Origin of the sequence: Variovorax cryoconiti, from assembly GCF_051216395.1 — a bacterium.
In the GTDB taxonomy this organism is placed as follows: domain Bacteria; phylum Pseudomonadota; class Gammaproteobacteria; order Burkholderiales; family Burkholderiaceae_C; genus Variovorax.
Window position 1 is genome coordinate 57672 of the sequence record NZ_JBPJZI010000010.1, and the last position, 54450, is coordinate 112121.

General features: G+C 67.5%; 57 protein-coding genes (1 of these 57 cut by a window edge). 22 read left to right on the forward strand and 35 right to left on the reverse strand.

Going from position 1 to position 54450, the window contains the following annotated elements:
* Positions 1–131 carry the start of a response regulator gene (locus tag ACSFA2_RS21060; protein WP_435457281.1) on the reverse strand. The gene continues 529 nt to the left of window position 1, outside the view, so only the first 131 of its 660 coding nucleotides appear in the window; it begins with the start codon at positions 129–131; its stop codon lies off the left edge, out of view.
* Positions 132–144: 13 nt separating this feature from the next.
* Positions 145–915, reverse strand: a complete 771-nt coding sequence (locus ACSFA2_RS21065) for an IclR family transcriptional regulator domain-containing protein (RefSeq protein WP_435457282.1) — start codon at positions 913–915, stop codon at positions 145–147.
* A gap of 136 nt (positions 916–1051) precedes the next feature.
* Between ACSFA2_RS21065 and pobA the strand changes: the two genes are divergently transcribed.
* Positions 1052–2233, forward strand: coding sequence for a 4-hydroxybenzoate 3-monooxygenase (pobA, locus tag ACSFA2_RS21070; protein WP_435457283.1), 1182 nt, complete (start codon positions 1052–1054; stop codon positions 2231–2233).
* Positions 2234–2239: 6 nt separating this feature from the next.
* Here pobA and ACSFA2_RS21075 read toward each other — a convergent pair whose 3' ends face one another.
* The 3 genes from ACSFA2_RS21075 to tagF form a co-directional block, all read right to left on the reverse strand.
* Positions 2240–4579, reverse strand: a complete 2340-nt coding sequence (locus ACSFA2_RS21075) for a xanthine dehydrogenase family protein molybdopterin-binding subunit (protein WP_435457284.1) — start codon at positions 4577–4579, stop codon at positions 2240–2242.
* A gap of 122 nt (positions 4580–4701) precedes the next feature.
* Positions 4702–5199 (reverse strand): FHA domain-containing protein, encoded by a 498-nt coding sequence (locus tag ACSFA2_RS21080; protein WP_435457285.1) that lies wholly within the window; start codon positions 5197–5199, stop codon positions 4702–4704.
* On the reverse strand, positions 5196–5942 hold the full coding sequence (gene tagF, locus ACSFA2_RS21085; protein WP_435457286.1) for a type VI secretion system-associated protein TagF: 747 nt from the start codon (positions 5940–5942) through the stop codon (positions 5196–5198). Before tagF ends, ACSFA2_RS21080 begins: the two co-directional genes overlap by 4 nt.
* A gap of 345 nt (positions 5943–6287) precedes the next feature.
* Between tagF and aat the strand changes: the two genes are divergently transcribed.
* The 3 genes from aat to ACSFA2_RS21100 are packed head-to-tail and all read left to right on the forward strand — an operon-like array spanning position 6288 to position 8610.
* Entirely contained in the window at positions 6288–7040 is a 753-nt protein-coding gene (aat, locus tag ACSFA2_RS21090) for a leucyl/phenylalanyl-tRNA--protein transferase (protein WP_435457287.1), read from the forward strand.
* Positions 7037–7783: an arginyltransferase gene (locus tag ACSFA2_RS21095; protein WP_435457288.1), complete on the forward strand. Its 747-nt coding sequence runs from the start codon at positions 7037–7039 to the stop codon at positions 7781–7783. The genes aat and ACSFA2_RS21095 overlap by 4 nt, the downstream gene beginning before the upstream one ends.
* A gap of 32 nt (positions 7784–7815) precedes the next feature.
* Positions 7816–8610 (forward strand): IclR family transcriptional regulator, encoded by a 795-nt coding sequence (locus ACSFA2_RS21100; protein WP_435457289.1) that lies wholly within the window; start codon positions 7816–7818, stop codon positions 8608–8610.
* A gap of 126 nt (positions 8611–8736) precedes the next feature.
* On the opposite strand, the gene ACSFA2_RS21105 is transcribed toward ACSFA2_RS21100, so the two are convergent.
* The 7 genes from ACSFA2_RS21105 to ACSFA2_RS21135 form a co-directional block, all read right to left on the reverse strand.
* The gene (locus ACSFA2_RS21105; RefSeq protein ID WP_435457290.1) at positions 8737–9894 is read right to left on the reverse strand and encodes a serine hydrolase; all 1158 of its coding nucleotides are present in this window, start codon (positions 9892–9894) and stop codon (positions 8737–8739) included.
* Positions 9895–10008: 114 nt separating this feature from the next.
* A complete protein-coding gene (locus ACSFA2_RS21110) occupies positions 10009–11547 on the reverse strand; it encodes a 2-isopropylmalate synthase (RefSeq protein WP_435457291.1) in 1539 nt (512 codons plus the stop codon).
* Between the two features lie 37 nt (positions 11548–11584).
* On the reverse strand, positions 11585–13282 hold the full coding sequence (gene leuA / locus ACSFA2_RS21115; protein ID WP_435457292.1) for a 2-isopropylmalate synthase: 1698 nt from the start codon (positions 13280–13282) through the stop codon (positions 11585–11587).
* Between the two features lie 177 nt (positions 13283–13459).
* Positions 13460–14284, reverse strand: a complete 825-nt coding sequence (gene pssA, locus ACSFA2_RS21120) for a CDP-diacylglycerol--serine O-phosphatidyltransferase (RefSeq protein ID WP_435457293.1) — start codon at positions 14282–14284, stop codon at positions 13460–13462.
* Between the two features lie 85 nt (positions 14285–14369).
* Positions 14370–15539, reverse strand: a complete 1170-nt coding sequence (gene ilvC / locus ACSFA2_RS21125) for a ketol-acid reductoisomerase (RefSeq protein WP_435457294.1) — start codon at positions 15537–15539, stop codon at positions 14370–14372.
* Positions 15430–15921: an acetolactate synthase small subunit gene (ilvN, locus tag ACSFA2_RS21130; RefSeq protein ID WP_262076813.1), complete on the reverse strand. Its 492-nt coding sequence runs from the start codon at positions 15919–15921 to the stop codon at positions 15430–15432. The genes ilvC and ilvN overlap by 110 nt, the downstream gene beginning before the upstream one ends.
* 135 nt (positions 15922–16056) lie before the next feature.
* Positions 16057–17832 (reverse strand): acetolactate synthase 3 catalytic subunit, encoded by a 1776-nt coding sequence (locus ACSFA2_RS21135; RefSeq protein WP_435457295.1) that lies wholly within the window; start codon positions 17830–17832, stop codon positions 16057–16059.
* 283 nt (positions 17833–18115) lie between these two features.
* Here ACSFA2_RS21135 and ACSFA2_RS21140 point away from each other — a divergent pair, with 283 nt between their 5' ends.
* From ACSFA2_RS21140 to ACSFA2_RS21165, 6 genes are read left to right on the forward strand one after another with little or no spacing between them, the layout of a single operon-like run.
* Positions 18116–18682: an RNA polymerase sigma factor gene (locus tag ACSFA2_RS21140; protein ID WP_435457296.1), complete on the forward strand. Its 567-nt coding sequence runs from the start codon at positions 18116–18118 to the stop codon at positions 18680–18682.
* Positions 18679–19098, forward strand: coding sequence for a DUF3619 family protein (locus ACSFA2_RS21145; protein WP_435457297.1), 420 nt, complete (start codon positions 18679–18681; stop codon positions 19096–19098). Before ACSFA2_RS21140 ends, ACSFA2_RS21145 begins: the two co-directional genes overlap by 4 nt.
* Positions 19099–19147: 49 nt before the next feature.
* Positions 19148–19888: a DUF3106 domain-containing protein gene (locus ACSFA2_RS21150; RefSeq protein WP_435457298.1), complete on the forward strand. Its 741-nt coding sequence runs from the start codon at positions 19148–19150 to the stop codon at positions 19886–19888.
* Between the two features lie 16 nt (positions 19889–19904).
* Positions 19905–20450 (forward strand): RDD family protein, encoded by a 546-nt coding sequence (locus tag ACSFA2_RS21155; protein WP_435457299.1) that lies wholly within the window; start codon positions 19905–19907, stop codon positions 20448–20450.
* A complete protein-coding gene (locus tag ACSFA2_RS21160) occupies positions 20447–20848 on the forward strand; it encodes a diacylglycerol kinase (protein WP_435457300.1) in 402 nt (133 codons plus the stop codon). The genes ACSFA2_RS21155 and ACSFA2_RS21160 overlap by 4 nt, the downstream gene beginning before the upstream one ends.
* 37 nt (positions 20849–20885) lie before the next feature.
* Entirely contained in the window at positions 20886–21476 is a 591-nt protein-coding gene (locus ACSFA2_RS21165) for an LOG family protein (RefSeq protein ID WP_435457301.1), read from the forward strand.
* 9 nt (positions 21477–21485) lie between these two features.
* On the opposite strand, the gene ACSFA2_RS21170 is transcribed toward ACSFA2_RS21165, so the two are convergent.
* Positions 21486–21824 (reverse strand): P-II family nitrogen regulator, encoded by a 339-nt coding sequence (locus tag ACSFA2_RS21170; RefSeq protein WP_262076806.1) that lies wholly within the window; start codon positions 21822–21824, stop codon positions 21486–21488.
* 178 nt (positions 21825–22002) lie between these two features.
* Between ACSFA2_RS21170 and ACSFA2_RS21175 the strand changes: the two genes are divergently transcribed.
* Genes ACSFA2_RS21175 through ACSFA2_RS21185 form a run of 3 tightly spaced genes read left to right on the forward strand, consistent with a single transcriptional unit; the run spans position 22003 to position 24822 of the window.
* Positions 22003–22944: a DMT family transporter gene (locus ACSFA2_RS21175; protein WP_435457302.1), complete on the forward strand. Its 942-nt coding sequence runs from the start codon at positions 22003–22005 to the stop codon at positions 22942–22944.
* A gap of 10 nt (positions 22945–22954) precedes the next feature.
* The gene (locus ACSFA2_RS21180; protein ID WP_435457303.1) at positions 22955–24139 is read left to right on the forward strand and encodes a GNAT family N-acetyltransferase; all 1185 of its coding nucleotides are present in this window, start codon (positions 22955–22957) and stop codon (positions 24137–24139) included.
* Positions 24140–24195: 56 nt separating this feature from the next.
* Entirely contained in the window at positions 24196–24822 is a 627-nt protein-coding gene (locus tag ACSFA2_RS21185) for a YitT family protein (protein WP_435457304.1), read from the forward strand.
* Positions 24823–24946: 124 nt separating this feature from the next.
* Here the strand turns inward: ACSFA2_RS21185 and ppa are convergent, their stop codons facing one another.
* On the reverse strand, positions 24947–25477 hold the full coding sequence (gene ppa, locus ACSFA2_RS21190) for an inorganic diphosphatase (RefSeq protein ID WP_286646601.1): 531 nt from the start codon (positions 25475–25477) through the stop codon (positions 24947–24949).
* A 251-nt stretch (positions 25478–25728) separates the two neighbouring features.
* On the opposite strand from ppa, the gene ACSFA2_RS21195 reads away from it, so the two are divergent.
* Positions 25729–27798, forward strand: a complete 2070-nt coding sequence (locus tag ACSFA2_RS21195) for a sodium-translocating pyrophosphatase (protein WP_435457305.1) — start codon at positions 25729–25731, stop codon at positions 27796–27798.
* A gap of 34 nt (positions 27799–27832) precedes the next feature.
* Here the strand turns inward: ACSFA2_RS21195 and ACSFA2_RS21200 are convergent, their stop codons facing one another.
* Positions 27833–29425, reverse strand: a complete 1593-nt coding sequence (locus ACSFA2_RS21200; protein ID WP_435457306.1) for a phospholipase D family protein — start codon at positions 29423–29425, stop codon at positions 27833–27835.
* A gap of 60 nt (positions 29426–29485) precedes the next feature.
* Between ACSFA2_RS21200 and ACSFA2_RS21205 the strand changes: the two genes are divergently transcribed.
* Entirely contained in the window at positions 29486–30001 is a 516-nt protein-coding gene (locus tag ACSFA2_RS21205; RefSeq protein ID WP_435457307.1) for a peroxiredoxin, read from the forward strand.
* A 3-nt stretch (positions 30002–30004) separates the two neighbouring features.
* On the opposite strand, the gene ACSFA2_RS21210 is transcribed toward ACSFA2_RS21205, so the two are convergent.
* From ACSFA2_RS21210 to ACSFA2_RS21245, 8 genes are all read right to left on the reverse strand, one after another.
* Positions 30005–30922: a DUF6999 family protein gene (locus ACSFA2_RS21210; RefSeq protein ID WP_435457308.1), complete on the reverse strand. Its 918-nt coding sequence runs from the start codon at positions 30920–30922 to the stop codon at positions 30005–30007.
* 152 nt (positions 30923–31074) lie between these two features.
* On the reverse strand, positions 31075–32985 hold the full coding sequence (locus tag ACSFA2_RS21215; RefSeq protein WP_435457309.1) for a 3-oxoacyl-[acyl-carrier-protein] synthase III C-terminal domain-containing protein: 1911 nt from the start codon (positions 32983–32985) through the stop codon (positions 31075–31077).
* Between the two features lie 7 nt (positions 32986–32992).
* Positions 32993–33919: a fatty acid desaturase gene (locus tag ACSFA2_RS21220; protein ID WP_435457310.1), complete on the reverse strand. Its 927-nt coding sequence runs from the start codon at positions 33917–33919 to the stop codon at positions 32993–32995.
* Positions 33920–33929: 10 nt separating this feature from the next.
* Positions 33930–34709: a sterol desaturase family protein gene (locus ACSFA2_RS21225; protein WP_435457311.1), complete on the reverse strand. Its 780-nt coding sequence runs from the start codon at positions 34707–34709 to the stop codon at positions 33930–33932.
* A 46-nt stretch (positions 34710–34755) separates the two neighbouring features.
* On the reverse strand, positions 34756–35745 hold the full coding sequence (locus tag ACSFA2_RS21230) for a Bug family tripartite tricarboxylate transporter substrate binding protein (protein ID WP_435457312.1): 990 nt from the start codon (positions 35743–35745) through the stop codon (positions 34756–34758).
* A gap of 82 nt (positions 35746–35827) precedes the next feature.
* Positions 35828–36400, reverse strand: coding sequence for a hypothetical protein (locus ACSFA2_RS21235; RefSeq protein ID WP_435457313.1), 573 nt, complete (start codon positions 36398–36400; stop codon positions 35828–35830).
* A gap of 224 nt (positions 36401–36624) precedes the next feature.
* Positions 36625–36858 (reverse strand): hypothetical protein, encoded by a 234-nt coding sequence (locus tag ACSFA2_RS21240; protein ID WP_435457314.1) that lies wholly within the window; start codon positions 36856–36858, stop codon positions 36625–36627.
* Positions 36845–37207: a hypothetical protein gene (locus tag ACSFA2_RS21245; protein WP_286646608.1), complete on the reverse strand. Its 363-nt coding sequence runs from the start codon at positions 37205–37207 to the stop codon at positions 36845–36847. The genes ACSFA2_RS21240 and ACSFA2_RS21245 overlap by 14 nt, the downstream gene beginning before the upstream one ends.
* A gap of 165 nt (positions 37208–37372) precedes the next feature.
* Between ACSFA2_RS21245 and ACSFA2_RS21250 the strand changes: the two genes are divergently transcribed.
* Positions 37373–38806, forward strand: coding sequence for an aldehyde dehydrogenase family protein (locus tag ACSFA2_RS21250; protein ID WP_435457315.1), 1434 nt, complete (start codon positions 37373–37375; stop codon positions 38804–38806).
* A 28-nt stretch (positions 38807–38834) separates the two neighbouring features.
* On the opposite strand, the gene ACSFA2_RS21255 is transcribed toward ACSFA2_RS21250, so the two are convergent.
* Genes ACSFA2_RS21255 through ACSFA2_RS21265 form a run of 3 tightly spaced genes read right to left on the reverse strand, consistent with a single transcriptional unit; the run spans position 38835 to position 40905 of the window.
* Entirely contained in the window at positions 38835–39740 is a 906-nt protein-coding gene (locus tag ACSFA2_RS21255) for a ZIP family metal transporter (protein WP_435457316.1), read from the reverse strand.
* 13 nt (positions 39741–39753) lie between these two features.
* Positions 39754–40377, reverse strand: coding sequence for a superoxide dismutase (locus ACSFA2_RS21260; protein WP_435457317.1), 624 nt, complete (start codon positions 40375–40377; stop codon positions 39754–39756).
* Positions 40378–40416: 39 nt separating this feature from the next.
* Complete coding sequence (locus ACSFA2_RS21265) at positions 40417–40905, reverse strand: hypothetical protein (RefSeq protein ID WP_435457318.1); 489 nt, start codon at positions 40903–40905, stop codon at positions 40417–40419.
* Between the two features lie 187 nt (positions 40906–41092).
* Between ACSFA2_RS21265 and moaA the strand changes: the two genes are divergently transcribed.
* Genes moaA through ACSFA2_RS21285 form a run of 4 tightly spaced genes read left to right on the forward strand, consistent with a single transcriptional unit; the run spans position 41093 to position 44686 of the window.
* Complete coding sequence (gene moaA, locus ACSFA2_RS21270) at positions 41093–42232, forward strand: GTP 3',8-cyclase MoaA (RefSeq protein WP_435457319.1); 1140 nt, start codon at positions 41093–41095, stop codon at positions 42230–42232.
* A complete protein-coding gene (mobA, locus tag ACSFA2_RS21275) occupies positions 42229–42864 on the forward strand; it encodes a molybdenum cofactor guanylyltransferase MobA (protein ID WP_435457320.1) in 636 nt (211 codons plus the stop codon). Before moaA ends, mobA begins: the two co-directional genes overlap by 4 nt.
* The gene (moeA, locus tag ACSFA2_RS21280; protein WP_435457321.1) at positions 42861–44174 is read left to right on the forward strand and encodes a molybdopterin molybdotransferase MoeA; all 1314 of its coding nucleotides are present in this window, start codon (positions 42861–42863) and stop codon (positions 44172–44174) included. Before mobA ends, moeA begins: the two co-directional genes overlap by 4 nt.
* Before the next feature lie 17 nt (positions 44175–44191).
* Positions 44192–44686, forward strand: a complete 495-nt coding sequence (locus ACSFA2_RS21285; protein ID WP_435457322.1) for a Crp/Fnr family transcriptional regulator — start codon at positions 44192–44194, stop codon at positions 44684–44686.
* Here the strand turns inward: ACSFA2_RS21285 and rnhA are convergent.
* Together rnhA and ACSFA2_RS21295 are read right to left on the reverse strand one after the other, a co-directional pair.
* Entirely contained in the window at positions 44683–45132 is a 450-nt protein-coding gene (gene rnhA, locus ACSFA2_RS21290; RefSeq protein ID WP_435457323.1) for a ribonuclease HI, read from the reverse strand. The two genes, ACSFA2_RS21285 and rnhA, sit on opposite strands and share 4 nt — an antisense overlap.
* Positions 45129–45926: a class I SAM-dependent methyltransferase gene (locus ACSFA2_RS21295; RefSeq protein WP_435457324.1), complete on the reverse strand. Its 798-nt coding sequence runs from the start codon at positions 45924–45926 to the stop codon at positions 45129–45131. Before ACSFA2_RS21295 ends, rnhA begins: the two co-directional genes overlap by 4 nt.
* Here ACSFA2_RS21295 and gloB point away from each other — a divergent pair.
* Positions 45925–46710, forward strand: coding sequence for a hydroxyacylglutathione hydrolase (gloB, locus tag ACSFA2_RS21300; RefSeq protein ID WP_435457325.1), 786 nt, complete (start codon positions 45925–45927; stop codon positions 46708–46710). The two genes, ACSFA2_RS21295 and gloB, sit on opposite strands and share 2 nt — an antisense overlap.
* Positions 46707–48266: a transglycosylase SLT domain-containing protein gene (locus ACSFA2_RS21305; protein WP_435457326.1), complete on the forward strand. Its 1560-nt coding sequence runs from the start codon at positions 46707–46709 to the stop codon at positions 48264–48266. The genes gloB and ACSFA2_RS21305 overlap by 4 nt, the downstream gene beginning before the upstream one ends.
* Before the next feature lie 13 nt (positions 48267–48279).
* On the opposite strand, the gene ACSFA2_RS21310 is transcribed toward ACSFA2_RS21305, so the two are convergent.
* From ACSFA2_RS21310 to dnaX, 7 genes are all read right to left on the reverse strand, one after another.
* Positions 48280–49116, reverse strand: coding sequence for an ABC transporter permease (locus tag ACSFA2_RS21310; RefSeq protein ID WP_435457327.1), 837 nt, complete (start codon positions 49114–49116; stop codon positions 48280–48282).
* Positions 49117–49118: 2 nt separating this feature from the next.
* Positions 49119–49952: an ABC transporter ATP-binding protein gene (locus ACSFA2_RS21315; protein WP_435457328.1), complete on the reverse strand. Its 834-nt coding sequence runs from the start codon at positions 49950–49952 to the stop codon at positions 49119–49121.
* 26 nt (positions 49953–49978) lie between these two features.
* Entirely contained in the window at positions 49979–51013 is a 1035-nt protein-coding gene (locus ACSFA2_RS21320; protein ID WP_435457329.1) for an ABC transporter substrate-binding protein, read from the reverse strand.
* Between the two features lie 112 nt (positions 51014–51125).
* Complete coding sequence (locus ACSFA2_RS21325; protein ID WP_435457330.1) at positions 51126–51515, reverse strand: MAPEG family protein; 390 nt, start codon at positions 51513–51515, stop codon at positions 51126–51128.
* A gap of 31 nt (positions 51516–51546) precedes the next feature.
* Positions 51547–52137 carry a recombination mediator RecR gene (recR, locus tag ACSFA2_RS21330; RefSeq protein WP_435457331.1) on the reverse strand — a complete coding sequence of 197 codons (591 nt, stop codon included), beginning with the start codon at positions 52135–52137 and terminating at the stop codon, positions 51547–51549.
* A 36-nt stretch (positions 52138–52173) separates the two neighbouring features.
* Positions 52174–52506, reverse strand: a complete 333-nt coding sequence (locus tag ACSFA2_RS21335) for a YbaB/EbfC family nucleoid-associated protein (RefSeq protein WP_262076774.1) — start codon at positions 52504–52506, stop codon at positions 52174–52176.
* A 41-nt stretch (positions 52507–52547) separates the two neighbouring features.
* Positions 52548–54410: a DNA polymerase III subunit gamma/tau gene (gene dnaX / locus ACSFA2_RS21340; protein WP_435457332.1), complete on the reverse strand. Its 1863-nt coding sequence runs from the start codon at positions 54408–54410 to the stop codon at positions 52548–52550.
* Positions 54411–54450: the final 40 nt, after the last annotated feature.

Consider the following 54450-nt stretch of genomic DNA (forward strand, 5'->3'; position numbering starts at 1 on the left):
TGCTGGGCGCGCAAGGCACTCTCGGCAGCTTCGCCGTCCTTCACCCAGTCGACGGCGTACTGCTCGGCCCGCAGCAGGTCGAGCACGGCTTCGCCGATCATCACGTCGTCTTCGAGCAGCAGCAGTCGCATGGGGATCCCAATCTCAAAGAAGGGCACGCACTTCGCGTGCGGCTTCGTACAGCAGCGGCAGCAGGTCGCGTCGCAGCGCATCGTCGCTGCGGTGCGCACCGGACAGCACGACGTTGAGCGCCGCGACCGTGCGCCCGCGCATGTCGCGCAGCGGCACCGCGAGCGCCTGCACGCCGAGCTCGTGTTCTTCGTTCGCAATGCAATGGTCGTCCTTGCGCACCTGCGCCAGGCGTCGCCGCAGCACGGTGGTCTGCGTCACGGTGTGCGGGGTGAGCCGCGCCAGCGTGCGCCCCTTGAGCCATTGCGCGAGCTCCGCGCTGCTCAGGGCCGAGAGCAGCATGCGGCCGGTCGACGTGGCATGGGCGGGCAGCCGCGCGCCCAGGTGCAGGCCGTAGGCCAGCACGCGCGCGGGCGCGCCGAAGGCCACGCTGCGCGCGACGATCACCGCCTCTTCGCCGTCGAGCACGACGGCCGAGAAGGACTCCTGCGTCTGCGCCGCCAGGCGGTTGAGCGTGGGTTGCAACGCCCGCGGCAGGCGCGACGATGCGAAGTAGCTGCCCGAGAAGCGCAGCACCTTGGGCGACATCCAGAACGAACTGCCATCGGTGTCGAGGTAGCCCAGGTGTGCCAGCGTGAGCAGGTGGCGCCGCGCCGCCGCGCGCGTGAGGCCGGCGCGCTCGGCGGCCTGTGTGGCGTTCAGGCGCTGCCGCTCGGTGTCGAAGCTCTCGAGCACCGCCATGCCCTTGGCGATGCCTTCGATGAAGTCGGGTTTGGCGATGGTCATGGGAGGCAGCCGGTTGCTGCGCGATCATCGCACAGCCGTTCGGCGCATCGCACACTGGCGCCCTGCGCGGCGATGCTCCGCCTGCCGCGCGCCCTACGCTGTCGCTGCGAGTTCGCGAGTTTCAGGAGACAACCCCATGCGCACCCAAGTCGCCATCATCGGCGCGGGCCCGGCCGGCCTGCTGCTGGGCCAGTTGCTGCACGAGGCCGGCATCGACAACGTGATCGTCGAGCGACAGAGCGCCGACTATGTGCTGGGCCGCATCCGCGCCGGCGTGCTCGAGCAGGTCACGATGGACCTGCTGGCGCGGGCCCGCGTCGACATGCGCGCGCACGCCGAAGGCCTGCCGCACGACGGCATCGAATTGCTGTTCCAGGGGGCGCGCCATCGCATCGATCTGCACGGTCTGACCGACGGTCGCCGCGTGACGGTGTATGGCCAGACCGAGGTGACACGCGACCTGATGGCGGCACGCGAAGCGGCGGGCCTGCGCACGTTCTACAACGCAGACCGCGTCGCGCTGCACGACTTCGACAGCACGCAGCCGCGTGTCTGCTTCCTGCAGGGCGATGTCGCGCACGAGATCGATTGCGACTTCATCGCCGGCTGCGATGGCTTCCACGGCGTGAGCCGGGCCAGCGTGCCGGCGTCGGCGCTGCGGCTGTACGAGAAGGTCTATCCCTTCGGCTGGCTGGGCGTGCTGGCCGACGTGCCGCCGGTGTCGGAAGAACTCATCTACGCCAACACGGCGCGCGGCTTTGCGCTGTGCAGCATGCGCAGCACGACGCGCAGCCGCTACTACGTGCAGGTGCCGGTCGACGAGCGCGTCGAGCGCTGGAGCGACGAGGCCTTCTGGAACGAACTGCGCGCGCGCCTCGACCCGGAAGCGCGTGAGCGCCTGGTGACCGGGCCGTCGCTGGAAAAAAGCATCGCACCGCTGCGCAGCTTCGTGGCCGAGCCGCTGCGCTTCGGCAGCCTCTTCCTGGCGGGCGACGCGGCGCACATCGTGCCGCCGACCGGCGCCAAGGGGCTGAATCTGGCGGCTGCCGACGTGGGCTACCTGTCGCGCGCGCTGGAGATTTTCTATGGCGAGCATTCGCCATCGGCGCTCGACCGCTATTCCGACCTGTGCCTGCGCCGCGTGTGGAAGGCCGAGCGCTTCTCGTGGTGGTTCACCTCGCTGATGCACCGCTTCCCGGACACCGGCGAGTTCGGCCAGAAGATCCAGGAGGCCGAGCTCGACTACCTGGTGCACTCGCCGGCTGCCTCGACGTCGCTGGCCGAGAATTACGTCGGCCTGCCGCTCGAGGACTTCTGAGGCCGCTCAGTCGGCGGCCTGCAGCGCCTGCCAGACGCGCGCCGAACTCAGCGGCATCTGCAGCTTCGGCGCCTGCGCAGCGAGGCCGGCCCGGGCGAAGGCATCGGCCACCGCATTGACGATGGCCGGTGTCGCGCCGATGGTGCCGAGTTCGCCCACGCCCTTCACGCCCAAGGGGTTGTTCTTGCAAGGCGTCGACTCGTCCATCTCGGTGCGGAACATCACCTCCGACACATCGGCGCGCGGCACCGCGTAGTCCATCAGGCTGCCGGTCACAGGCTGGCCGGTTTCGCTGTCGTACACCACGCGCTCGTACAGCGCCTGGCCGATGCCCTGCACCGCGCCGCCGTCGAGCTGACCGCGCACGATCATCGGGTTAACCACGCGGCCGACGTCGTTGACCGAGCTGTAGGCCACCACGGTCACCTCGCCGGTCGGTGCATCGACCTCGACCTCGCAGATGTGGCAACCGTTCGGCCAGGTCGGGCCGCTCACGGTGCTGGTCGAGTCGACGAAGATCTGCCCGTCGGGCTGCTTGCCGGCCAGCTCGAACAGGCCGAGCTTCAGGTCGGTGCCGGCCACCGTGAAGCTGCCTTCGGCGTAGCGCACGTCGTCGGCGGCGGCTTCGAATTCCTTCGCCGCCAGCTGTCGCGCCTGGTCGATGGTGCGCTCCGCGCCCACCCGCACGGCCGAGCCGCCGGTGAAGAGCGAGCGCGAACCGGCGCTGCCGAAGCCGTCGCCCCGGTCGGTGTCGCCCAGGATCACGCGCACCTTCTCGATCGGCACGCCGAAGACATCGACCGCCAATTGCGCCAGCGAGGTCGCAATGCCCTGCCCCATCGCGTTCACCGCAGAAAACACCTCGATGAAGCCATCGGGCTTCACGGCCACGGTGACGCGTTCCTCGAAGACGTTGCCGCCGGTCCATTCGAGGAAGGTCGCGATGCCGAGGCCGCGCAGCTTGCCTTGTGCCTTCGACTGCGCGGCGCGCGCCTCGAAGCCCGACCAGTCGGCCAGCGCCAGCCCCTGGTCCATCACCTTCTCGAACTGGCCGGTGTCGTACACCTGCTTCATCGGGTTGGTGTAGGGCATCTGTTCGGGCCGGATGAAGTTGCGGCGCCGAAGTTCGACGCGGTCGATGCCGGTCTGGCGGGCCGCCTCGTCCATCAGGCGTTCCATCAGGAAGATGGCTTCGGGCCGGCCAGCGCCGCGGTAGGCACCGGTCGGTGCGCAGTTGGTGAGCACCGCCTGAAAGTGGAAGTCGACGGTGCGGATGTCGTAGACGCTGGTCTGCACCCAGGGCCCGATCAGCAGCTGGATCGCGACGCCGGTGCCGGTCGCGTACGCGCCGACGTTGGCCAGCGTATGGATGCGCAGCGCGAGGATCTTGCCGTCGGCATCGAGCGCCAGTTCGGCATGCGACGCGACGTCGCGGCCGTGCGCCGACGAGAGAAATTCCTCGCTGCGGTCGGCCACCCACTTGACGGGCCGCTGGAGCACATGCGTGCAGTACGCGACCGCGATGTCTTCCGGGTAGGCGCCGGTCTTCATGCCGAAGCCGCCGCCGACATCGCCGACCACCACGCGCACCTGCTCCTTCGGCAGGCCGATGGCATCGCACACCGAGTTGCGCACCCCCGAAGGCATCTGCGTGCTCATGCGGATGCTGAGGCGGCCCGTGCCCGCCTCGATGTCGGCCAGCACCACGCGCGGTTCGATGGTGAGCGCCACCAGGCGCTGGTTGACGATGTCGAGCGCGACCACGTGCTTGGCCTGCGCGAAGGCGGCGCTCGTGGCGTCGGCGCTGCCGTGGCGCGCTTCCGCGGCGATGTTGCCCTGCGCCTCGTCGAGGATCTGCGGTGCGCCCGGCGCCGCCGCGGCTGCGAGGTCGACCACCATCGGCAGCTCCTCGTAGTCCACGAACACGGCCTCGGCCGCATTGCGCGCCTGCTCGACCGTTTCGGCGACCACCGCGACCACCGCTTCGCCGACGAATCGCACACGTTCGTGCGCCAGCGCGCGCCGCGGCGGCGACACGCCGGGCCCACCGTCGGGCCGTTTGAAGCCCGCGGTGCCGGGCATCGGCTTGACGCCCGCTGCATCGAGGTCAGCGCCGCTCAGGATGCCGACAACGCCAGGCATCCCGAGCGCAGACGACGCATCGACCGAGACGATGCGTGCATGCGGGTACGGCGAGCGGACAAAGATCAGGTGCGTGAGCCCCGCGGGCTGCATGTCGTCCGTGTAGCGGCCGGCGCCGGAGAGAAGGGCCTGGTCTTCCAGTCGGCGAACGGCCTGGCCGCTGCCGAAACGAAGGGGATCGGGGGTTGTTGTGTCGTGGTCCACGCGAGAGTCCTGCTAGACGCGCGCGCCGGCCGGGTCGGCCACGGAGCAGCGCGGGAGGTTGTCGAGCGGCCACTATACGGGTTGACCGCCGACGTTGCAGCGGCCGACGCGACACGCCGTCGCTACCAGGTGGAATCAGACGGACGGGCTCGATGCCGCAGGTCGAATTCGGCGATGGTCTCGTCCGCCGCATGAGGGAGAGGATCGCGCTCTCCCAAACGCATCCATGGTGGCGGCGCGGCCTCGGCGATGCCGTGGCCAGCACCGTGCATGGCGTCGACCTCGAAGCGCAGCAGCCCGAGTTCGAGCACGTCGCCATCGAACAGCGCCGGCCGCTTGCCCACGCCGATGCGCTGGCCGTTCAGCGCGCAGACCCATGAATGGCTCTGATTGCTGAGCATCCATTGACCGTCGACGCGCGCAATGAAGCATCGGTCGGCGTCTTCGCTGTCGAGCGGGCTCAGCGGCGCCCCCCCCAGATTCAATGCTGCCGCCAGGCCGGCGCCTCCCGGTGGAACGGCGAAGGCGCCGGTGCGGGGCAGCCCGCGGCTGCGGACCAGCCGCAGCACCAGCGGCGGTCCGCTGGCTGCATCGTCCTTGCCGCCCTGCCATGGTGTCACGACAACCCACCCCACAGCGTATCGAGGCGATCCGATGCATTCACATAGCGGCCACGGGAGTCCTGCTGCCAGAAGGCGCATTCACCCGACATATGGCGAAGCCGCTGCGGCCAGTCGGTCCACGGCAAGTGGCGCACCCCCCGGAACCGACGCCCCGGGTCGTCCTGCCGCACGGGACCGGCCATCCGGTCAAGCAATGCCTGCACCCGGCCGCGCGTCGGTGCGGGTACGCCATGACGACCGGAGGTCGCGAGTTCGAGCCAGGTCGGCGCGTGCAGGCGCCACAGCGCGTTGACCATCCGCTCCAAGGTGCGAATGTCTGCGGCGTCGCGCAGGCTGCCATGGCGGGTGACGGTGCGGGCCAGCCAGAAGAACCAGTCGTTCGGGTCTTGGGCCTGGCGCCGGAAGTGGCACGCGACCCAACGCGGATGGGCCTCGTGGTAGATCACGAGCGGATAAGGCCGGCCGAACCGATCGAACGAAGCCGCCACGACACCGACGACGAAACGATGCGGCGCGAAGGGCAAGGCCCCGGGAGAAAGGACGAAGGCCGTGGGCAAGGCCCGGGTGTCGTCGGCGCCATCGGCAGCGACAACCCCCTCACCCTGCGCCTCGAGCCATTCGCGCCAGGCATCACGATGCGACGTACTCAAGCCGCTGCCGACGAAATCGGCATGCGCGGGCAGCTTGCCCCAGATGGCGGGCGCCGTGATCGACGACGCGGCGAGCAGTCGCTGCAGCATGGCCGGCTCCTCACGCGCCGCGCCTGCAGGGCGTCGCGGCACACCCTCTGGCAAGGTATCTCGCCACGGTTCTATTTCGCATGGTCACTTTTCCCCCTTGAGCCGTTCTTGTGCCGCTATTCTTGCGCGGCCTGCCGGTGACGCGGGCGCCGCCGAGCCCCCGGACGGTGACGGGCCTTCCACAACCGGTCATTTCGTGAAGAAGTCCTCCTGAAGGCGTGACCCTCAAACGTCAGAATACTTGTCACATCGTCGACAGACTGTTAATACAACACCTTTGTCTTACCTTCGTTTTCGACCGTTCCTCGCCCGGTCAGTCGGGCAGCACTCGCCAAGGTCTTCGCCATGAATCTGCCCTGGCTTGCGCCCGGTGACCTCCTGCCGGCCCCGGCCGAGGCCTGGGGCACCCACGACCCCGTGCCGGGCCTGCTGGCCGCTGGCGGCGCGCTCGACGTGCCCACCCTGCTCGATGCCTATCGCCACGCGATCTTTCCCTGGTTCAGCGACGACCAGCCGATCCTGTGGTGGAGCCCCGACCCGCGCATGACGCTGGCACCGGCTGCGTTCCGGCTGCACCGGTCGCTGCGCAAGGTGCTGCAGGCCTTCCGCGACGACCCGCGCTGCGAGATCCGCATCGACCACGGCTTCGACACCGTGATCCGCGCCTGCTCGGTCGCACCGCGCGACGGACAGTCGGGCACCTGGATCGTGCCGCCCATGGTCGAGGCCTACGGCGCGCTGCACCGGGCCGGCCATGCGCACAGTGTCGAGACCTGGATCGACGGCGAGCTGGTCGGCGGGCTCTACTGCGTGGCGATCGGGCGCGCCGTGTTCGGCGAGTCGATGTTCGCGCGCCGCACCGACGCATCGAAGATCGCGCTGGCCGCGCTCGTGTGCCTGTGCCGCCGCCATGGCGTGCAGCTGATCGACTGCCAGCAGAACACCGCCCACCTCGCGAGCCTGGGCGCCAGCGAAATGCCGCGCGAACGCTTCGTCGCGCACGTTGCACGGGCGCGCGAAGAGCCTGCCCCTTCATGGCATTTCGAGCCCGTATACTGGACCGAACTCCTGCCTGCGCGACCTTCTTCGACGACGTGACGCACCTCAAGGAACTCCCGCTCCACACGTTGCAGTTCTATGCAACGGCGCCCTACCCCTGCAGCTACCTGCCGGACCGGCAGGCGCGTTCGCAGGTCGCGACGCCGAGCCACCTGATCCACAACGACGCCTACTCCGACCTGGTGCGCAACGGCTTCCGGCGCAGCGGGATGTTCACGTACCGCCCCTACTGCGATGGCTGCAGCGCCTGCGTGCCGCTGCGCGTGCGGGTCAACGACTTCCAACCCAACCGCAGCCAGCGCCGCGCCGTGAAGCAGCACGCGGACCTGCAGGTGCGCGTGCTCAAGCTGTGCTTCATGCCAGAGCACTACCAGTTGTACCTGCGCTACCAGAACGGCCGCCATGCCGGCGGCGGCATGGACCACGACAGCATCGACCAGTACACCCAGTTCCTGCTGCAGAGCCGGGTGAACTCGCGCCTGGTCGAGTTCCGCGAAACGTTGCCGGACGGCAGCGCCGGCCCGCTCAAGATGGTGTCGATCCTCGACGTGCTCGACGACGGCATCTCGGCGGTTTACACCTTCTACGAGCCGGAGGAAGGCACCGCCTACGGCAACCACGGCGTGCTGTGGCAGATCGCGCAGGCGCGCCAGCTCGGCCTGCCCTACGTCTACCTCGGCTACTGGATCGAGGCCAGCCCCAAGATGAGCTACAAGGCGCGTTACACCCCGCACGAACTGCTGATCGACGGGCGCTGGCAGACTCCCGATTTCACAAGGTAAAATCGCAACCCGGACATCACCGCGTTGCGCCCATGAGAAAACCACAGTCAGACGTCCCTGCCACGCCGGTCATTCAAGTCATCGAGCGCATGTTCTCGCTGATCGACGTGCTGGCCTCGCGAGAGGAAGCGATCTCGCTGAAAGAGATCAGTGAAAAGACGGGGCTGCACCCGTCCACCACGCACCGGATCCTCAACGACCTCGCAGTCGGCCGCTTCGTCGACCGGCCGGAGGCCGGCAGCTACCGGCTGGGCATGCGGCTGCTGGAACTGGGCAACCTCGTGAAGGGGCGTCTGAACGTTCGCGACGCCGCGCTGGCGCCGATGCGTGAGCTGCACAAGCTGACGCAGCAGCCGGTCAACCTCAGCATGCGCCAGGGCGACGAGATCGTGTACATCGAGCGGGCCTACAGCGAGCGCTCGGGCATGCAGGTGGTGCGCGCCATCGGCGGACGAGCCCCCCTGCATCTCACGTCGACCGGCAAGCTCTTCCTCGCCGCCGACGACCCGCAGCGCGTGCGCAGCTACGCGACCCGCACCGGGCTCGCCGGCCACACGCGCAACAGCATCACGCAGTTGCCGATGCTGGAGCGCGAGCTCTCCAAGGCGCGCCAGTACGGCATCGCGCGCGACAACGAGGAACTGGAGCTGGGGGTGCGCTGCATGGCGGCCGGCATCTACGACGACCAGAGCAAGCTGGTGGCCGGCCTGTCGATCTCGGCGCCGGCCGATCGGCTGGACGAGGGCTGGCTGCCCAAGCTGCAAGCCACCGCCAGCGAGATCTCCAGCGCGCTGGGCTACAACCAGAGCGCCCCCGCCGCCACCTAGAGGCACCGGCGGCGCGCTCCTCTCCAAGCCAGAGACACCGTGGAACCGGCTCCGCCGGGCCGCAGGTGTCGCCCCCGGAAGGGGGTTGGCGAAGCGACACGAAGTGCGCGAAGCCTGGGGGAAAGCCTAGTCGCCGGCGGCGTGCTGCGAGGCGGCCTGCAGCGTGGGCGACATCAGGTGCGAGGCCTCGACCCAACGGCGCACACGCTCGGCGTCGGCGATCCGGCTGAACTTGCCGGCGGAATCCAGGAACACCATGATCACCTTGCGGCCCGCGATGCGGGCCTGCATCACGAGACACTGGCCGGCTTCGGAGATGTAGCCGGTCTTTTGCAGGCCGATCTGCCAATCCGGGCTCTTCACGAGGCGGTTGGTGGTGTTGTACTGCAGCACCCGGTTGCCGACCTCGACCTGGTAAGCCGGCGAAGTCGACAGCTCACGCACGGTCGCGTTGCCCGAAGCGGCATTCACCAGCAGCGCCAGATCCTGCGCGCTGGATTGGTTGTGGCTCGACAAGCCGGTGGGCTCGACATAGCGCGTGTCCTTCATGCCGAGCAGCTTGGCCTTGGCGTTCATCATGCTGACGAAGGTGGCCAGCCCGCCCGGGAAGGTGCGGCCCAACGCATGGGCGGCGCGGTTCTCGCTGGACATCAGGGCCAGGTGCAGCAGTTCGCCGCGCGACAGCGTGGCGCCGATGCGCAGCCGCGAGCTGCTGCCCTTCTCGGTGTCGACGTCATCCTGGGTGATGGTCAGCAGTTCATCCATCGGCAGTTGCGCTTCGCTGATCAGCAGACCCGTCATCAGCTTGGTGAGCGAGGCGATCGGCAGCACGGCATGGTCGTTCTTGCTGAACAGCACTTCACGCGTGTCCTGGTCGATGACCAACGCGGCGCTCGACTTCAGGTCGAGCGCATCGTCGGTGCTGTGCAAGCCGGCCATCTGCCCATAGGACAGGCGAGCCGGTTGCTCCACGCGGACCACCGAGCGGCGTTGCACCGCAACAACGGTCTTGCCACCGCTCTTGCGGATGGTGGCGACGACATTCCTGCCACCGCGCACGCTTTTCTCGGTGTTGTCTGCCCTGGAGGCGCGCTGCGCGACCGGCGCGGTCTTGCGCTTGGCATTCACAGCAGGCTGGCTTTTCTTGGCCGCCACGGGTCGCTTGGCGTCGGCGGCATGGGCGGCCGGGGCGATGAAGGCCACAGCGCACAGCGTCGCAGCGATCAGACGGAGAGCTTGACGGACCCGCTGGGGCGAAACTCGGTAAGGACGGGCCTCAGGCATTCAGAACTCTCCAGCGGCGTAAAAGGTGTCCGCAGTGTATCGAAATCAAAAAAAGCACGCAATAACAGTTACTTGCGGGCCTTTCTTCATTCGAAGCAAAAGGATCGCCTGAAACTAGCCTTGTGCGGCCACTCTCTCAGCTTGGCTCTGTAACTTGTTGAGCGCACTCAAATAAGCCTTGGCGGATGCCACCACGATGTCCGGGTCGGCCCCGACGCCGTTCACGATGCGGCCGGCGTTCTGCAAGCGTACCGTAACCTCGCCTTGACTTTCGGTCGATCCGCTGATGGCATTGACCGAATAGAGCACCATTTCGGCGCCACTTCGCACGTGGGACTCGATCGCCTTCAGCGAAGCGTCCACCGGACCGTTGCCGTCCGACTCGCCAGTCACTTCCTGGCCGTGCACGGTGAATACGACACGGGCCTGGGGCCGCTCGCCGGTTTCGCTGTGCTGGGACAAGGATACAAATCCAAACAAGTCACCAACGCTCGCACCCTCCTCGTCGCTGACAAGCGCCAGGATGTCCTCGTCGAAAATCTCGCTCTTTCTGTCCGCGAGCTCCTTGAAGCGGGCGAAGGCGGTGTTGATGTCCGCTTCGCTCTGCATGCTCACGCCCAGCTCGAGCAGGCGCTGCTTGAAGGCGTTGCGGCCGCTCAGCTTGCCCAGCACGATCTTGTTGTTGGCCCAGCCCACGTCCTCGGCCCGCATGATTTCGTAGGTGTCGCGCGCCTTGAGCACGCCGTCCTGGTGAATGCCGGAGGCATGCGCGAAGGCATTGGCGCCCACCACGGCCTTGTTCGGCTGCACCACGAAGCCGGTGGTCTGGCTCACCATGCGGCTGGCCGCCAGGATGTGCTGCGTGTCGATGCCGAGTTCGAGCCCGAAGTAGTCCTTGCGGGTCTTCACGGCCATCACGACCTCTTCGAGCGAGCAGTTACCGGCGCGTTCGCCCAGGCCATTGATCGTGCACTCGACCTGGCGCGCGCCGCCGATCTTCACCCCCGCGAGCGAGTTGGCCACCGCCATGCCCAGGTCGTTGTGGCAATGCACCGACCAGATCGCCTTGTCGCTGTTCGGGATGCGCTCGCGCAGCGTCTTGATGAAGGTGCCGTAGAGCTCGGGGATGGCGTAGCCGACGGTGTCGGGCACGTTGATGGTCGTCGCGCCTTCGCTGATGACCGCCTCGAGCACGCGGCACAGGAAGTCCATGTCGCTGCGGTAGCCGTCTTCCGGACTGAACTCGACATCGGCCACCTGGTTGCGCGCGAAGCGCACCGCCAGCTTCGCCTGCTCGAACACCTCGTCGGGCGACATCCGCAGCTTCTTCTCCATGTGCAGCGGCGAGGTGGCGATGAAGGTGTGGATGCGACCGCTGGCCGCGCCCTTGAGCGCCTCGGCGGCGCGCGAGATATCGCGGTCGTTGGCACGCGACAGGCCGCAGATGGTCGCGTCCTTGATGGTGTTCGCGATCAGCTTCACGGCTTCGAAATCGCCATTGGAACTCGCGGGAAAACCGGCCTCGATCACGTCGACCCGCAGGCGCTCCAGCTGCTTGGCGATGCGCAGCTTCTCGTCCTTGGTCATGGACGCGCCGGGCGACTGCTCGCCGTCGCGCAAGGTGGTGTCGAAAATGATCAGTTTGTCGGTCATCGTGAGGTCCTTGTCTTCCTTGTGGGGCTGTTGCGGCTCAGGCCGCGACGGTGTCGGATTGTGCGCTGGGCGCGGTGCGCGCCCGGGCACGCGCCAGCCCCGAGACGATCGCCTTGAGCGAGGCCGAGACGATGTTGGGGTCGATGCCCACGCCGAACAGCGTGTGCCGGTCGTCGACCCGCATCTCGAGATAGGCGACAGCCTGCGCGTCGGCGCCCGCACCGATGGCGTGCTGGTGGTAGTCGATCACGCGGATCGCGTGCCCGGTGCTCTCGGCCAGCGCCTGGATGAAGGCATCGATGGGGCCGTTGCCACGCCCTTCGATGCGACGAATTTCGTCGTCCCAGGGCAGGTCGCCGCGCAGCAGCACCGATGCGGCGGCACCTTCGCCCTCTTCCTCGATCACGCGGTGCTGCAGGGCCTGCACGGTCTTGAGGCCGTATTCGCGTTCGAACAAGGCATAGAGGTCGGCGGCGCTCAGCTCCTTGCCGGCGACATCCATCACGTGCTGCACGGTCTGCATGAATTCGATCTGCAGGCGGCGCGGCATCTCGATGCCGTATTCGCTTTCGAGCAGGTAGGCCATGCCACCCTTGCCCGACTGGCTGTTCACGCGGATCACGGCTTCGTAGCTGCGGCCGAGGTCCTTGGGGTCGATCGGGAGGTACGGAATCGCCCAGACATCGCCGTCCTTGCGGATCGCGAACGCCTTCTTGATCGCATCCTGGTGCGAGCCCGAGAACGACGTGTAGACCAGATCGCCCGCATACGGATGGCGCGGATGCACCGGCAGCTGGTTGCAGTGCTCCACCTCGGCGCGGATCGCATCGATGTCCGAGAAGTCGAGGTTCGGCGTGACGCCCTGCACGTAGAGGTTGAGCGCGACGTTCACGATGTCGAGGTTGCCGGTGCGCTCGCCGTTGCCGAAGAGGCAGCCTTCGACGCGATGCGCACCAGCCATTAATGCGAACTCGGCAGAGGCGGTGCCCGTGCCGCGGTCGTTGTGCGGGTGCACCGACACGACCACGTTGGGGCGGTCGGCGAAGCGGCGGCACATCCACTCGATCTGGTCGGCGAAGCCATTGGGCGTGCTGATTTCCACCGTGGTGGGCAGGTTGAGGATGATGGGCCGACCTGCGCCCCACGCGGCGATCGCCGTCTCGCAAGCCTGCAACGACACGTCGAGCTCGGTCATGCAGAACACCTCGGGCGAGTACTGGAGCACCCACTCGGTTTCCGGCTGCGCATCGGTCAGGCGCTTGACCTGGCCGACGCTGCGGTCGATGAGCGCCATCACCTCCGGCACGCTCATGCCGAAGACCACTTCGCGCCATACGGGCGCCACCGCGTTGTAGACATGGACGATCGCTTTGCGCGCGCCGCGCAGCGATTCGACGGTGCGCGCGATGAGTTCCTCGCGCGCCGGCGTCATCACCTGGATGGTCACGTCGTCGGGGATCCGGTCTTCGTCGATGAGCTTGCGCAGGAAATCGAACTCCACCTGCGATGCGGCCGGGAAGCCGACCTCGATCTCCTTGAAACCGATGCGCACGAGCAGATCGAACATGCGCAGCTTGCGGTCGAGGTCCATCGGTTCGATGAGCGCCTGGTTGCCGTCGCGCAGGTCCGTCGACAGCCAGATCGGGGCCTTCGTCAGCACGGCGTCTGGCCAGGTGCGGTCCTTGAGGCCGATCGGTGCGAATGCGCGGTACTTGGCTTGCGGTTGCTTCAACATGACGATTCTTTCGGTGGTAGGTGGACCACCAGCAACCCCAAACAAAACGGCCCGTTGCTGGTGCGAACGGGCCGTGGTGAGGGATGCGCGTGCGCTACCGTCTCCGCCCGAAGGGGATGAGTAGTAGGGCCAGCGAAATCTTGTTCATGAGAAGCGCCAATGTAGCACAGCCTGCGCTCAGTTGTGCAGGCCGCGCTCGTCCGGCTCGTCGGTAGAAATACTGATCACGCTCGCCGGCTGCCCCTTGGCCTTGCGCCAGCCATAAACCACGTAGCCGCTCAGGCCGTAGGCGACGAACACACCAAAGAGCACCGTCGGCGGATGGATGTTGATCACGGCGATGCCCAGCGCGATGAGCACGATGGCCGCGAAGGGCACGCTCTTCTTCATCTGGATGTCCTTGAAGCTGTAGAACGGCGCGTTGGTCACCATCGACAGCCCGGCGTACAGCGTGAAGGCAAAGGTGACCCAGGTGATCTGGGTCCACGAGAGGTACAGCACTTCGCCGCCGCGCTTGCCCCACTCGGTCATGAGCCAGATGAAGCCGGCGACGAGCGCTGCCGCCGCAGGTGACGGCAGGCCCTGGAACCAGCGCTTGTCGACCACGCCGGTGTTCACGTTGAAGCGCGCCAGTCGCAAGGCCGCGCAGGCGCAGTAGACGAAGGCAGCGATCCAGCCCCAGCGCCCCAGGCCCTTGAGCGACCACTCGTAAGCGATGAGCGCCGGCGCAGCCCCGAAGGACACCATGTCCGACAGCGAATCCATCTGCTCGCCGAACGCGCTCTGCGTGTTGGTCATGCGTGCGACGCGCCCATCCAGGCTGTCGAGCACCATCGCCGCGAACACACCCAGCGCGGCGAGGTCGAAGCGCGCGTTCATGGCCATCACGATCGAATAGAAGCCACCGAACAGCGCGGCCAGCGTGAAAAGGTTGGGCAGGATGTAGATGCCCTTGCGGCGCTTGCGCGGCTGGATCTCGTCGGGAAGGGTGTCGTCGTGCATTTGTCGGCAGTTTAGTGCAGGCCTCAGGTGCGCCCGGAAAGAAAAAGGCCACCGCGAACGGTGGCCAGAGCAGCGTGGAGAACGGTCAGTTCTTGGTCTGGTCGACCAGCTTGTTCTTCATGATCCAGGGCATCATCTGGCGCAGCTGGGCACCGACCACCTCGATCTGGTGCTCGGCGTTGATACGGCGACGGCTGATCAGCGCCGGCTGGCCGGCAGCGGCTTCCAGCACGAAGCTCTTGGCGTATTCGCCGGTCTGGATGTCCTTGAGCACCTGCTTCATGACCTTCTTGGTCTCGTCGGTGATGATGCGCGGGCCCGTCACGTATTCGCCGTACTCGGCGTTGTTCGAGATCGAGTAGTTCATGTTGGCGATGCCGCCTTCATAGATCAGGTCGACGATCAGCTTGAGCTCGTGCAGGCATTCGAAATACGCCATCTCGGGCGCGTAGCCGGCTTCCACCAGCGTCTCGAAACCGGCCTTGATCAGTTCGACCGTGCCGCCGCACAGCACGGCTTGTTCGCCGAACAGGTCGGTCTCGGTCTCTTCGCGGAAGTTGGTCTCGATGATGCCGGCCTTGCCGCCGCCGTTGGCGGTGGCGTAGCTCAGGGCCAGGTCACGGGCCTTGCCGCTCTTGTCCTGGTGCACCGCCACGAGGTGGGGCACGCCGCCACCTTGCGTGTAGGTGCTGCGCACGGTGTGACCCGGGGCCTTGGGAGCGACCATCCAGACGTCGAGGTCGGCGCGCGGCTGCACGAAGCCGTAGTGCACGTTGAAACCGTGCGCGAAAACGAGCGATGCGCCTTCCTTGATGTTCGGGGCCACGTCGTTCTTGTAGACGTTGGCGATTTGCTCGTCGGGCAACAGGATCATGACGATGTCGGCAGCCTTCACCGCGTCGGCGACTTCGGCAACCTTCAGGCCGGCCTTCTCGACCTTGGGCCACGAAGCGCCGCCCTTGCGCAGGCCGACCACGACCTTCACGCCGCTGTCGTTCAGATTTTGGGCGTGGGCGTGGCCTTGCGAGCCGTAGCCGATGATCGCGACGGTCTTGCCCTTGATCAGGCTCAGGTCCGCGTCCTTGTCGTAATAAACCTTCATGATTGCTCCTTCGTTGACTCGTTGGTGGGTGTTGAACTGAAAACTAGACGCGCAGGATGCGCTCGCCGCGCCCGATGCCGCTGGCACCGGTGCGGACGGTTTCGAGAATGGCACTGCGATCGATCGCCTCGAGGAAGGCATCGTTCTTGCCATGGTCGCCGGTGAGCTCGATGGTGTAGCTCTTATCGGTCACGTCGATGATGCGGCCGCGGAAGATCTCCGCCATGCGCATCATCTCCTCGCGCTCCTTGCCGACCGCGCGCACCTTCACCATCATGAGCTCGCGCTCGGTGTAGGAACCCTCGGTCAGGTCGACAACCTTGACCACTTCGATCAAGCGATTCAGGTGCTTGGTGATCTGCTCGATCACGTCGTCCGAACCGGCCGTCACGATGGTCATGCGCGAGAGGCTCGGGTCCTCGGTCGGCGCCACGGTCAGCGATTCGATGTTGTAGCCGCGGGCCGAGAACAGGCCCACCACGCGGGACAGCGCTCCGGGCTCGTTTTCCAGCAGGACAGCGATGATGTGTTTCATGTGTGCGAACTCCTCTTTTCGCCGCCCTCCCCCGCGCACGGTAATGCGCGGGCTCGGCGGACAATAGATTCGTCGATTAAAAGTTGAAACCCGGTCCTTCGGACACGGGGACTTGTGGCTTCGCTCTGGCTCGCGCTAGAGGTCTTCCGAACCCAACAGCATCTCGGTGATGCCGGCACCCGCCTTGACCATCGGGAACACGTTCTCGGTCGGGTCGGTGCGGAAGTCCATGAACACCGTGCGGTCCTTGAGCTTGCGCGCCTCGCGCAGCGCGGGCTCCACGTCCTGCGGCCGCTCGATCAGCATGCCCACGTGGCCATAGGCCTCGGCCAGCTTCACGAAGTTGGGCAGCGCGTCCATGTAGCTGTGGCTGTAACGGCCGGAGTACTCGATCTCCTGCCACTGGCGCACCATGCCCAGGTAGCGGTTGTTCAGGGCGCAGATCTTGATGGGGGTGTTGTATTGCAGGCAGGTCGACAGTTCCTGGATGCACATCTGCACCGAGCCCTCGCCGGTGATGGTGAACACCTCGGATTCCGGCTTGGCCAGCTTGATGCCCATGGCATAGGGGATGCCCACGCCCATGGTGCCCAGGCCGCCCGAGTTGATCCAGCGGCGCGGCTCGTCGAAACGGTAGTACTGCGCGGCCCACATCTGGTGCTGGCCGACGTCGGACGTGATGTACGCGTCGGCGTCCTTGGTCATGGTCCAGAGCGTCTCGACCACGTACTGCGGCTTGATCACGTCCTGGTTGCCGCGGTCGTAGGCCAGGCAGTCCTTGCTGCGCCAGGCCTCGATGGTCTTCCACCAGTCGGCCAGCGCACCGGCATCGGGCTTCTGCGAAGCCTCGCGGATCATCGAGATCAGCTCGGTCAGCACGTCCTTGACGTCGCCGACGATCGGGATGTCGACCTTCACCCGCTTCGAAATGCTCGACGGGTCGATGTCAATATGGATGATCTTGCGTTCGTTCTGGGCAAAGTGCTTGGGGTTGCCGATCACGCGGTCGTCGAAGCGCGCCCCCACGGCCAGCAGCACGTCGCAATTTTGCATCGCGTTGTTGGCTTCGATGGTGCCGTGCATGCCCAGCATGCCCAGGAACTTGCGGTCGCTGGCCGGGTAGGCGCCCAGGCCCATCAGCGTGTTGGTGACCGGGTAGCCCAGCATGTCGACCAGTGCGCGCAGCTCGTTCGTCGCGTTACCCAGCAACACGCCGCCGCCGGTGTAGATGTACGGCCGCTTGGCGTTGAGCAGCAGTTGCAGCGCCTTGCGGATCTGCCCGCCGTGGCCCTTCTTCACCGGGTTGTACGAGCGCATCTCGACCTTGTCGGGATAGCCGGTGTACGTGATCTTCTTGAACGACACGTCCTTCGGCACGTCGACCACCACCGGGCCGGGCCGGCCGGTGCGCGCGATGTGGAACGCCTTCTTCATGGTCATCGCCAGATCCTTGGGATCCTTGACGAGGAAGTTGTGCTTGACGATCGGTCGCGTGATGCCGACCGTGTCGCATTCCTGGAACGCATCGAGTCCGATCGCCGCCGTCGGGACCTGGCCCGAGATGATCACCATCGGGATCGAGTCCATGTAGGCCGTCGCGATGCCGGTGACCGCATTGGTCAGGCCGGGACCGGAAGTGACCAGTGCCACACCGACTTCGCCAGTGGCGCGCGCAAAGCCATCCGCCGCGTGCACGGCCGCCTGTTCGTGGCGTACCAGCACATGCTGGATGGTGTTCTGCTTGTAGAGCGCGTCGTAGATGTAGAGCACCGCGCCGCCGGGGTAGCCCCAGACGTACTCGACGCCTTCGGCCTGGAGGGCCTTGATCAGCACCTCCGCGCCCATGAGTTCTTGCGATTGTCCGCCGGCAGCCGCAGCTGCGGAGGCGATCTCCGCCTTGGAGATTTCCATGATGAACCTTTCGAGTTTTCGGGAACGAAAAACCTTGGGTGCCCCTTGCCAGCCCTTGTGAGACCGCGTCGGAACTTGAGGCCAAAGCCATGAGCGGACTGATGTTTCCGCCGGGCAGTGACCCGTTTGCCTGTGTGAATTGCAACGCGGATTATGGCACCCCCGGCCCGCCGGCCGTGGTGGGCACGCCACGGAAGGGGCCGATGCGATAATCCGGGCCGACAAGAATGAACCCTCCCCACGGGGGAAAGCCCACCTTTTGGCGCCCGATGCGCCCCTGTCCTTGGCCACCGAAAAAGAACTGTCCGATTTCCTGAAAAGTGTGGAACGCCGCGCCTTCAAGCGCTCGGTCTACCACGTGCGGGACGAGGAAGCGGCACTCGACATCGTGCAGGACAGCATGATGAAGCTGGCCGAACACTACGGCGACAAGCCGGCCAACGAGTTGCCGATGCTGTTCCAGCGCATCCTCTCGAACTGCACGCTCGACTGGTTCCGGCGGCAAAAGACACGCCGCGCCCTGTTCTCCAACATGAGCGACTTCGAGTCCGCCGACGACGGCGGCGATTTCGACCTCCTCGAGAACTTTGTCTCGCCCACCGACTCCCTTGAAACGGAGAGCGCCGAAGACACCACGCGACGCGCCCAGGTTTTCCACGAAATCGAAGAACAGATCGCGGCTTTGCCGGGCCGTCAACGCGAGGCTTTCCTGATGCGTTACTGGGAGGAAATGGACGTCGCCGAGACCGCGGCCGCCATGGGCTGCTCCGAAGGCAGTGTCAAGACCCATTGTTCGCGCGCGGTCCATGCGCTGAGCAAAGCGCTCAAAGCCAAGGGAATTTCACTATGAACCGCTCGATTTCTTCCGCCAACGACGCCGCAGAGGCGCAATTTGGCCACCGTGTGGCCGCACACCTGTCCGCCGGCACCGCTGCGATGCCGCATGACATCAGCGAGCGCTTGCGCGTGGCGCGCGCCCAGGCCGTGCTCCGTCGCAAACAGACCGACCGTCCTGCGGCCGTGGTGGTCGGTGCGGGTGGCGCTGCGGTGCTCGGCAGCGTCTGGTGGAACCGCTTCGGCGCCGTTCTTCCGCTGGTGGCCCTGGTGGTCGGGCTCGTCAGCATCAGCGTCTGGCAGGAGGATCAACGCTTCAAGGAACTGGCGGAGGTCGACTCCGCCCTCCTCACCGATGACCTGCCACCCGCCGCCTACACCGACCCGGGGTTCGCGCAGTTCCTGAAGACCGAAGGCAGCCCGAGCCGCTGATGGGTCCTTTTCTCCCCTCCGCGCTGACCTCCCGCCCCGTTCCGCCTGCATGACGTCCGACCACGCCCCCGATGCACGTTGCGTGCGCCTGCCGCGACGGCCACGCACGCGCAGCGCAGCGTGGCTCGTGGGCACGATGCTGTTGTGGGTGGCCGCGACCGTTTCGGTCGGGCAGGTGCAGGCCCAGGCACCATCGAGCGCACCTGCGCCAGCGGCTTCGCCGGCCAAACCCCTGGCCAAGCCACTCTGGCGCGACCTGAGCGCCAAGCAGCAGCAGGCCCTGCAACCGCTGGCCACCGATTGGGATGCCCTGAGCGAAGGCCACAAACGCAAATGGCTCACCTTGTCGCGCAACCACGCCAAGCTGTCGCCGGCGGAAAAGGCGACGCTGCACAGTCGCATGACGGAATGGACCGCCCTGAGCCGGCAGCAGCGCGACCAGGCGCGATTCAACTTCGCCGAAGTCAAGCAGGTGCCGGCGGACGAACGCAAGGCCAAATGGGAGGCCTACCAGGCCCTGACACCCGAGGAAAAGCGTCGCCTGGCCGAAAGCGCCGCGCCGCGCCCACCCGGCGCGGCCGGCACGATCCGGCCGGTGCCCGCCCAGAAGCTGGTGCCGCTCCCGACCGAGGCCATCAAGGGGCAGCACAGTGCGCGCATCCAGCTGGCGCCGCCGGCCGAAGCCGTGGCGCCAGCGCCTATGATCGCGACACCTTCGGCTCCCGTCGAAGCGTCGGCTCCGACGCCCGCCATGTCGCCGCCGGCACCCGTGGTACCGCCCCTGCCCTGATCCCCCCGTTTCGTCGATGAATCCGAGTTCCCCTGCCGCCGCCGTCTCCGGCGGGCCGGCCAGTGCGCCAGCGATGCAGACGCCCGGGCTGTGGCGCCGCATGGCCTGCTGGCTCTATGAAGGCATGCTCCTCTTCGCCGTCGTCTTCGTGGCGGGCTGGTTGTTCAGCACGCTCGGCCAGATGCGCGACGCCATGGATTCGCGCCGGCACCTGCTGCAGGCCTTTCTCTTCGTGGTGTTCGGCGTGTATTTCGTCTGGTTCTGGGCCAAGGGCCAGACACTGGCGATGAAGACCTGGAACATCCGCATGGTCGACCGCGACGGCCACCCCGTCACGCAGGGCCGGGCCCTGGCGCGCTACCTGCTGAGCTGGGTCTGGTTCCTGCCGCCGCTCGCGGCCATCGCACCGTTCAAGTTGTCGGGCGCCGAGTCCGCCCTGCTCATCGGCGGCTGGGTGGTGGTGTGGGCGCTGCTGGCGCGCTTCCATCCGCGGAAACAGTTCTGGCACGACGCCTGGGCCGGCACGCGGCTCATCACGTCGCGTCCGATGAGCCGCCGATGAGCACCCCGGCCCCTGTCAACCCGCAAAAGACACGACGCGGCATCGCCCGCGTCTGGCACGCCGTGTTCATCTCGCTGGACGGCTTCCGGGCCGGCTGGAAGGAGGCGGCCTTCCGCCAGGAGGTGGCCTGCGCCGTCGTCATGCTGCCGGCAGCCTTCTGGGTCGGACGCAGCTGGGTCGAGACCGCGCTATTGGCGGCCCTGGTGGTGCTGGTGCTGATCGTCGAGCTGCTCAACAGCGGCATCGAAGCGGCGATCGACCGCATCGGCCCCGAATGGCACAGCTTTTCCAAGACGGCCAAGGACCTGGGCAGCGCCGCAGTGCTGCTGTCGATCCTCCTGTGCAGCGCTGTCTGGCTGGCCGCGCTCTGGCAGCGCTTCGCGGTCGCCACCCCTTGAACGGCATGCGTCACGCAGCCACGGCATGATCGAACCCATGACTCCTGCTTTCTCGATTTGCGTCTATTGCGGCTCCCGACCCGGTGAGCGCCCCGAATTCACCCACGTGGCCCAAGCCGTCGGCCGCTGGATCGGCGAACGCGGCGGCCAGCTGGTCTACGGCGGCGGCCGCACCGGCCTGATGGGCACCGTGGCCGAGGCCACGCGCCAGGCCGGGGGTCGCGTGGTCGGCATCATCCCCAAGGCCCTGGTCGACAAAGAACTTGCCAACACGCTGTGCGACGAACTGCACATCGTCGACACGATGCACGAACGCAAGGCCATGATGGGCGAGCGGGCCGACGCCTTCCTTGCGATGGCGGGCGGCATCGGCACCTTCGAGGAACTGTTCGAGGTCTGGACCTGGCGCCAGCTCGGCTACCACGACAAGCCGGTCGGCATTCTCAACAGCGCCGGCTACTACGACGGCCTGCTTGCCTTCCTGGCGAACTGCGTGCGCGAGGGGCTCATGGGCGACTGGCAGATGGGGCTCGTCCGCAGCGGCACCGAGACCGCCCCGCTGCTCGAAGCGCTGATCGACGAAGCGGGCCGCCACGGCGGCGGGGACCGCCTGGCCGAAGTGCTCTGAGCCAGGCGTTCAGACGGCCGATTCGCCCTCTTCGCCGGTGCGGATGCGCACCACGCGCTCGACCTCGGTGACGAAGATCTTGCCGTCGCCGATCTTGCCGGTGCGTGCGGCGCTGACGATCGCCTCGACGCAGCGCTCGACCTCGCCTTCGTTGACCACCACCTCGATCTTCATCTTCGGCAGGAAGTCCACCACATACTCCGCGCCGCGGTAGAGTTCGGTGTGGCCCTTCTGTCGGCCGAAGCCCTTGACCTCGGTCACCGTGAGCCCGGACACGCCGACTTCCGCCAAGGCCTCGCGCACGTCGTCGAGCTTGAAAGGTTTGACGATGACAGTGATGAGTTTCATGGGCTTGTCTTCCTGCGGTTTCGTTGAATCGATTGGTCGATAGCGTAACGCCAATACCCGCCCCCGCCACGTCCTTCGATGCGAATACCCCCAGCGCGTCTCCAGGGCTGCGCACCGCCTTTGTGCGATGCCCGCCACCGGAGCACGCACGCGTGTGGACTGGTACGCTCACCCTGCGATGCGCGCTAGCTTCTCCGGCACCTCTTCCGTCCTCGGCTCCTGCTTCCACTGGGTCAACAGCCAGGCCTACGTCCTGCTCGTCTTCACCATGCTGACCTGGGGCGCGAACGCCGTGGCGGCGCGGCTGGCGGTCGGCGAGATCCCGCCGATGCTGCTGACCTGCTTGCGCTGGAGCGTCTGCTGCATCGCGCTGGCGCTGACGGCGCGCGCGCAGATCGCGACGCACTGGCGCAGCCTCTTGCCGCGCTGGCGCTCCATCGCGCTGATGGGTGCACTCGGTTTCACGGGCTTCAACGCGCTCTTCTACGCCGCTGCGCACCACACCACAGCGATCAACATCGCGATCATCCAGGGCACCATTCCAGTGCTCGTGCTGATCGGCAGCCTCATTCTCTACCGCACCCGCATCACGGGTCTCCAGATCATCGGCGCGGTGCTGACCATGGGCGGCATTGCGGTCGTCGCCTCGCAGGGCGAACTGGCTCGGCTGGCGGCGCTGAAGTTCAACATCGGCGACGTATGGATCGTCATCGCCTGCGTGCTGTATGCCGGCTTCGCGCTCGGACTGCGGCAACGCCCCGCCGTGCCGGCCATCGTGTTCTTCGCGGCGCTGGCCGCCGTCGCCGCCGTCGTCTCCGTGCCTTTCGTGGTCGCCGAGATCGCGATGGGCCAGTCCTACCTGCCGAGCGCCAAGGGCTGGCTGCTGGTGCTGTTCATCGGGCTGCTGCCCTCCTTCATCTCGCAACTGACTTTCATGCAGGCCGTCGCCCTCATCGGCCCGGCCCGCGCCGGCATGTTCATGAACCTGGTGCCGATTTTCGGCCCCCTGCTCGCCGTGATGGTGCTGGGCGAGCCGCTGTCGGCCTACCACGCGGTGGCGCTGGCGCTCGTGCTGGGCGGCATCTACATCGCCGAATACCTCGGCGCGCGAAAGCACTGAAACGCATCCCATGGCCCAGCCCGTTCTCCGACTCCACGCAGCCCCCGGCGAGATCGACGCCGAGGCCTGGAACGCCCTGCTCGCAATGCAGGCTGCGCCCAGCCCCTTCATGCGCCACGAATACCTCGACGCGCTGCACCGCAGCGGCAGCGCGACGCCGGAACACGGCTGGACGCCGCAGTTCGCAACGCTGTGGCGCGGCAAGACGATCATCGCGGCCTGCCCGCTCTACATCAAGGACCACTCCTACGGCGAGTACGTGTTCGACTGGGCCTGGGCCAACGCGTACGAACAGCACGGGCTCGCCTACTACCCGAAGGCCCTGGTTGCCGTGCCCTTCACGCCCGTATCCGGTACCCGCCTGCTGGCGCGCGACGCCGACAGCCGCGCGCTGCTGGTGCAAGGGCTCGTGCAGTTCTGCAAGGAGGCCGAGCTCTCGTCGCTGCACCTGCTCTTCGGTGCCGACGAAGACATCGCCGCCTGCGCCGACCACGGCCTGATGCTGCGCAACACGGTGCAGTTCCACTGGTCGAACCAGAACAGCGAATGCGCCGCAGCCTATGCCGACTTCGAGGCCTTCCTCGCGAGCCTCTCGCACGACAAGCGCAAGAAGATCCGGCAGGAGCGCCGCAAGGTCGCCGATGCCGGCGTGAGCTTCCGATGGGCCCGCGGCGGCGACATCTCGGCCACCGACTGGGACTTCTTCTATCGCTGCTACGCCCGCACCTATCGTGAGCACGGCAATGCGCCCTACCTGAGCCGCGACTTCTTCCAGCGCATGGCCGACACGCTGCCCCAGGCCTGGCTGCTCTTCGTCGCCGAGCGCGACGGCAAGGCCATCGCCGCCAGCCTGATCGCGCTGTCGGTCGACGCTGTCGACGGCGCTGCACCGCAGGCCGCCTACGGCCGCTACTGGGGGGCGCTGGAGCGCGTCGATTGCCTGCACTTCGACGCCTGCTACTACCAGCCGCTGGCCTGGTGCATCGACCACGGCGTGCAGCGCTTCGAAGGCGGCGCGCAGGGCGAGCACAAGATGGCGCGCGCCCTGATGCCGGTGAAGACCACCAGCGCCCACTGGCTGGCGCATCCAGCTTTCGCCGATGCGGTCGAGCGCTTCCTCGAGCGTGAGGGCGAGGGCATCGAGAGCTACATGCAGCATCTGGACGAGCGCAGCCCGTTCAAGTCGCAGGGCTGACGCGCACTCTTGCGCTGGCGCATCGCGATGGCGCCCGACCGAGCGACACTTGCCCGATGAGCGCCGCCATCGACACCGACGAGTCCCTCCCCCAGAAGCACACCCTCGCCGAAGACGCGCTTGCCGTGGCGAGCGGCACGCTGCTGATCTCGGTCGGCATCGCCTTCTTCACCACGGCCGGCCTCTTGACCGGCGGCACCGCAGGCCTGGCCTTCCTGCTGCACTACGCGACAGGCATCGGCTTCGGTCCGCTGTTCTTCGTGCTCAACCTGCCCTTCTACTGGCTCGCCTGGCGGAAGATGGGTGTGGCGTTCACGGTCAAGACCTTCATCGCAATCGCGTTGCTGTCGGCCCTGACGACGCTGCAGTCGCAGTTGCTGGCTTTCGCCTCGCTGCAGCCGGTGTATGCGGCGCTGGTGGGGGGACTGATCACCGGCACCGGCTTCCTGATCTTGTTCCGCCACAAGTGCAGCCTGGGTGGCATCGGCGTGCTGGCGTTGTGGCTGCAGGACCGCTTCGGCTGGCGCGCCGGCAAGGTGCAGATGGGCGTCGACTGCGCCATCGTGCTGCTGGCGCTGTTCTCGATCGAGCCGATGCGCGTGCTGTACTCGATCCTCGGTGCGGTGGCGCTCAACATCGTGCTGGCCATCAACCACCGCCCCGGTCGCTACCTCGGTATGTAGGCTGAGACCCACCCCCGATGCGCCTTCGGCGCCTCCCCCTCAAGGGGGCTCCCGGCGGCCTGGCAGAGCCAGTTCCGCGGGTGCCCTGGCATCCGGGCCGGGGCCGCCGCGGGGCACGCCCAGCTTACTTCTTGCCGTAGTTCGCGAGACCGTCGGTGATTTCCTTCTTGGCGGAATCGATGCCTTCCCAGCCGAGGATCTTGACCCACTTGCCCTCTTCCAGGTCCTTGTAGTGCTCGAAGAAGTGGCTGATGGCCTTCAGGCGCATCGGGTTCACGTCGTCGATCGACTTCCAGTGGCTGTAGATCGGCAGCACCTTGGTGGTCGGCACGGCCAGCACCTTGCCGTCGACGCCGGCTTCGTCTTCCATCATCAGGATGCCGAGCGGACGGCAGGGCACGACCACGCCGGGCAGCAGCGGGTACGGCGCGATCACCAGCACGTCGACCGGGTCGCCGTCGCCGCTCAGGGTCTGCGGCACGTAGCCGTAGTTGGCCGGGTAGTACATCGCCGTCGTCATGAAGCGGTCGACGAAGAGCGCGCCCGACTCCTTGTCCACTTCGTACTTGATCGGGTCCGAGTTCATCGGAATCTCGATGACCACGTTGAAGGCATCGGGAACGTTCTTGCCGGGAGAGACTTTGTCGAAAGACATGGTGTTGTCGCTGTAGTTTGAAAGTTGGGGCGGGATGCGGAGAAACCCGCAGTTTACTTTCCGCACCTGCATTGAATGGCACAGGTTGTGACATTTGCCTGTAAATTGCACCCGTTGGCCAATCGGCCTGCGTCCCGTCCACGGCGCAGGCTTCGAGGAAGCAACGCGACGGAAGCTTCGACCCGTACGCGTTGCGCACCGGGTTGGGCTTTCGTCTCCACAAGTCACAACGAACGAATGGAGATGCAAGCATGATCGGCAACACCCCTCTGGTCCTCGCCATCGTCTGCGGCCTTGTCGCCGTCGGCTACGGTGTGTGGGCCCGCAGTTGGATCCTCGCCAAAGACCCCGGCAACCCGCGCATGCAGGAGATCGCGGCGGCCATCCAGCAAGGCGCAGCGGCCTACCTGGCCAAGCAGTACATCACCATCGCCGTCGTCGGCTTGGTGCTGGCCATCCTCATCGGGATATTTCTCGACGCGACGACTGCGGTCGGCTTCGTCATCGGTGCGGTGCTCTCGGGCGCCTGCGGCTTCATCGGCATGAACGTGTCGGTGCGAGCCAACGTGCGCACCGCGCAGGCGGCCACGCAAGGCATCGGCCCGGCCCTCGACGTCGCCTTCCGCGGCGGGGCCATCACCGGCATGCTGGTGGTGGGGCTCGGGCTGCTGGGCGTGACGGGCTTCTACTGGTTCCTGGTCGGCAACGGCAACCTGACACCCGACAAGAGCCTGTCGTCGCTGCTCAACCCGCTGATCGGCTTCGCCTTTGGCTCGTCGCTGATCTCGATCTTTGCGCGGCTCGGCGGCGGCATCTTCACCAAGGGCGCCGACGTGGGCGCCGACCTGGTGGGCAAGGTCGAGGCCGGCATTCCGGAAGACGACCCGCGCAACCCGGCGGTGATCGCCGACAACGTGGGCGACAACGTCGGCGACTGCGCCGGCATGGCGGCCGACCTGTTCGAAACCTATGCGGTGACGCTGATCGCCACCATGGTGCTCGGTGCGCTGATGGTGGCGGCGGCGCCGGTCAACGCGGTGCTTTACCCGCTGGCACTGGGCGGCGTGTCGATCATCGCGTCGATCATCGGCTGCTTCTTCGTGAAGGCCTCGCCGGGCATGACCAACGTGATGCCGGCGCTCTACAAGGGGCTGGCGGTGGCGGGCATCCTGTCGCTGATCGCCTTCTATTTCGTCACGCAGTGGCTCATCCCGGACAACGCCATCGCCCCGACGGGCAGCGCGATGAAGCTGTTCGGCGCCTGCGCCGTGGGCCTGGTGCTGACGGCCGCGCTGGTGTGGATCACCGAGTACTACACCGGCACGCAGTACAAGCCGGTGCGGCACATCGCACAGGCCTCCACCACCGGCCACGGCACCAACATCATCGCGGGGCTCGGCGTGTCGATGCGGTCCACCGCCTGGCCGGTGATCTTCGTGTGCATCGCGATCCTCGCGTCGTATTCGCTCGCCGGGCTCTACGGCATCGCCGTGGCCGCCACCGCCATGCTGAGCATGGCCGGCATCGTGGTCGCGCTCGACGCCTACGGCCCCATCACCGACAACGCCGGGGGCATTGCCGAGATGGCCGAACTGCCCGCCAGCGTGCGCGCCGTGACCGACCCGCTCGACGCGGTCGGCAACACCACCAAGGCCGTGACCAAGGGCTACGCCATCGGCTCGGCCGGCCTTGCCTCGCTGGTGCTCTTCGCCGACTACACGCACAAGCTGGAAAGCTACGGCCAGGCGATCAGCTTCAACCTGAGCGACCCGATGGTGATCGTCGGCCTCTTCATCGGCGGGCTGATCCCCTACCTGTTCGGTGCCATGGCGATGGAAGCCGTGGGCCGCGCCGCCGGCGCTGTGGTGGAGGAAGTGCGCCGCCAGTTCCGCGACATCCCCGGCATCATGGAAGGCACCGCCAAGCCGGAGTACGGCAAGGCCGTCAGCATGCTGACCGGTGCGGCCATCAAGGAGATGATGATCCCCTCGCTGCTGCCGGTGGTGGTGCCGATCCTGGTGGGCCTGCTGCTCGGGCCGAAGGCACTGGGCGGGCTGCTGATGGGCACCATCGTCACCGGCCTGTTCGTCGCCATCAGCATGTGCACCGGCGGCGGCGCGTGGGACAACGCCAAGAAGTACATCGAGGACGGCCACCACGGCGGCAAGGGCAGCGACGCGCACAAGGCGGCCGTCACCGGCGACACCGTGGGCGACCCCTACAAGGACACGGCCGGCCCGGCGGTCAATCCGCTGATCAAGATCATCAACATCGTCGCGCTGCTGATCGTGCCGCTGGTGGTCAAGTTCCACGGCGGCTGAAGCAGCCGCGGCGAGCGCAGCGCGGCCGGCAGCGCTACAGCAGATCCTCGGGCACCAGCGGCCCGAGCAGGTTGATCTTCAGACGCTGCAGCCAGCTCGATTCCGGCTCGTCGTACAGCACGACCTCCTTGTCCTCGTCCATCGACAGCCATTCGAGCTTGCCGGTCTTGGGCTCAAGTCGCACCCGGTAGGCGCTTTCGAGCTTGCTGATGTTGATGATGCGCAGCATCTCGCGCGCCAGCTGCGGGCTGAACACGGCCAGGCCGAGTTCAGTGTTCTGCGTGGCCGAGCGCGGGTCGAGGTTGACCGAGCCGATGAAGATCAGGCGCTTGTCGACCACTGCCGTCTTGGCGTGCAGGCGCCCGAGCGAGCTGCCGAACACGCCGAGCCGCTTGTTGCGCGTGGTGCGCGCCGGGCTCAGCTCGTACAGGTCGACGCCGTCCTCGAGCAGTCGCTTTCGATAGCGTGCGTAGCCGCTGTGCACCAGCGGCTCGTCGTTGGCGGCCAGTGAATTGGTCAGCAGCGTCACGTCGACGCCCCAGTCGCGCAGCTGCTTGAAGCCGGCCATGCCGCGCTCGCCCGGCACCAGGTAGGGCGAGGTCAGCACCACCTCGTTCTCGGCCGTGAGCAGGCGCTGCCAGAAGCGCGCGGTCACGCTGCTCTCGAAGGCCTCGTCGCTCGTCATGTAGCGCAGCTTGGCCGGAGGGTCGGCCACGGCATTGGCCACGCCCCAGAGGAAGCCGATGCGGCCCTCGTCGAGCTCTTCGCCGATCGGCCCGTAGCCCAGCACGTCCGTCGGCGGCAGGATCACCTTGGGCGGCGGCGCGCCCATGCCGACGCGGGCGTCGAAATCGCTCTCCATCACCGTGCGGCCGGCGTAGGGCTTGACGATCTCGCCGATGGGGTAAACCTCTTCACTGTTCCAGTAGGCGTCGAAGATGTTGGCCAGTTGCTCGATCACCTTGCCGACGACCAGCGCGTCCATGTCGATGAAGTTCTGGGCGCTGTTCAGCGTGAAGTACTCGTCGGCGATGTTGCGCCCGCCCATCACGCTCATCACGCCATCGGCGATGAAGAGCTTGTTGTGCATGCGGTGGTTGAGCCGGTAGATGTCGAAGACCGACGCCGCAAAGCGGCCCGGCAGGCTGCCCCGTGCACAGCAGAAGGGGTTGAACAGCCGCACCTCGATGTTGGGCGTCGCCGTCATGGCCAGCAGCATCTGGTCGGTGCTGGCGGTGTAGAGGTCGTCCACCAGCAGACGCACGCGCACGCCACGCTGCGCCGCTTCCTTCAGCGTGCGCAGCAGCAGGCCGCCCGCCCCGTCGTTGGCGATCACGTAGTACTGCACGTCGAGCGTGTGTTTGGCGCGGCGCGCCAGCTCGATACGTGCGTCCAGCGAATACACGCCCAGCGGCATGAGGCGGAAGCCGGAATGTTCATCGGGCGGGGTGGAGGCCGCGACCACCTTCGCCAGCGGCGTCGTCGGGTCGGGCGCCAGCGACAGGGTCGGCGGCATGTGCTTGACGGCCGGCAGGCTGCCGCAGGCGCTCAGCAAGGCCACGAGCCCGAGCAGGGAAAGCCAGCCGGCCACGCGCGCCACGGCTCGTCGGAATAAGATGCGCGTCATTGTTGTTTGGGGATCGAGAACATGTTGCTGGCTGCTTCGACACGGTTTTCCATACCGCTGATGATGCTCTGTTTGGGGGTGTCTCTGCCAGCCGCAGCGGCGCTCGACATCGGCGAGCCGGCGCCCAAGTTCAGCGCCCCCGCGGCGCTCGACGGCAAGCCCTTCACCTACTCGCTGGGCGATGCCTTGAAGAAGGGGCCGGTGGTGCTGTACTTCTTCCCCGCCGCCTTCTCGACCGGCTGCTCCATCGAGGCGCATGCCTTCGCCGAAGCCATCGAGGACTTCAAGGCGGTCGGTGCCACAGTGATCGGCGTGTCCACCGACGACCCCGAGACGCTCGCCAAGTTCTCCAGCCAGTCCTGCCAGGGCAAGTTCCCGGTGGCGTCCGACGAGACCCGGGCCATCAGCAAGTCCTTCGACGCGCTGATGCAGACCCGCCCGGAGTATGCCAACCGCATCTCCTACGTGATCTCCCCCACAGGAGCGATTGCCTTCTACTACCAAAGCCTGAACCCGGCCAAGCACGTCGAGAAGGTGCTGGCGGCGGTCAAGGAACTCCCGTCCGCCCGGAAGTGATGCTCACGCGGTGGTAGGGCCCGAGGTCGTGTTGACGGCGGTGCCCTCGGCCTGGGCCTGACGGAAGCGGTCGAGCAGGCTGTGGAGCATCTCGGTCGACAGGCCGTGGATCACCAGCCGGTGCCCGGCCCGCAGCGTCGACAGCGGCACCAGCGGGTGCTTGTTGTTCACCAGCACCAGGTGCTCCGGCGCCGCCAGCAGCGTCGCGGTGTAGATGCCGATCGTTTCGTCCAACTGCAGCGAATTGGCCGCGCGCCAGAAATCGTTGTCGGTAAGCATCAGCTGGTAGAGCGGCGTGAATAGCTCGATGGCGCTCTGCAAATCCATAAAGTTGAGCTTGCCGTGCGGCATGTCTTCCAGCGTCAGGCCCGGGTCGCGAATCATCGAGAAGTCGAGGCGCTCGGGCTTGCACAGTTCCAGACCCTGCTCGCGCAGCGCCTTGTTCAGGCGGATCACGAAGTTGAAGAGGTTCAGGTCGTGCTTGAGGAACAGGTCGTCCTTGAGCGCGGCGATGCTCATCGGCGCGAGCGGGCTGGTGCCCACCGGCGCGGGCGAGTTGGCGCCGATGAAGGCCAGCACCTGCGAGCCCAGGTGGAAGTGCCGCAGGATCAGCCAGTTGGCCTCGGGCGACACGAAGTGCTGCAGCCCCCACGCCAGAAAACGGTGCAGCAGCCCCGAATGCGACCAGTTGCGCGGCACGAACACCTTGACCACCTGGAACAGGATGATGAAGCTGCGCGCCAGCGGGCGTACGAAAGGCAGCAGGAACTGGCGCGAGGCCGAGCTGGAATCGGTCAGCCAGGCCGCCTTGACGTCGTCCGGCAGCGGCGTGCTCTGGTCGAGGTAGAGCGCCAGCCAGGGGCTGGGGTCGCGTTCGTCGTGCGGCTTCGCCAGGAAGTCGGGCGGGGGATGTGGGTTCATCTCATTGATCCATTGCACTACGCACTACCCGCAGCCGTTGAAGCTGGTGCGGGCAAAGGCTAGAGATACCGCGGAACCGGCTTTGCCGGGCCGCTGGTAGCGCCCCCTTGGGGGGGAGGCGCCGCAGGCGCTTCGGGGGTGGGGTTTTCATCTCATCGGCTTTCGGTGATGTGCTGGAACTGCATCAGATAGAGCGCTGCCGTGTGGCGTGCGGTCTCGATGATCTGGCGTGGCGCGCGGCCGTTGGTGTCGAGCGCCATCACCATCTCGACGGCCATCAACCAGCGATTCAGGTGATGTTCGTCGTTGTGGCCGTGGTACTCGAGAAAGCGGAACACCTCGGGCGGCAGCTTGAGCGAGGCCTTCAGCAACGGCAGCAGGGCCGGCACGATGCGCTGGCCCGTGCCCTCGATGATGTAGATGGCGCCGAGCAGGCCGATCGGGTTGGTCGTCGCGGCCAGCCCGTGCAGGTAGGCGTTGAGCGCCTCGCCACCGGGGTTGCGGCGCAGGTCGGCGATGTCGCTCACCGTGCCGCCGGCCTTGCGGTAGTCGTCGAACAGGATCTGGAAATCGTTCTGCTCCTCGCCGGCATGCACGTCGATCAGCGCGGCCAGCGCCTGGTGGTCGCCGGTCAGCGAGGCGGCGCCCTCGCGCATCCACAGGCTGCCCTCGCGCACCTGCGGCACCCACTGCGCCATCCAGTTCAGGTAGTCGGGCACGGCGAAGCGGCGCTCGCGGATCTGCCGCACCAGCGGCGTGCGCCAGACCTGCGAGCGGTAGTCGTGCCAGATCGAGGCGAGTTCGGTGAGCAGGTCCCGCAGGCCCTCGGGCCCGGCGGCAGGGTCGTGCGGTGGCGCGATGACGTCGTCTTCCATGGCGGCCGCGGTCGTCATCGCCCTGCCCTGCGGCGCGGTCGCGCGCTGCAAAGGCGCATCGTCAGCCTCCACTTCCAGCAGCATGTACGCCGCCATGAAGCGGCCCGACTCCGGCACGTAGCAGAAGATCTGCTCGCCGGGCTTCAGCGTGCGGGTCTGCAGGAACTCCGACAGCATGATCAGGATGGACGCCGCGCCCGTGTTGCCGCGCCACGCGAGGTTGCTGTACCAGCGCTCGCGCGGGATGGCGAGGCCGGCCTTGGCCATCAGGTCTTCCACCACCGGGATGAACTTTTCCGACGAGTAGTGGCACAGGAAATGGTCGACGCGCGCCGGCTCGACCCAGCCGTCCTTCACCAGTTGCGCGTACTCGTGGATGCCGATGTCGAACAGGTGCGGCAGCAGGCGGATGTCCTGCCGCAACGACAGCGCGCCGGCGGCCTCCGCTTCGGCCCAGGAGCCGAAGTCGAGGTGGCCGCGTTCACGGTCTTCCGTGAGCCCGAGCTGCATGCAGACCGGGTAGTCGCCGGAGAACGCACGCTGGTGCACCCACTTGAGCTTCAACCGCAGCCCATGACCGCCCGCCAGTGCCGCCCCGTCCGACAGCAGCAAGGCACCGGCGCCGTCCGAGAGCATCCAGCGCAGGAAGTGCGAGTCGAAATCGGTCTCGTAGCCGCGGACCGCGAAACGCGAGCGTTTGAAAAGGCGCGACGGCATCTCGCTCGCCACCGCCAGCGCGCAACGGTGCGCGCCGAGCTCGATGCCCTGCGCCGCGGCCTGGATCGCGCCGACACCGGCGGCGCAGATGCCGTGCACCGACAGCGTCTCCATCGGCGGCGCGGCGAGTTCGCCCTGGACCATGTTGGCGAAGCCGGGCATCAGCGTGTCGCCGCCCGACGAGCCGCTCGCCAGCATCGACACCTGCGACAGGTCCGCCCCTCCGCGCACGAGGCAATCGCGGATCGCGCCGGCCGCGAGCTGCGCATTGCTGAACACCGTGCGTCCTTCGGCGTCGATCGCGTAGTAGCGCTCGCGGATGCCGTTCTCGGCCAGGATGCGGCGCTTGATGCGCTGCGACAGGCGGTTGAGCGGCGCGATGTAGTCGTCCATCTGCGCGTTGTCGACGGGCGCGCCCGGCAGGAACGCGCCGGCGCTCTGGAGGTACACGCGTTGAAAGGGAACGGGCATGGTGGCTTCAGTGGTGGGATGGGTCGACGGACATCGATGGCATCAGCGCACGGCTTCGGAACCGCGGCACCACGGTGCCGAGGACGAAGACACGCAGCATGTAGGGCACGAGCCCGCCTTCGTTGAGTGCAGGCGCCACGCGGGCGCGGTAGTGCGCGCGGTGCAGACGGGTGAGTTCGGACCAATGGGCATGCGGGTTCTCGTGGTGCGCGGTGTGGAGCCCGATGTTGAACAGCAAGGGGTTCACCAACCCTTCGAAGTTGCGCGCGTAGTTCAGCGCGCTCCCCGGCGTATCGCCGCACGCCCCCGCACGGCCATCGGCATGCGCGTGCTGCAGGTAGTTGGTGGCCAGCAGCCAGTGCAGGCCATGCAGCTGCGGGACGATGACGAAGAGCAATGCGCGGTGCCAGTCGATCGCCAGCAGCAGCGCCCACGCGCCCAGCCACAGGCCGTACTGCGCCAGGCAGTAGCGGAACGCACCCGGCGAGCGCCGGCGCAAGGCAGCGAGCCATCCGAGGATGGTCGGGTACAGCACGCACACGGCCTGCAGCGGATGCAACAGGTAGCCGCTCAGGTGGTTGGTGTCGCCGCCGCGAAAGCGGTAGGTACGCGCCACATCCTTCTCGCCATGCCGGTACCGATGGTGGTTGGCCACATGCGTCGGCCAGAACACGAAGGTCGGGTGGCCCTGCAACAGCGTGATCGCGCAGTCGGTCAGCCGGTTGGCCCACCGCCCGCGCCACAGGCGCCGATGCGTGTGGTTGTGGTGGATCACGCCGATGCCCAGCGTGAGGAACAGCATCAGCGCATACAGTGGCCACCGGAAGCCGTGGACCCATTGCCACGCGGCGAGCGCCGGCAGCGCGACGAGGTACGCCAGGCTCTGCCAGTCGCGCGCATGTCGCAGCCGGGGAAATTGGGGCAATGGCGGCATACGCGGCCGCTCAGGCACCGCGCCCGTGCGCGGCCTGCTTGCGCCGGAAAGCATCGAGCTGCGCATCGGCGGCATCGGCCGCCAGCCGCGTGCGAAAGAGCCGGTCCATGAAGGTGAACTGGAAGCCGTAGTTGCCGGCGTGCGCGGCATGGTGCAGGTGGTGCCGCCGGCTCGCCGCGAACCAGTGGCCGTACGACACGCCCGTGACGAAGTCGTAGTTGGCGTGGCCGATGCAGTTGAAGAACAGGCTGAACACCGGCACCGCCGCGAGCGACCAGAAGCTGAAGTCGTGCACCAGCATCGGCCAGAGGATCACGTTGCCCAGCATCAGCGCCTCGACCGGATGAAAGCTGTAGGTGGAGAACGGCGTGGTGACCACCGAGCGGTGGTGCGGCCCGTGAAAGCGCCGCAATACCTTGCTGTGCAGCAGGCGGTGGTTGATCCAGAAGTGCACGTCGTTCCAGACCGCCAGCACGACGATCTCGGCGGCGATGCGCCAGCCGCTGGCGTCCACCGCGAGCCGGGCCCAGCCGAGCTGCAGCAGGCCCCAGGGAAAGACCATGCCGAGCCCGAAGATCAGCACGGAGCACGCCGATTGCGCGAACTCGCGACGCCATTGCTCAGCGCGCACCGGCCGCGGATCGAGCACCCGCCCGATGCCCAGCGCCGGCAGCACGCGCTGTGTGAGCAGCCAGGTGATGGTGCCGAAGCCGAGGTACAGGCAGCCGAAGAAAGCCAGGCCCCACCCCATGACCTGCACCACCGAGAGGGACGCGAAGGCTTGCCCCATCAAATGGCCGGCGACAGCGCGCGCGTCCGCCGGCCGGCCTTCATCGTCACTCGACCTTGACGCCGGACGCGGCGACGATGCCCTGCCACTTGGCATGGTCGGCCTTCACCAGCGCAGCGAAGGCGGCGGGCGTCATGGGCCGCGGCTCCGCGCCCTGGGCGTTGATAGATTCCTTCACTTCCGGCAGCGCCAGCTGCTTGTTGATGGCGGCGTTCATCGCCGCGACCACGTCCTTCGGCGCATTGGCCGGCATGAAGACGCCGTACCAGGAGCTCACGTCGAAGTCCTTCAGCGCGGTCGATTCGGCGATGGTCGGCACGTCGGGCAGGCTGCTGCTGCGTTTGGCCGAGGTCACGGCCAGGGCGCGCAGCTTGCCGGCCTTGATCTGCGAGATGGCCGACGGGATGGACGACACCATCATCGCCACCTGGCCGCTCATCGTGTCGATCACCGCCGGGTTCGAGCCCTTGTACGGCACGTGCGTGATCTTGATGCCGGCCGCCATCTTGAACATCTCGCCGGCCAGGTGGATGGTCGTGCCGTTGCCCGGGCTGCCGTAGGTGATGGTGTCCGGCGCAGCCTTGGCGGCAGCGATCACGTCGGCCATGTTCTTGAAGGGCGAATTGGCGGCGGTGACGATCACCAGCGGCGACTCGGCCACCAGCGCCACGGCCGTCAGGTCCTTCGACGGGTCGTAGCTCAGGCCCTTGTAGAGCCAGGGCGCGACGGCCAGGTTGTCTTTCTGGCCCATCACCATCTCGTAGCCGGTGGCGGGCATGCGCACCGCCTCGGTGATGCCGATGGTGCCGCCGGCGCCAGGCTTGTTGTCGACCACCACGGTCCACTTGTTCGCCTCGGTCAGGCGCGTGCCGATGATGCGCGACAGGATGTCCGTGCCGCCGCCGGGCGGGAAGGGCACGATCAGGCGGATCGGCTTGTTGGGGTAGGCCGCCGTCTGGGCGAACGCCAGATTCGGCCCGAGGGCGAGCGAGAAGGCCGAGCAGGCCATCAGCGAGAGCAGGGTTTTGCGGTTCATGTCCAGGGATGTCTCCGTCGCCGACGCGGAGATCGCGCCGGTCTTCAGGGCGCGCAGTCTACTGGAGCCGAATCGGCGCCGGTCAATTGAGCCGGAAGCTGCCCGTGGCGACATGCCCGCTCGGCTCGGCGCGCAGCGGCGGCAGGCTTTGCAGCGTGTCGAAGTCGGAGGGCACGTCGGGCACGCGCATTTCTTCCAGTTCGTGCAGCGACGCGACCCAGCGGCCGGCTGGCGAATCGACCGGCTCGTCGTTGGTGAACACGCCGTCGCGGATGTAGAAGGTCTCGCCGGCCGGGCGCTCGACGTGCAGTTCGCTCAGCCGGGCGATCGGGAAGGCGTAGGTCACCAGCTTTTCCTTGGTGCGCCGGTCACGCCCGCCGCAACTGAAGAAGCCCTCGTTCGCGATCACGATGCAGGAGCCCTCGACCTGCTCCTCGAGCTGCGCGCCCGTGCGCCAGACGGCGTTGGGCAGGCGCACGCGCACCTTGTCGATGACGAGATCGCGTTGTTTGTTCAGCGTGGTCAGCTGGGGCACCAGAGAGCGGAGCTGCCGCAGCCGCTCCACGAAGTGGTCGTCGATGGTGAAGCCGACATGGTGCGTCGCCCCGCCGGAGCGTTTGACGACTTGCATGACGACGTGGCGCACTGTGCTCATGGTGATCCCCCTTGCTGCCGGGCCTGGAAGTCAGAGAAATGCACGGTTCGCAAACACGGAAAAGCCCTTCAGTCAGGAATTGGGTGACAAATGCAATTTTTGCACCCGTTTCGTTTTCAATTCTTGACTGAATTTCAACTCAGCACGCCGGGAAATTCAAGTACACGTTTGAACTACACGCCACACTGCTTTGGGCGAATTCGGGACGCCCGGCGGTCTGCGGTTCAGCCGTCGACCTGTTCGTCCAGTGCCTTGCAGGTGGGCGCGCAGACGCTCTGGGACTTGCCCAGCACCTGTCGGGTGCGCATTTGCGACCGAAGACGGTGCTTGCCGCACATGAAGCAGGACATGGTGGCCCCACTGAAAGAGGCCGATGCACGGAACGGCGACCCCGAGGGCTTGGACTTGTAGCGCAGGCCGTCGGCCACGACCGCGGTCTTGGTATCAGGCTTGGACATCGGTGGCATCCGGGGTGCGAGGTGCGGGGCCGCCCATGGCGCGGGCGATGGCTTCCTTGGCGCGCAGCTCGGCGGCCATGGCGGCATCCAGGCCGGAACGGCACAGGCCGGCGTGCTGGTATTGCAGGTTCTCGTAGACCTCGGCCGCGGCCGGGTAGCTGTCGAGCAGGCGGGCCAGTGCGGCACCGGGCGCCACATCGCCGAACTCGTTCACCAGGTGCACCACCACCGAGCGGTACTGGTCGGCACCGACCGGCACGGGGCTGTGCTCCAGCCGTTCGAGAAGCTGGGCCAGCCGTTCGGTGACGTCGAGGCTGGTCTTGGAGACGGGGTGACGTGTTGCATTCATGCATCGCATGTGGGGCGCCCGGGGCCGATTGCAAGAGCCGCCCACGGCGCGCGGCGCGCCTCCCGCTGCAGCGGGGCGCCGCCCCTCTTACCATTGGCGGCCGCGCGCACACCGCGCCCGGCATCTTCAGAGACATCCCCCAGCGGCCCTGCGCCGTCCATCGCCATGCAATTGAACTACATCGCCAATGCCGACGTCGCTTCCGCGTCGGGCCGCACCCTGCCCGTCATCGATCCGTCGGACGGCCAGCCTTTCGACGAGATCCAGCGCAGCAACGCGGCCGACATCGACAGCGCGGTGCGCGCCGCGCGCGACTGTTTCGACGGCGTCTGGCACAAGGTGAGCGCCGCCGAGCGCGGCCGCCTGCTCTACGCCCTCTCGCGGAAGATCGCCGAGCATGTCGATGAACTGGCCCTGCTCGAGCAGCGCGACTGCGGCAAGCCGGTCAAGCAGGCGCGCGCCGACGCCTTCGCCCTGGTGCGCTACTTCGAGTTCTACGCCGGCGCCTGCGACAAGCTGCATGGCGAAACCATCCCCTACCAGGACGGCTACAGCGTGTTCACCTGGCGCGAACCGCACGGCGTCACCGGCCACGTCATCCCGTGGAACTACCCGATGCAGATCTTCGGGCGCAGCGTCGGCGGCGCCCTGGCCGCGGGCAATGCCTGCGTGGTGAAACCGGCTGAAGACGCCTGCCTGTCGCTCATTCGCGTGGCGCAACTGGCGGCCGAGGCCGGTTTTCCGGCCGGCGCCATCAACATCGTGACCGGCTATGGCCACGAGGTGGGTGACGCGCTGGCGCGCCACGAAGGCATTGACCACATCAGCTTCACCGGCAGCCCGAAGATCGGCACCTTGATCCAGCAGGTGGCGGCCGAGCGGCATTGCCCGGTCACGCTCGAGCTGGGCGGCAAGAGCCCGCAGATCCTCTTCGCCGACGCCGACATCGACGCCGCCATCCCGGTGCTGATCAATGCCATCGTGCAGAACGCCGGCCAGACCTGCTCGGCCGGCTCGCGCGTGCTGATCGAGCGCGCCATCTACGAACCGGTGCTCGAGCGCCTGGGCCGCGCCTTCGAGGCGCTGCAGGTCGGCCCGGCGGCGATGGACCTCGACGTGGGCCCGCTGATCCGCCAGACCCAGCAACAGCGCGTGTGGGATTTCCTGTCCGACGCCCAGGTCGCCGGCATTCCGATGGTGGCGCAAGGCGTGGTGGTCGACGAAGCACCCGAGACCGGTTTCTACCAGGCCCCGACGCTGCTGCGCGACGTGCCGTTCGACCACCGGCTGGCGCAGGAAGAGGTGTTCGGCCCGGTGCTGGCCGCCATGGCCTTCAGCGGCGAGGACGAAGCCGTGGCGATGGCCAATGCCACCCAATTCGGGCTGGTCGCGGGCGTCTGGACCGAGAACGGCGCCCGCCAGTTCCGCATGGCCAAGCGGGTTCGCGCGGGCCAGGTCTTCATCAACAACTACGGGGCCGGCGGCGGCGTGGAACTGCCCTTCGGCGGCGTGAAGTCCTCGGGCTACGGCCGCGAGAAGGGTTTCGAGGCGCTGTACGGCTTCACGACGCTGAAGACCGTGGCCGTCAAGCACGGTTGACCGCCGCTGACGGCACGGCGCGAATCGGTCAGGCCAGCGCCGTGTCCAGCAGCATCATCAGCACGAAGCCGATCATCAGCCCGCCGGTGGCGAAGGCCTCGTGCCCCTTGCGGTGCGACTCCGGGATGATCTCGTGGCTGATGACGAACAGCATCGCCCCGGCCGCGAAGCCCAGGCCCCAGGGCAGCAGCGCTGCCGAGTAGCCCACGATGGCCGCGCCGAGCACGGCGCCGATCGGCTCGACCAGGCCCGAAGCCATGCCGATGCCCACGGCGAAGAGCCGTCGGTAGCCGGCGCCCAGCAGCGCCACGGCCACCACCAGGCCTTCCGGCACGTCCTGGATCGCGATGCCGGTGGCCAGGGCGTTGGCGCGCAGGCCTTCGTTGCCGGCATAGCCGACGCCGATGGCCAGGCCTTCGGGCAGGTTGTGCAGCGCGATCGCGATGACGAAGAGCCAGGTGCGGCGCATCTTCTGCGCCGATTGCCCTTCGCGCCCCTTGATGAAATGCTCGTGCGGCAGCAGGCGGTCCATCATCAGCAGCGCCAGCGCGCCCAGCAGGATCGCGCTGCCGACCACGCCGCCGGCCGCCCACGGACCGCCACCGAAGACCGGATGGGTGCGCGCCGCCTCGAGGCCGGGGATGACCAGCGAGAAGGCACAGGCCGCGAGCATCACGCCGGCGCCGAAGCCGAAGAGCGTGTCCTGCACACGGTCGGAGAGCTTCTGCGAGAACAGCACCGGCACGGTGCCCAGCGCCGTCGCCAGCGCCGCGATGGAGCCGCCGACAAAGGCCGCAAGCACGACCGGGTTGCCGCTCACGAAGCGCCAGAACTGGCTGACGGCCACAAGTAAGCCAGCGAACACGATTGCCCACCCCACCCACTCGCGCAGGGTTCGGCTGCTTCGCACCGGCATCGCTCGTGTCTCGTCCATCGTGTTGCCCTCCTCAGGCACGCGCTGCCGCGTAGCGCCGGGCCACTTCGACCCAGTCCACCACGTTGTAGAACGCCGCGATGTACTCGGGGCGACGGTTCTGGTACTTCAGGTAGTAGGCGTGTTCCCACACGTCCAGGCCCAGGAGGGGCGTGTTGCCCGAACCGATGCCGGTCATGAGCGGGCTGTCCTGGTTGCCGCTGCTCTCGACGGCGAGCCGGCCGTCCTTCGCCACGCCGAGCCAGGCCCAGCCGCTGCCGAAGCGCGTCAGCGCCGCTTTGGTGAAGGCGTCCTTGAAGGCGTCGAAGCCGCCCAACTCGGCGTCGATCGCCCGGGCCAGGTCGCCGGTCGGCGCCCCGCCGCCCGCGGGCGACATCACCGTCCAGAACAGGCTGTGGTTGGCATGGCCGCCGCCGTTGTTGCGCACCGGGGCGCGCAACTTCTCGGGCAAGGTGCCGACGTTCACGATCAGTTGTTCCACCGGCAGCTCGGCGTAGTCGGTGCCCTCGAGCGCGGCATTGAGGTTGTTGACGTAGGCCTGGTGGTGCTTGGTGAAATGGATCTCCATCGTCTGCGCGTCGAGGTGCGGCTCGAGCGCGTCGTAGGCGTAGGGCAGCTTCGGGAGGGTATGGGGCATGGGAGAAAAGTCCTTCGACGTTGAAAATCGGGGTGCCGCTCAGTGCAGCGTGACGCCGGGCGGCGGAACGGGCATACAGCCGGCGCGCAACGCGCCCAGGATGGCCGGGTGGCCGCCGTGCTCGCCCAGGTGCGCTACCAACGCCGCGTGGGTTTCGCGGCTGTGGCGGCAGGCGGCCTGCTGCAGCGCCGGTTCGGCCTGCGGATCGCGCAGCAGCGCCATCAGCCGGCAGTGCGCCACGCACAGGTGCGCGACCGCGTCCTCGATGCGTTCGGCATCGCGGTGCAGATCAGACAGGTTCAGGTGAGTGACGACGAAGGCCGCGATGCGGTCGTCGGCGCGCTCGGCGCAACCGGCATCGAGCAACGGTTGCGCCAGGCCAAGCGCCTGCAGGTAGAGGCTCTCGGCCAGCAGCGGGTGGCCAGAGCGGGCCGCATCGACGCCGCTGCGCATCACGCGTTCCCAGGCGCGCAGACCGCCGATGGTGGGCGGGTCCATGGTTTCCGAGACGCTGAAAGACGGATTCATGCACGCTCCTGTTCGGCCCTTTGCGTCGAATGAGCTTTGCGTACTCGGGTATCAAATGATAGTCATTCTTGTTTGAGCCGTCCAATTCAGGAATTCCCGGGTCGTCGCGGCGCAGTACGCACCGGCTCCGGCTTGACCCCGTGGCCGAAGTGCGGCGGGCAATCAGTTAAATTGCCGCACCCCCGACATGACCGAGACCTTCGTCCCCCTCGCCGACATCGGACGCGCACGCCGCGTCGCGCTTCCGCCGCTGCAGCCCGTGCCGGCGACCGGCCTGCTGCGCGACCGCCTGGGCCGTCCGCTGACCGATCTGCGCATCAGCGTCACCGACCGGTGCAACTTCCGCTGCAGCTACTGCATGCCCAAGGAAGTGTTCGACAAGGACTACAAGTACCTCCCGCACGGCGCGCTGCTGAGCTTCGAGGAGATCACCCGCCTCGCCCGCCTGTTCGCGGCGCACGGGGTGCGCAAGATCCGCCTGACCGGCGGCGAGCCGCTGCTGCGCAAGAACATCGAGTCGCTCGTCGAACAGCTCGCCGCGCTGCGCACGCCCGACGGACAGCCGCTCGACCTGACGCTCACCACCAACGGCTCGTTGCTGGTGCGCAAGGCCGAGGCGCTGAAGGCCGCCGGCCTGCAGCGCGTGACGGTCAGCCTCGACGGCCTGGACGACACCGTGTTCCGCCGCATGAACGACGTCGATTTCCCGGTCGCCGACGTGCTCGCCGGCATCGAGGCCGCGCGGGCCGCCGGGCTCGGGCCGATCAAGGTCAACATGGTCGTCAAGCGCGGCACCAACGACGCCGAGATCCTGCCGATGGCGCGGCACTTCAAGGGCACCGGCGTCGTGCTGCGCTTCATCGAGTACATGGACGTCGGTGCCACCAACGGCTGGCGCATGGACGAGGTGATGCCCTCGGCCGAGGTCGTCTCGCGCATCGCCGCTGAATTCCCGTTGCGCCCTCTGGAGGCCTCCGCCCCCGGAGAGACCGCACAACGCTGGGCCTACGAAGACGGCAGCGGCGAGATCGGCGTGATCAGCAGCGTGACGCAGGCCTTCTGCAGCGACTGCAGCCGCGCGCGGCTGTCGACCGAAGGCAAGCTGTACCTGTGCCTCTTCGCCAACGGCGGCCATGACCTGCGACCACTGCTGCGTGGTGCAGGAGAGGGCGATGCAGGCGCCAGCGACGACGACATCCTCTCCGCGATCGGCCACATCTGGCAGGGCCGGGCCGACCGCTATTCCGAACTGCGCGCCCTGCGCGGCCCCGACACCACCGACGCCGCCGCACCGCGCCGCGTCGAAATGAGCTACATCGGCGGATGACGATTTCCACGCAAGACATCACAGGCCTGGTGCTCGCCGGCGGGCGCGGCTCACGCATGGGCGGGGTCGACAAGGGCCTGCAGAGTTTCAACGGCTCGCCGCTTGCATTGCACGCGGTGCTGCGCCTGGGCATGCAGGTCGGCGAGGTGATGGTCAATGCCAACCGCAACCTCGCGGCCTACGAATCCTTCGGCACGCCCGTGTGGCCCGACGCCGACAGCAGCTATGCCGGTCCACTGGCCGGCTTCCTGACCGGCCTGGAGCGCTGCGAAACACCTTATCTCCTGACGGTGCCGTGCGACACGCCGCTGTTCCCGCTCGACCTGGCAGAGCGGCTGGGTCAGGCCATGGCCGAAGACGACGCGGACATCGCCATGGTCAACGCGCTCGAAACCGACGACGCGGGCCACACCGCGCTGCGGCCGCAGCCGGTCTTCTGCCTGATGCGCACCGCGCTGCTCGAAAGCCTCACCCGCTTCGTTGGTCAGGGCGGCCGCAAGATCGACCAGTGGACCGCGCAGCACCGCACGGTGCAGGTGCCGTTCGACCGACCCGGCGATGCGGCCGATGCGTTCGCCAACGCCAACACCCTGGCCGAGCTGCAGGCGCTCGAGGCCCGGCCCACCCGATGAGCCGCATCGCAGAGATCGCCGCCGCGCTGGCCGGCTACGACCCGAAGGCGCTGACCGTCGAGGGCGTGCAGCACTTCGTCGAGCAGTTGGTCGCCCCGGGCGTGGCCACCCTGCGGCAACAGCGCGAGGACGTGCCACTGCGCGACGCGCTCGGTCGCGTGCTGGCCGACGACGTGGTGTCGCCTTTCAGCGTGCCGCCGCACGACAACTCCGCGATGGACGGCTTCGCCTTCGACGGCGCGGCCCTCGACGGCGCGACGGGTGAGCTGCGCTTGCAGATCGTCGGCACCGCGATGGCCGGCGCGGCGTGGCGCGGCGAGGTCGGGCCGGGCGAGGCCCTGCGCATCATGACCGGCGCCGTCATGCCGGCCGGCCTCGACACGGTCGTCCCACAGGAGTTCTGCACGGTCGACGGCGACGCGTTGCGCTTCCCCGCCAGTGCGCTGCGCCGCGGCGACAACCGCCGCTTCGCCGGCGAAGACCTGATGGCCGGCAGCGCCGCATTGCGCGCCGGTGACCGGCTCGGCCCGGCTGCCCTCGGCCTGGCCGCGAGCCTGGGCCTGGCCACGCTGCCGGTGCTGCGCCGGCTGCGCGTGGCCTACTTCTCGACCGGCGACGAGATCCTGAGCCTGGGCGATGCACCGCGCGAAGGCGCGGTGTACGACAGCAACCGCTACACCGTCTTCGGCCTGCTCACGCGCCTGGGTTGCGAGGTCGTCGACCTGGGCCTGGTGCGCGACGACCCGGCCACGCTCGAAGCGACGCTGCGCCGTGCCGCACGCGAAGCCGACGCCATCATCACCAGCGGCGGCGTCAGCGTCGGCCAGGCCGACCACACCCGTGCCGTGATGCAGCAGCTGGGCGACATGGCCTTCTGGCGCATCGCGATGCGGCCAGGCCGCCCGATGGCCGTGGGGCTGATTCCGCGCGGCGATGCCACCGAAGGCAACGCCGTGCTGTTCGGCCTGCCGGGCAATCCCGTCGCGGTGATGGTCACCTTCCTGGCTTTCGTGCGCCCGGCCCTGCTGCAACTGATGGGCTGCCACGCCGAGGCGCGCCGGCCGCCGCCCTTGCTGCGCGCCAACAGCGCCACCGCCATCCGCAAGAAGCCCGGCCGTACCGAGTACCAGCGCGGCCTGGTACGCGCGGTGCCGGGCGCGCTGCCCGAGGTGCGCATCACCGGCAACCAGGGCTCGGGCGTGCTGAGCTCGATGGTCGAGGCCAACGGCCTGGTGGTGCTGCATCACGCGCAAGGCAGTGTCGAGCCGGGCGAAGCCGTCGACGTGATGATGTTCGACGGCGTGATCTAGGCACCGATGGGTTCCACATGCTGGCCGCACGGATCGAGTGGATGCAGCAGATGCCGATCTTCGGCGCCATCGACACGGCGACACTCGAGTTCCTGCTGGCCCCTGCGCCGGTGATCGACGTGCCGGCCGGCGCGTACTTCTTTCGCGAAGGCGATCCGGCGACCTGCATGTATGTGCTGGAAGCCGGCCACGTCAGCGTCTCGAAGCACTGGCAGGGCAACGCCCTGCTTCTTCGCGAACTCGCCGCAGGCGACTGCTTCGGCGAGATGGCGCTCATCGATCTCTTTCCCCGCAGCGCCTCGGTGCGCGCCGACACGGACTGCCGTGCCATCGAACTCACGCCCGGCAACCTCTACCGGTTGTTCGAACACGACGCCGCGCAGTTCGCGTTGATCCAGATGAACATCAGCCGCGAATTGAGCCGGCGGCTGCGCGCCACCGACGCCTTGTTGTTCCGCGCCCGCATGGGCGAAACCTGGCTGGCGCCGGCGCCCTTGCCGCCAGCTGGCTAAAGCCGCCCCTGCGCCTTCAGCACACCCTTGTTCGCCAGCAGGTCGGCCCGCTCGTTGCCCGGGTCGCCCGAGTGGCCCTTGACCCAGCGCCATTCGATGGTGTGACCGCCCTCCTGCACCAGCTTGTCGAGTCGCTTCCACAGCTCGACGTTCTTCACCGGCTGCTTGGCGGCGGTCATCCAGCCCTTCGCTTTCCAGCCCTTGATCCACTCCGTGATCCCCTGGCGCACGTACTGGCTGTCCAGGTAGAGCACGACCTTGCACGGACGCGTGAGCGCCGCCAGGCCTTCGATCACCGCCTGCAGTTCCATGCGGTTGTTGGTGGTGTTGAGCTCGCCGCCGAAAAGCTCTTTCTCGGTGGTGCCCGACTTGAGCCAGGCGCCCCAGCCGCCCGGCCCGGGGTTGCCCTTGCAGGCCCCGTCGGTGTAGATCTGTACTTCAGTCAAAAACCGTTTCCTTCGGATGATGTGGATGAGGTGGGTGGTTCGCGGTGCACGCGCCCGGCGATCGGCACCGGCGCGCTGGCACGCTGCGAGGCCCGGCGCCAGTCGGCGCTCAAGAGGCGCATGCCGCGCACGCGCTTGACCGCGACCAGGAAATAGACGGCGCCGAAGATCGGCCACCAGCGTTCGCCGGCCCGGTCGAACCAGCGGCACCGCTCCAGCCAGGCATCGCTGCGCACGGCAGGACGGTAGGCGCCGAAGCGGCCCGACTCGACCTCGAAGCTCAAGAGCCGCAACCAGTCGCGCAGCCGCCAGTAGCCGATGAAGTCGCCGGCCTCGGGCAGGAAGAGTTCGCCGAAACCGAGGCGCTGGTACAGCCGGGCCCGGCGTTGCCGCATGCCCCAGAGGCTGGTCGGGTTCAGGCCGCAGATGACGACGCGGCCTTCGGGCACCAGCACGCGTTCGACCTCGCGCAGGGTCGCATGCGGGTCGGGGCTCAGTTCGAGCGTGTGCGGCAGCACCACCAGGTCGAGGCTGTTGGCGCTGAACGGCAGGGCCGCGAAGTCGGTGAGGAAGGCGGCGCGCGGCGCGGGCACCGCCGGGTCCGTCGTGGCGAGCCAGCGGTGCGGCATGCGGTTGGCCCGCAGGCCGTCGACACAGCCCAGGCCCAGCTGGAGCGCGTGATAACCGAAGATGTCGGCCACCGCCTCGTCGAACTGGGCTTGTTCCCAGGCGAGCAGGTACCGGCCGGGGGGGGTCTCGAACCAATCCTGCAAACCTATAATTTGACCGCTCATGACCCTCGTTCCGCTGCCCGCCTTCGCCGACAACTACATCTGGATGCTGCAGGACGGAAGCCACGCCATCGTGGTGGATCCCGGGGAAGCCAAGCCGGTGTTCGACGCGCTGGCGCGCGCCCATCTGCAGCTGGCCGCGATTCTAGTCACGCACCACCACGCCGATCACACCGGCGGGGTCGCGGCGCTGCGCGAGGCGACCGGCGCAAAGGTCTTCGGCCCGGCGAGCGAGACGATTCCCGAGCCCTGCACGCCGCTGCGACAGGGCGATCACGCCGAAGCGCTGGGCCTGCGCTTCGAGGTGCTCGACATTCCGGGCCACACGGCCGGGCACATCGCCTTCTTCCTGCCGGCCGGCGCGCCCGGCATCGACACGCCCCTGGTCTTCTGCGGCGACACCCTGTTCTCGGGCGGCTGCGGCCGGATCTTCGAAGGCACGCCGGCGCAGATGCTGGCATCGCTCGACGCGCTGGCGGCGCTGCCGGACACCACGCGCGTATGCTGCGGCCACGAGTACACACTTTCGAACCTGCGCTTTGCGGAGGCTGTGGAACCCGACAACGCCGATCTGACTCAGTACCTTGCGCACTGCCAGGCCGTGCGAGCACGCGGCGAGCCCACCCTGCCTTCGCAACTGGGCACCGAGCGCCGGATCAATCCCTTTCTTCGCAGCCGCGAAGCCACCGTCCACCGCGCTGTGCGAGCGCGGTCCCATCTGTCCGCCGCCGCGGACGAGGTCGAGGTGTTCGCGGCATTGCGCCAATGGAAAAACGACTTCAGATGAAATTTCTCTCCGCGGCCCTCGTGGCCGGCGCCCTCTTCCTCACCGGCTGCGCCAGCACCACGCCCACCTCGCCCGACGCGGCAAGCCCCGGTGGCACCGCCTCCGCGCCGCGGGGCGACGCTGCGCCGGTGTACCCGGCCGGCGCCCTCACTCCCATCACGTCCGGCAGCTTCGGCTCGCGCAGCGTGGTGACGCTGGCCCCGCCCGTCGACATGTGGGACCGCATCCGCCGCGGCTTCAAGATGCCCGACCTCGACACCGACCTGGTGCGTGACCAGGAGCAGTGGTATGCCACGCGACCCGACTACGTGCAGCGCATGACGGAGCGTTCCAACCGGTACATCTTTCACATCGTCGAGGAACTCGAACGGCGCAACATGCCGACCGAGCTGGCGCTGCTGCCGTACATCGAAAGCGCCTTCAACCCGCAGGCCGTGTCCAGCGCGCGCGCCGCCGGCATGTGGCAGTTCATGCCCGCGACGGGCACCGACTACGACCTGAAGCAGAACATCTTCCGTGACGACCGACGCGACGTGCTGGCGTCCACGCGCGCAGCGCTCGACTACCTCCAGCGCCTCTACACCATGTTCGGCGACTGGCACCTGGCGTTGGCCGCCTACAACTGGGGCGAAGGCAACGTGGGCAAGGCGATCGCGAGGAACCAGCGCGCCGGCCTGCCCACCGGCTACACCGACATCAGCATGCCGGCCGAGACCCGCAGCTACGTGCCGAAGCTGCAGGCGGTGAAGAACATCGTGGCCAACCCGCTGCGCTACAACGTCGACCTGCCGATCATCTCGAACCACCCCTACTTCCAGACGGTGACGCTCACGCGCGACCTCGACGTGGCCCTCGCCGCCAAGCTGGCCGACGTGCGCATCGAGGACTTCCGCGCCCTCAACCCCGCCGCCCACAAGCCGGTGCTGCTGGCTGCGGGCACGCCGCAGATCCTGCTGCCCTGGGACAACGCGGCTGTGTTCCAGCGCAACTTCGACGCCTATACGCAGGGCCAGTACGCCAGCTGGACCGCCTGGGTGGTGCCCAACACGATGACGGTCGCCGATGCGGCCCAGCGTTCGGGCATGAGCGAAACCGATCTGCGCGCCATCAACCAGGTGCCGCCGCGCATGCTGATCAAGGCGGGCTCCACGCTGATCGTGCCCCGTGGCGTGCGCGTGCAGCAGGACGTGACCGCGCTGGTGGCCGACACCGGGCAGCTGAGCTTCCAGCCGGAGATCGTGACCCGCCGCACGGTGGTCAAGGCCGGCCGCAGCGACAGCGTCACGGCGATCGCGAATCGCTACAAGCTGAGTGCTGCCAATGTCGCGGACTGGAACGACGTCAAGACCAACCACGTGTTCGCACGCGGCTTCAGCGTGATCGTCTACCTGCCGGTGCGCGCCGCCATGAGCGCCCGTGTCGGCACCGGCACCCCGCGGGGTGTGGGCGCCAAGGCACCCGCGCGCAAGGGCCTGGTGAGCAAGACGCCGGCAGCGGCCAGGCAGCCGATCGTGCGCGAGAAGCGCGGCGGCACGCCGGCCAAGAGCAAGCGCTGAGGCGCAACCGCCCTCAGAGCTTTTCCGTCTCGCCGCTGCGCGGCTGCCACGTCATGAGGCGGCGCTCCACCACGCCGACGATCGCGTCGAGCACCAGCGCGAAGGCGGTGAGCACCACGATGCCCGCGAACACGGTGTTCACGTCGAAGGTGCCCTCCGCCTGCAGGATCAGGTAGCCCACGCCGCGCGCGGAGCCGAGGTATTCGCCCACCACCGCGCCGACGAAGGCCAGGCCCACGGCGGTGTGCAGGCTGGAGAACACCCAGCTCGTCGCGCTCGGCAGGTACACGGTGCGCATCAGCTGGCGCTGGTTGGCGCCCAGCATCTTCGCGTTGGCCAGCACCACCGGGCTCACCTCGCGCACGCCCTGGTAGACGTTGAAGAAGACGATGAAGAACACCAGCGTGACCGCCAGCGCCACCTTGCTCCAGATGCCCAGCCCGAACCACAGCGCGAAGATCGGGGCGAGGATCACGCGCGGCATCGAGTTGGCCGCCTTGATGTAGGGGTCGAGGATCAGGCTGGCCGTGGGCGCGAGCGCCAGCCAGAGGCCGCAGGCCAGGCCCAGCACGGTGCCGATGGCGAAGGCCAGCACCGTCTCGAGCAGCGTCGTGCCCAGGTGCCGGTAGATGTCGGCGTTGCCGGCGAGCCCTTCCGGGAACAGCGCGTTCGGCGGCACGGCGATAGGCAGGAACCAGTTCCAGATGCGCCCCGCCACCTGGATCGGCTCACCGAGGAAGAAAGCGAACTGGTTGTTGCGCGAAGCGAGGTGCCACATCACCAGCAACACCACGAGCAGGCCGAGCTGCCAGAAGCGCGCATTGCGCACGTTGGGCCGCAAGGTCGCCATGCTCAGGCGGCCTTCTTCAGCTGCTGCGCGTAGCCCTTGAGGACTTCCTCGCGCAGCACGTTCCAGATCTGCGTGTGCAGCTCGACGAAGCGCGGATGCGTGCGCACCTCAGCCACGTCGCGCGGCCGGGGCAGGTCGATGACGAATTCACCGATCGGCCGTGTCGCGGGGCCAGCCGAGAGTACGACCACGCGGTCGCTCATGGCGATCGCCTCGTCGAGGTCGTGCGTGATGAACAGCACTGCCTTCTTTTTGGATGCCCACAGCGCGAGCACCTCGTTCTCCATCAGTTGCCGGGTCTGCACGTCGAGCGCGCTGAAAGGCTCGTCCATCAGGATGATGTCGGGGTCGAGCACCAGTGTCTGCGCCAGGGCCGCGCGCTTGCGCATGCCGCCCGACAGCTGATGCGGATAGCGGTCGCCGAAGCCGCCCAGGCCCACGCGCGCGAGCCAGGCCTCGGCCTGCGCGGCTGCGTCGCCATCGGGCACGCCGCGGTACTGCAGCCCCACCATCACGTTGTCGCGCGCGCTGCGCCACGGCATCAGCGCATCGCTCTGGAACATGTAGCCCGCGCGCGTGTTGATGCCCGCGAGCGGCTGGCCGAAGACCTTCACCGCACCGGACGACGGCGCCAGCAGACCCGCTGCCACGTTCAGCAGGGTCGACTTGCCGCACCCTGTGGGGCCGACCACCGAGACGAACTCGCCGGCACGGATGCGCAGCGTGGTGTCGGCCACCGCCGTGTAGCGTTGGCCCGGGTTCTCCTTGGCGTGGAAGGTGCAGTTGATGTCGAGCAGTTCGAGCGCATGCTCGGAAAGCGCGTCGGTGTCGGCCATGGATCGGCTCAGAGGCTGAGTGTCACTCAAGCCTTGAACCGTTCTTTCGCGCGTCGGGCGAAGTCGTTGGTGTAGGTCTTCGCGAGGTCGATCCTGTCGGCCTTGACCGAGGTGTCGAAGCTGGCGATGGCCGCCAGCGCCGTCTTCGGACCGTCGGCCGGCACCAGACCATCGATGGCGATCGACTCGCGCACCTTGTCGAAGGACGCGAGGTACAGCGCGCGGTCGCCCAGCAGGTAGGTTTCGGGCACGGTCTTGATGATGTCGCTCGGCCCGGCCGTCTGCAGCCACTTGAGGCCATGCACGATGGCATTCGCGAGCGCCTGGCAGGTGTTCGGATTCTTCTGGATGAAGTCCGCCGGCGCATAGAGGCAAGCCGCCGGCATCGGCCCGCCGAAGACGTCCTGCGTGCCCTTGAGCGTGCGCGTGTCGCTGATGATCTTCACGTCGCCCTTCTGCTCGAGCATGGTCATCACCGGGTCGGTGTTGCTGATCGCGTCGATCTGGCCCGAACGCAGTGCCGTGAGGGCGCCCGCGGCCACGCCGACGCCGATATAGCTCACGTCGCTCGCCTTCAGGCCGCCACGCGACAGCACCAGATTCGCCACCATGTTGGTCGACGAGCCCGGCGCAGAGACGCCGATCTTCTTGCCCCGGAGGTCGGCCACGCTCGCGTAGCCGGCCATGTTCTTGGTCGACACGCCCACCGCGATCTGCGGTGCCCGCCCCTGCAGCACGAAGGCCTGGAACACCTGGTTCTTGGCCTGCAGGTTGATGGTGTGTTCGTAGGCGCCGGAACACACGTCGGCCGACCCGCCGACCACCGCCTGCAACGCACGCGCCCCGCCCGCGAAGTCGGCGATCTCGACATCCAGCCCTTCGGCCTTGAAGTAGCCCAACTGCTCGGTGATGGTGAGCGGGAGGTAGTAGAAAGCCGCCTTGCCGCCGACGGCAATGGAGATCTTCGTGCGCTCGAGCTTGGCCTGCGCGAAGACGCGGGGGATCGCGATCGATGCGGCGGCCAGTGCTGCGGCGGACGTGAAGGTGCGGCGATGAAGCATGCGTTGGACCTGGGTTCTTCGTTTCTTGACGATCGAATCGAGCTTAGGCGCGCGCTCTGTCTACCTGCATCGGGAACATCCCGTGGGGGTTTCCACGTAAGCAGAAAGAGGGCTACCGTCCCGCGAAAACGATGGCGATGTTGACCACGAAAGCCAGCGCCCAGACCGCGCTGCGCGCTGCGTTTGCGCCGCGCAAGTAGAGCGCGATGAACACCAGGCGCAGCGCAATGTAGGCCACGGCCAGCGCATCGATGCGACCCTGCTGCGCGCCGAGCTGATGCGCGATGACCACGGCGCCAATGAAGAATGGAAGGCCTTCGAAGCTGTTGGCCTGCGCGGCGTTGGCACGCGCGCGCCAGCCGCTCTGCTTGGTGGCCCAGTCGCGCGGCGTCACGTTGTCGCGCGGACCGAAGGCGCCGGCCTTCGCGATGTACGCACAGACGTAGGGCAGCGCGGCGGCGACGAGCACGCACCAGTAGGCGATCGTGAGATGGACGTTCATGCGGGCGATCTCGTCGATTCGAAGGGCAAGGCTAGCGCCGGTCGACCAGCGCATGCGCGATGGTGCCGAGGTCGACGTACTCGAGTTCGCTGCCGGCCGGCACCCCACGCGCGAGCCGCGTGACCGTGAGCCCGCGCTGGCGCAGCGCTTCGCCGATGACGTGCGCCGTCGCCTCGCCCTCGGCCGTGAAGTTGGTCGCGAGGATCACCTCGACCACGCTGCCGTCGAGCGCGCGGTCGAACAGCTTCTGCAGGCCGATGTCCTTCGGCCCGATGCCGTCGAGCGGACTCAGCCGCCCCATCAGCACGAAGTAGTAGCCACGAAACGCGTTGGTGCGTTCGAGCGCGGCCTGGTCCGCCGGCGTCTCGACCACGCACAGCTTGCTGCCATCGCGCCGCGGGTCCATGCAGACCTGGCAGACCGTCGCTTCGGTGAAGGTGTTGCAGCGCTCGCAATGCCGCACGTTCACGGCCGCTTCCTGCAGCGCGCGCGCGAGCAGCTGGGTGCCCTGGCGATCGTGCTGCAGCAGGTGGAAGGCCATGCGCGACGCGGACTTGACGCCCACGCCCGGCAGGCGCCGCAGCGCATCGATCAGCGCGTCGAGCGAGCTGGTGTCAGCCACGTCGCTGGCTCGTGCGGACGCAGCGCAGGCGCGTCATCAGAACGGCAGCTTCATGCCGGGGGGCATGCCAGGCATGCCGGCGGTGAGCTTGCCCATCTTGGCCTCGCTGGTTTCCTCGGCTTTGCGCACCGCGGCGTTGAAGGCGGCGGCCACCAGGTCTTCGAGCATGTCCTTGTCGTCGGCCAGCAGGCTCGGGTCGATGGTGATGCGCTTGACGTCGTGCTTGCAGGTCATGACGACCTTCACGAGGCCGGCACCGGACTCGCCCTCGACCTCGATGTGGGCCAGCTCTTCCTGCGCCTTCTTGAGGTTGTCCTGCATGGCCTGCGCCTGCTTCATGAGGCCAGCCAGTTGTCCTTTGTTGAACATCGCGTTGATCCTGAAAGTTCGTTGATATGAAAGGGGTGATGTTAGGCCGGTCGCAGGGTGCCGGGGACGATCTTCGCGTCCCATTGCTGCATCAGCGACTGCACCTCGGGGTCGTTGCGGATCGTGTCCTCCGCCGTCCGCTGCCGCGCCTCGGCGACCTGCTTGTTGCGGCGTGCGGGACTGTCCGTCACGCCGCCGATCTCGATCGCGATTCTGACCGCATGGCCCAGTCCCGCGAGCGCGGCCTGCAGCTTCTCACGGGTCGAGGTCTGGTTGAGCGATTCGCGCTCGACCCGCAGCAGCCACTGGTCCACGTCCCGCGCCACGAGCTGCGACTGCAGCGCCAGTTCGCGCGTGAGGGCGCCGATGGCTTCGGCCACGACCATCTGCGTCACCGTGGCGTACCAGAAGTCGCCCTCCTCGCTTGGCTCGATCGCCGCGACGGGCGCCTCGCTCTCTCGCATCTGCTCACGCGCACCCGGTGCAGGCTGCACACGGACCGGCATCGCGAGCACGCGCGCCGGCGGTTCCTGCCCCGGCGCAGGGCCGGCGGCGAGAGGCGGCGCTTCGCGCACCGGCAGGCGCTGGCCGGCGGGTACGGCGGAGGCCGGCGCGGCGTCACGCTGCACGACAGGCGCAGGCGCGGTTGGCGGTGGCGGTGAAGCCGCGCGCACAGCGGGGACCACCGGTGCCGCTGGCGCTGCTGGATCCACCGGTGTGACCGACGGCGGCGCGGCGACCATGCGCGGCGCCGTCTGGCCGTCATTCAGAGTTTTTTTTTCCGCGGTGGCCGCATCGGCAGGTTTGAAGGCCAGCAGCCGCAACAGCACCATCGTCAGCGCGGCGTACTCGTCCGGCGCCAGCCCGAGCTCGCCACGACCGTGCAGGCAGAGGCTATAGAGCAGCTGCGTTTCGTCCGGCGGCATCAAGCCCGCAAGCCGCGCCGTCTCGGCCGCGTCGGGGTCCGTGTCGCTCGCCGCTGCAGCACGCGAAGGCACCGCCTGCAGCACCGCCATGGCCTGCAGCACCGTCGTCATTTCCTCCAGCGTCGATGCGGCCGACAGACCATCACGACGCAGCACCTCCGAGGTTTCGACGACGGTCTTGCCATCGCCCTGCGCCAGCGCGTCGATCAGGCGGAACACGTGGCTGCGATCGGCGCTGCCGAGCATCTGGCGCACACCGCCTTCGAGCAGTTCGCCGTTGCCGAAGGCGATCGCCTGGTCGGTCAGCGACAGTGCATCGCGCATCGACCCGCGCGCGGCGCGCGCCAGCAGGCGCAGCGCCTGCGGCTCGGCCGGCACCTGCTCGGCTGCGAGTACCTGCGTGAGATGTTCCAACACCGTCTCGGGCGCCATCGGCCGCAGGTTGAACTGCAGGCAGCGCGAGAGCACCGTGACCGGCACCTTCTGCGGGTCGGTGGTCGCCAGCACGAACTTGAGGTACTCGGGCGGCTCCTCCAGCGTCTTGAGCATCGCGTTGAACGCGGTGTTGGTGAGCATGTGCACTTCGTCGATCATGAAGACCTTGAAGCGCCCCTGAACCGGCTTGTACACAGCCTGCTCGAGCAGCGACTGGACCTCGTCCACGCCGCGGTTCGACGCGGCATCGAGCTCGGTGTAGTCGACGAAGCGGCCGGCGTCGATGTCGAGGCAGGCCTGGCAGACACCGCAGGGCGTGGCGGTGATGCCGCCCTGGCCGTCGGGCCCCTGGCAGTTGAGCGACTTGGCCAGCACGCGCGACACGGTGGTCTTGCCCACGCCGCGCGTCCCGGTGAACAGGTAGGCATGGTGCAGCCGCTGCGTGGTCAGGGCATTCGAGAGCGCCTGCACCACATGTTCCTGGCCGACCATTTCTTCGAAATTGCGGGGCCGGTATTTGCGGGCGAGCACGAGATAGGACATCGCCCCATTCTAAAAGCCGTCGAGGCGCATTCCCGCGCGC

Coding starts and splice junctions, on each gene's coding strand:
- ACSFA2_RS21065 (WP_435457282.1), bottom strand. CDS start 915: ATGACCATCGCCAAACCCGACTTCATCGAAGGCATCGCCAAGGGCATG.
- pobA (WP_435457283.1), top strand. CDS start 1,052: ATGCGCACCCAAGTCGCCATCATCGGCGCGGGCCCGGCCGGCCTGCTG.
- tagF (WP_435457286.1), bottom strand. CDS start 5,942: ATGCTGCAGCGACTGCTCGCCGCGTCGTCGATCACGGCGCCCGCCATC.
- aat (WP_435457287.1), top strand. CDS start 6,288: ATGAATCTGCCCTGGCTTGCGCCCGGTGACCTCCTGCCGGCCCCGGCC.
- ACSFA2_RS21100 (WP_435457289.1), top strand. CDS start 7,816: ATGAGAAAACCACAGTCAGACGTCCCTGCCACGCCGGTCATTCAAGTC.
- ACSFA2_RS21105 (WP_435457290.1), bottom strand. CDS start 9,894: ATGCCTGAGGCCCGTCCTTACCGAGTTTCGCCCCAGCGGGTCCGTCAA.
- ACSFA2_RS21110 (WP_435457291.1), bottom strand. CDS start 11,547: ATGACCGACAAACTGATCATTTTCGACACCACCTTGCGCGACGGCGAG.
- leuA (WP_435457292.1), bottom strand. CDS start 13,282: ATGTTGAAGCAACCGCAAGCCAAGTACCGCGCATTCGCACCGATCGGC.
- pssA (WP_435457293.1), bottom strand. CDS start 14,284: ATGCACGACGACACCCTTCCCGACGAGATCCAGCCGCGCAAGCGCCGC.
- ilvC (WP_435457294.1), bottom strand. CDS start 15,539: ATGGCAAGAACGATGCCTTCCTCGAGGCGATCGATCGCAGTGCCATTC.
- ilvN (WP_262076813.1), bottom strand. CDS start 15,921: ATGAAACACATCATCGCTGTCCTGCTGGAAAACGAGCCCGGAGCGCTG.
- ACSFA2_RS21135 (WP_435457295.1), bottom strand. CDS start 17,832: ATGGAAATCTCCAAGGCGGAGATCGCCTCCGCAGCTGCGGCTGCCGGC.
- ACSFA2_RS21145 (WP_435457297.1), top strand. CDS start 18,679: ATGAACCGCTCGATTTCTTCCGCCAACGACGCCGCAGAGGCGCAATTT.
- ACSFA2_RS21150 (WP_435457298.1), top strand. CDS start 19,148: ATGACGTCCGACCACGCCCCCGATGCACGTTGCGTGCGCCTGCCGCGA.
- ACSFA2_RS21155 (WP_435457299.1), top strand. CDS start 19,905: ATGAATCCGAGTTCCCCTGCCGCCGCCGTCTCCGGCGGGCCGGCCAGT.
- ACSFA2_RS21160 (WP_435457300.1), top strand. CDS start 20,447: ATGAGCACCCCGGCCCCTGTCAACCCGCAAAAGACACGACGCGGCATC.
- ACSFA2_RS21165 (WP_435457301.1), top strand. CDS start 20,886: ATGACTCCTGCTTTCTCGATTTGCGTCTATTGCGGCTCCCGACCCGGT.
- ACSFA2_RS21170 (WP_262076806.1), bottom strand. CDS start 21,824: ATGAAACTCATCACTGTCATCGTCAAACCTTTCAAGCTCGACGACGTG.
- ACSFA2_RS21175 (WP_435457302.1), top strand. CDS start 22,003: ATGCGCGCTAGCTTCTCCGGCACCTCTTCCGTCCTCGGCTCCTGCTTC.
- ACSFA2_RS21180 (WP_435457303.1), top strand. CDS start 22,955: ATGGCCCAGCCCGTTCTCCGACTCCACGCAGCCCCCGGCGAGATCGAC.
- ACSFA2_RS21185 (WP_435457304.1), top strand. CDS start 24,196: ATGAGCGCCGCCATCGACACCGACGAGTCCCTCCCCCAGAAGCACACC.
- ppa (WP_286646601.1), bottom strand. CDS start 25,477: ATGTCTTTCGACAAAGTCTCTCCCGGCAAGAACGTTCCCGATGCCTTC.
- ACSFA2_RS21195 (WP_435457305.1), top strand. CDS start 25,729: ATGATCGGCAACACCCCTCTGGTCCTCGCCATCGTCTGCGGCCTTGTC.
- ACSFA2_RS21200 (WP_435457306.1), bottom strand. CDS start 29,425: ATGACGCGCATCTTATTCCGACGAGCCGTGGCGCGCGTGGCCGGCTGG.
- ACSFA2_RS21205 (WP_435457307.1), top strand. CDS start 29,486: ATGATGCTCTGTTTGGGGGTGTCTCTGCCAGCCGCAGCGGCGCTCGAC.
- ACSFA2_RS21210 (WP_435457308.1), bottom strand. CDS start 30,922: ATGAACCCACATCCCCCGCCCGACTTCCTGGCGAAGCCGCACGACGAA.
- ACSFA2_RS21215 (WP_435457309.1), bottom strand. CDS start 32,985: ATGCCCGTTCCCTTTCAACGCGTGTACCTCCAGAGCGCCGGCGCGTTC.
- ACSFA2_RS21220 (WP_435457310.1), bottom strand. CDS start 33,919: ATGCCGCCATTGCCCCAATTTCCCCGGCTGCGACATGCGCGCGACTGG.
- ACSFA2_RS21225 (WP_435457311.1), bottom strand. CDS start 34,709: ATGGGGCAAGCCTTCGCGTCCCTCTCGGTGGTGCAGGTCATGGGGTGG.
- ACSFA2_RS21230 (WP_435457312.1), bottom strand. CDS start 35,745: ATGAACCGCAAAACCCTGCTCTCGCTGATGGCCTGCTCGGCCTTCTCG.
- ACSFA2_RS21235 (WP_435457313.1), bottom strand. CDS start 36,400: ATGAGCACAGTGCGCCACGTCGTCATGCAAGTCGTCAAACGCTCCGGC.
- ACSFA2_RS21240 (WP_435457314.1), bottom strand. CDS start 36,858: ATGTCCAAGCCTGATACCAAGACCGCGGTCGTGGCCGACGGCCTGCGC.
- ACSFA2_RS21245 (WP_286646608.1), bottom strand. CDS start 37,207: ATGAATGCAACACGTCACCCCGTCTCCAAGACCAGCCTCGACGTCACC.
- ACSFA2_RS21250 (WP_435457315.1), top strand. CDS start 37,373: ATGCAATTGAACTACATCGCCAATGCCGACGTCGCTTCCGCGTCGGGC.
- ACSFA2_RS21255 (WP_435457316.1), bottom strand. CDS start 39,740: ATGGACGAGACACGAGCGATGCCGGTGCGAAGCAGCCGAACCCTGCGC.
- ACSFA2_RS21260 (WP_435457317.1), bottom strand. CDS start 40,377: ATGCCCCATACCCTCCCGAAGCTGCCCTACGCCTACGACGCGCTCGAG.
- ACSFA2_RS21265 (WP_435457318.1), bottom strand. CDS start 40,905: ATGAATCCGTCTTTCAGCGTCTCGGAAACCATGGACCCGCCCACCATC.
- moaA (WP_435457319.1), top strand. CDS start 41,093: ATGACCGAGACCTTCGTCCCCCTCGCCGACATCGGACGCGCACGCCGC.
- mobA (WP_435457320.1), top strand. CDS start 42,229: ATGACGATTTCCACGCAAGACATCACAGGCCTGGTGCTCGCCGGCGGG.
- moeA (WP_435457321.1), top strand. CDS start 42,861: ATGAGCCGCATCGCAGAGATCGCCGCCGCGCTGGCCGGCTACGACCCG.
- ACSFA2_RS21285 (WP_435457322.1), top strand. CDS start 44,192: ATGCTGGCCGCACGGATCGAGTGGATGCAGCAGATGCCGATCTTCGGC.
- gloB (WP_435457325.1), top strand. CDS start 45,925: ATGACCCTCGTTCCGCTGCCCGCCTTCGCCGACAACTACATCTGGATG.
- ACSFA2_RS21295 (WP_435457324.1), bottom strand. CDS start 45,926: ATGAGCGGTCAAATTATAGGTTTGCAGGATTGGTTCGAGACCCCCCCC.
- ACSFA2_RS21305 (WP_435457326.1), top strand. CDS start 46,707: ATGAAATTTCTCTCCGCGGCCCTCGTGGCCGGCGCCCTCTTCCTCACC.
- ACSFA2_RS21310 (WP_435457327.1), bottom strand. CDS start 49,116: ATGGCGACCTTGCGGCCCAACGTGCGCAATGCGCGCTTCTGGCAGCTC.
- ACSFA2_RS21315 (WP_435457328.1), bottom strand. CDS start 49,952: ATGGCCGACACCGACGCGCTTTCCGAGCATGCGCTCGAACTGCTCGAC.
- ACSFA2_RS21320 (WP_435457329.1), bottom strand. CDS start 51,013: ATGCTTCATCGCCGCACCTTCACGTCCGCCGCAGCACTGGCCGCCGCA.
- ACSFA2_RS21325 (WP_435457330.1), bottom strand. CDS start 51,515: ATGAACGTCCATCTCACGATCGCCTACTGGTGCGTGCTCGTCGCCGCC.
- ACSFA2_RS21335 (WP_262076774.1), bottom strand. CDS start 52,506: ATGTTCAACAAAGGACAACTGGCTGGCCTCATGAAGCAGGCGCAGGCC.
- dnaX (WP_435457332.1), bottom strand. CDS start 54,410: ATGTCCTATCTCGTGCTCGCCCGCAAATACCGGCCCCGCAATTTCGAA.